This window comes from Paradesulfitobacterium aromaticivorans (assembly GCF_054657415.1).
Map to the genome: position 1 here is coordinate 743,505 of NZ_BAAHYT010000010.1, position 55,374 is coordinate 798,878.

A 55,374-nucleotide genomic window follows, 5' to 3' on the forward strand; every position below is an offset into this window, starting at 1 on the left:
AGAAACGATTAAGACCATCCCCGCCAAAAATCTTAACAACAACTTCTGATTCCCTCCCCAAAATTGGAACATGTACCGTTATTGCACATAACGTTCCGCATATTCCCGACGCGTCACAACCACTTTTATCTTGACCAAGTGTCGGGAATACGCTGTTATCTGCAGTAGCCCCCTAAACAATACTGATGGAAACTAAATAATTCTTCAAACACCATTGATTATTTCCTCTTATTAAGTCTCATTGGTTTCATAAAATCTATTAGATGGGAATTTTTAATACATTTTGGGAAAGCATAAAATAGTGATAAATCATTAGGAGGTTTTATTAATGTTACTAGACTTATCAACCATATTTAAACTGATTAACTATAATCAGCCACAACTAAGAGAACTAGACCCAACCACAATACAGAGGATCAAGGAAGGGGCTTATTTAGTAAAAATAATTAGTGAAACCGAGGTCACTGCTCGAAAATGCGACTACTACTCCTTACAATGTTTCGATCAAGAACTCAAAAATTTCTTTAATAGCGAGTCTTTAAAACTTAAAAACGCAAAAAGTAAACTTCAACAATACTATGAAAGTATGACTAAGGAGTGATACAAGTGAACTTTAGTGATATGGATATGTTGCAAGATTACGAAAAGGATACGCGAATGGCTGCGCTGGCATTTGCACTTATTCAAACAGAAATATTCGACAATACATTAAGAGGCTTAATAGCTAAAGCTTCAGATGAAGCTGCAAAATCTCAGAAACTAGCAGCAGACTTAATTTTAGCGCGCGGTGATAGACCTTGAAATCGTTGGTAAAAATACTTCTGTAACCAAAGCTCTAATTCTAAGTAGCTTTGGTTTTATATTGGATAATCTTAACCAAATTTCTTATTAAGTCACCATTAAACCTATTGCCGCCACGAACATTCAACGTATCTTTCGAGTTGCCAAGCTCAGGGCCGGTATTTCGAAACCTGCCACTGTTCATACGCTTAGACACAGCTTCGCTACCCATCTTCTTGAGTCCAATGCCGACCTGCGTACGATCCAAACGCTTATGGGGCATAGCGATATTTCGACGACCTCTAACTATATTCATCTATCAACAAAACATATTGCCTCTGTAAGAAGTCCTCATGACGGATGTGGTTCAAATGCCTGAGCTTCAGGATATATTTAATCACGTCCGTCTTGATTCTATGTCTCCTGCTCAGGCCAAAGCCTTCAATATGATTCGTCACTGCCGTACCGCAAAACTTGGATACCATGCCGAGGTTTGTACGGAGTGCGGCTCTGTGGAGGTTTCTTACAACTCCTGCCGCAATAGGCATTGTCCCAAATGCCAACATTCTGTTCAAGAGCAATGGGTTGATACTCAGATGGACAAGCTCTTGCCTGTCGGCTACTTCCACCTCGTTTTTACGATCCCGCAGGAACTGAATACCCTTGTTTTTCAAAATCAGAGGCTGCTTTATTCTATCTTAATTCAATCAGCAGGACATACTCTAATTGAACTGGCCAAGGACCCTAAGTTTCTTGGCGCGACAACCGGGGTTACTTCCGTACTGCATACCTGGGGGCAGAATCTGTCATTTCATCCCGAAAGACATGTCTTTCGCACTTGTTCATGTTCATTGTATTGTGCCGGGTGGTGGCCTTTCCAATGATGGACTTCGATTTGTCCGTTCAAGCAAGAAGTTATTTATCCCGGTTAAAGTGATTTCGAAGAAGTTCAGAGGAAAGTTTCTTTACCTTCTGAAGCAAGCCTACTGTGAGGGAAACCTGAACTTTTTTAATGAGGCAACCAAGCTGGCACTTAAGGGCAATTTTCTCTCCCTTGTTGACTGTTTATACCGCCATGACTGGGTCGTCTTTTGCAAAAAACCGTTCAAATCTCCGGCTCATGTTGTGCGATATCTTGGCCGTTACACGCACAGAGTGGCTATCGGTAATTCCAGAATTCAGTCGTTTGACGGTCAGTCGGTCAGTTTTTCCTGGAAGGATTATAAAGATGGCGGTAAATCCAAAGTGATGGTGCTCGATGCCGCGGAATTTACCATGGGCTTTTTTATGAGAATTCTTATGAAATCCTACCAAAGTGGGACTTAGTCTCTACACACCATAACCCGTAACTCGAAACGACTAAATGATCAATTTGGGCTTCTTTATCATCCACTTTGACCGTCACATCATTTAATATGTAATAATCCTCGGGCAACTCCTTTAACTCCCTAAAGACCCTTTTTTCTCCTATATTACCCCGAATAATAATCATTGATTTCCACGTAAGCTGAGCCGCCACTCCAATCACAACTAGGGGAACAAAGTATATTCCTAATGCCCCTTTAACAAAGATGGGCAATAGCAACGTAAGTAGCGCCACTATCCACACTATACCAAGGATTGTCCAGTTCCGTTTCGATTGATCCTGTAAAGTACTATGCTCTTTGATGATGTGCGCCATGCCAATATCCCTGCCCCTTCTCCCTTTCTCTCCATATTCCACCCCAGGATGGCAATATCCTGCAATTTTCCAAAAGCTCCCGTAAAGAGAGATTATTCGACAAACATAGTTCATGGTCAGAATTACCATCTTTATTAGAGCGATTTCATATAACGTCCAGGTATTCCCGACGCGCCTTAGCTACATTCATATTGGCAAAGTGTCGGGAATGCCGTGTTAGCTGAAGTGTTCCCGTTCTTTCAACTTATCTATTTAAGACTATATCCCTTCATATTAACTACTAACAATTGTTCGAACTGATGAAGGGTGGTACAATATGGATAAAGATAGTTTAGATAATATGGGGGATGTTCATATGGCTATTGCCAAAGAACCAAAAAACCGTGTTCAGCAGAATACTTCCAGTGATCATAATCGAAAAATTTCCAAGGCTATTAAGGAAGTAACATCTCAACACTCAAAACTCCTTAAGAAATTAGCTGAGTAGTTATAGATAGCATGGAACTTTTATATCTAAACGATATCCTTGTGATTCATAAAGAAGCCATTGAAATGTTCGGCGGAAGTTTCGAATTTTACAGGGATACGGAGACTAAAATTAAAAGCATCCTTGACCAGCAATATTCTCATTTCGGCTATGATAAATATCCTACTCCCTTTGAGAAAGCTGCCATGCTTTGGTATTTCCTTACCAAAAACCACTGTTTCGTAGATGGCAATAAAAGAGTTGGCTTCTATGCGGCGGCAATTCTTTTGAAGATAACGGCTATTCAGACCAATTAGATGATGACGAAGCCTATGAAAATGTGGTGAGGCAACTTTCTCCGGGTGATGGTTATGATAAATTCCTCTGCGATACGATGCAGCTTGAAGTCTCTCAACGGCAAATTGCCAGTCAAAAGCGCCGAATCAAAAAAGCCAGGTTTCCTGTGATGAAGACGCTTGATGAGTTTGAGTATAATCGTTTGGAACATGTATCGGAGTCATTTATCCGGGAACTGGCTACTTGTGATTATATAAAAAAGCGGCAGAACGTCGTAATGATTGGAAACCCAGGATCTGGGAAGTCTCACCTTGGGGTAGGGCTCGGTCTAAAAGCTTGTTACGCTGGATTTAACGTTAAATTCTATACAGCAATCAACTTGGCGAACGAACTTGCCGAGGCTATCGAGTTCCACCGACTGTCAAAGCTTGAGAAAAGCCTCGCTAAAGTAGAGCTTCTCATACTTGACGAACTCAGTTACCTAACGTTTAATCGCCATCAATCGGAAATGCTTTTCCAAGTCATCTCCGAACGCTCCGAAAGAGCCAGTGTTATCGTGACGACGAACCTTGAATTTTCGCGCTGGACGGATCTGTTTGAGAATGAAATCATGGTTGCGGCTTTGATTGACCGTTTAACCTTTAGATCTCATATTTTAAATATGAATGTCAATGAATCATATCGCCTGGAGCAAACTCTGGTGAGAAACCCTTAGCTGATATAAACCGACTTACCCCTCCAGCAATATTGCAAAGGTCATCTCATGTCCCCCCATACAAACCTTTCACTATGAGAGGAGAAGAGAGTCATGAAAAAGAGAGCCGTCTTACGCTTTAATCAGGAAAAAGATCAATGGTTTGCGCAAATTGGGCAGAAGTTTTATCCCATGTATTGCGGTGAATCGTTTCTTCTGGGTCTTGGCAATAAAAACTATCAGTGCCGCTTAGAACGCGATGAAAGTTGGTATATTATCCTGCCAAAAACACGATTTACACTCCATCCTCTTACAGATTATACCGTGATCCTATGAGGCGAAACATGGATCCGACTCTGGCAAAGAATTATTAGCCGAAACTGAAGGCGGATTAGGAGCCGCGCGTGTAAAATCTCCATTCGGGCTACGTCCTCACTCCGATTTTACACGCGCATTATCTTACCAGTAAGTGGCTCATTATTTTCTCAGCGTTTTATGTAAAATGGCTCACTTTTTTTCTGGCGTTAGTGGCTCAACATTTTTTCAGCGAGTGGCTCCAGGACTCCGTCAAAGTTATTTTTCATTGAGGAATGACGGGTAATTCAAAGTTTTGCTGGCTTTTTACCTTTGGAACTGGTATGATTAAATAAAAAAGGTTCCAGTCCAAAGGAGCGTATATGCCAGTACAAACTGAGTTATATTCTTTATTGGTCCGCATAATTCGTCATGATGAGGAATCGAAATGGAATGAATTAATGGCTGCCCACCACTACTTGGGATTTAGAAAACTTGTGGGTGAATCCATTAAGTATGTGGCAGAAATCAACGGTGAATGGGTGGCCTTGATGGGATGGGGCACAGCCGCCTTTAAGTGTGGAGTTCGCGATGAATGGATTGGTTGGTCAAGAGAGCAACAATGGACTCGACTGCTATTTGTGGCCAACAACTTGCGATTTCTGATCCTCCCGGGCGTTAAGATTCCGAACCTCGCCTCTAAGATTCTGTCTGTTAACGTAAAAAGGCTGTCTTCCGATTGGCAGACGGTTTATGGTCACCCGCTTGTACTGGTGGAAACGTTTGTCGACCACTCGCGTTTTAAAGGAACGTGTTATCTTGCAGCAGGATGGATCTGCCTTGGTCAAACCCGTGGGTTTGGTCGAAATGCAGGTCAGTATTACTTTCATGGAAGAACGAAGACGGTTTTCGTCCTGCCGTTGCAACGGAAAGCTAAGCAGTGGTTGTCCGCTCCTTTTCTGGTACCAGAATTGAGTGGAGGACCGATACCTTTGGTCGATTTAAATCAAGCCAACTTAAACCATTCCAGCGGTTTGTTAGACCGATTACAGCGATTGGAAGATCCCCGTAAACGCCGCGGTATCCGGCATCCTTTAATCTCAACGCTTGCAGTGGCAATTTGTGCAGTGTTGTCGGGCGCCCGTAGTTTTGTAGCGATTGGAGAATGGTCTGCTGACTTACCACAGGATTTACTGAAGCGACTTGGTTGCTATTTTCATCCGGAAAAACGCATCTATATCCATCCCAGCGAACCTACGTTACGTCGCCATTTACAAAGCATCGACGCCGAGAAGCTTGATGAAATCATGAGTCAGTGGTTGGTGGAGCAAACCGACCCGGATGCTATTGCGATAGATGGTAAAACCTTAAAAGGCGCGAAAGATGCTAATGGAAGACAACTGCACTTAATGGCCGCCATCTTGCATAAAGAGGGTGTTGTCGTTTCTCAAAGACCGGTTGATAAAAAGACTAACGAGATAACAGAATTCCAATCCCTAGTAGATCCTGTGGATTTAAAAGATAAAGTAGTGACAGCCGACGCACTGCACACTCAGGTTGAACATGCCAAATATCTCAAGGAGCAGAAAAAAGCTGACTATTTCTTTACAGTAAAGGGTAATCAAAAAACGCTTTTGCACGCCATCGAAGATTTAGACGACGGGGATTTTTCCCCCTGAATACAAAACATTGGATAAAGGCCATGGCCGGATTGAAGTGCGTATTATCCAGACCAGTACGGTGTTAACGAATTTCCTTACGTAGCCCAAGTTTGCCGGATTGAACGGGTTACCTATAAACTAAACGGAGAATTAATGCGTAGCGAAGTCGCCTATGGCATAACAAGTTTGTCCCCCGATAAGGCTGATGCCCAGCGGCTACTATCCTTAAATCGTGGTCATTGGTGTATTGAAAATCGGTTGCATTGGGTTAGGGATGTGACATTTGATGAAGACCGTTCCCAGGTCCGGGTCGGCGAAGGGCCAAGAGTCATGGCCACCCTCCGCAACCTAGCCATAAGTCTGTTTCGGTTACATGAAGTTAAAAACACAGCGCAGGCTCTTCGTCAATGTGGTCGGAATGTGGAAATTGCATTAAATTACGTTGGGCTATGAAAATTATTATGCCGAGTTTGGCGTAAGATTTTCCCATCACTAGACGTAGCAAGGCATTCCGGGTTTCTCTCGATGTAATTTAGGGACTACATCAAATTCTCTGCCTTTTTCAGATCCTTAATCTCAATATTGTTCAGTAGGCATCTGTTCAGTACATCAATGGCATCTTCCAGTGACAGTTTACGGTAGTTTTCTTTTAATACGACTACGATTTTAGTTGATAGAGTCCTGAAACAATAGGTATCACTGGGTTTAGAAGTTTATGTCGCCAAAATTTTGATTAACCACCTCCAACCAACCTTCTTAATTAATTACAATAAACGCAAACTTATGACTAGGACTTTGACGTTTCCCTGCGAGTGGCTCAACTTTTTCTTGACTGGAGTTTGACACCCCAAATCCTGAAACCCTCATGAATAAAGGATCTTTTTAGTTTAAAATTAAGCGTGCCACTACAATTCCCTTTTTTTGGGAATTGTAGTGGCACGGTCTGTACTCTTTCGGGTACTCGGACCCCAACGGCCTTGAACGCCATAGCTGCAGCGCCGTGCACTTCGGTCCGAACCAGATGTTCTTGGTCTTTAAAGCCAAGCTTGACGATGTGAACCTTCCGAAGAACCCGAATAACCTCTGTATATCCGTATTCGCTGTTACTCTCTTCAAGGAGCTTCTGAAACTTTATCTGCATGACTAAGGCCAAGAAACAAAGCGTGATGTGGCCACTAATCCGTCTTTCGGTCCAATGGTACATCGGTCTTAGATCCAAGGTTGACTTGAGGTTGCGAAAAGCTCTTTCAATTTGCCAAAGATCCCGATATGCTGTGGCGACTTCCGTAGTGGGAAGCGTTGTGTTGGTCTGGAGGATATATAACCCATCAAAAAGGGCAGCTTGCTCAAGTTTCTTTTCATCGATGGATGCATTGGTGTCATCGGCCTTTATGTATCTCCGATATTCGCTGTTACCAATGAGGTCCTTGATGTTCCCGCTTTTAAGCCTTTCTCGCAGTTTATCTGCAACTTGCTCTCGAACCGCTTTGTCTCGTTTGGCTTCTTCTTCATTAAGACAGACCACATAACGGTTACCGTTAATGGCCACTTCCTTAACCTTGAGATTATCTTTCTTTTCAACGATTTCAAAGGGGGTGGGATCCTGAATAATTTCCGGAGCACTCTTAATGTTGCGCATCCTTACACCGAGGATATATTGAAGTCCCAACTCCTCAAGGAGCTCTAAGGTCCGTTTGCCCATCATGCCACGGTCACCCACGACAATGACCCGCTGGATATTGAATCGGTATTTAAGGTCCTTAATCGCTTCCATGAATGCCTCAGTATCCGGTGTATTGCCCGGGAAAATCTGATGAGCGATGGGCATTCCGTCCCGTGACATGAGGATTCCGATCATGACTTGGAGGCGGTCTGGACGATGGTCTTTGGAATGACCGTATTGCAAAAGGTCAAAGGCACCGGCTTCACCTTCAACGTAGGAACTTGTCGTATCGAAAAACACCAAATCGAGTTGACTGGAAAACAAGTCGGTATGGCGATAAAACAGCTTTTCTTCAATGGCATCCTTGTTTTCATCTAGAAAATCAATAGCCTTGTAGAAATGTTGAAGCTGCAGAGCATCAAATTGGGGCCGATAAACACTATCTTTCCAGTCGTTAACCCCCAGCTTGCTGGTAGGTTCGGTCAGGCGGTTAAGCACCATGCAGAATACCGCTTCCTGAATATCGATAGAAATCTCTCTATCGGAAAGCAATCCGGCAATAATCTGATGGAGACCAAGGTTTTCCCATAACCGTCGAAAAACCACGGAAGGGCCGTATTCCTTGCTCCAGTCAGCAAACAAATCTTCAGCCGCAGATACCACAGAAAGCTTCTCTGAGAACTTGGCGAGGGAACGGATAAGGTCATCAAGTTTCCCATTCTGGAGATCCTCCACTCTCCCCAAGTTACAGAGAACCTTTTGATTAACCTTCTTTCCTTCGCGATGGCTTTCGCAGATTTGTAGATAGCGGCGCTCAGAATGATCTCGATTGTAAGCAGTTTTTATTCTTGCATACATAGCAACACTTTTATACCATCTATCGTCGCACAGCGACAGTAATTTTCTGGAAGTGTGCGGCACTACATTTCAGAATTTGGGCCTGATTTTAGTCTTAACCAAACTCATAAACCCGCTTGTAGAGCGATAAGTACATTTAAATTACACCATTTCTGGACGGTTTACCGTCAAACCCCAGCTTGACATTCGCAATCATTTTATTATATAATCCAAACTAACAAAAGCGAAGGTGCTTACAGTTGTTAAGGCATCTTCGCATTCTTTTTTATTATAAAAGGAGGTTTAAAAATGTCAACTTACCCAAAACTCAAGTAGCTGCTGTACAAGCATCCCCCGTTCTCTTAGACCTGGATGCAACCGTAGAGAAAACCTGCAGGTTTGTTGATGAAGCTGCATCCAATGGTGCTAAGGTTATCGCTTTTCCTGAAGCCTTTATTCCAGGTTATCCCTGGTGGATTTGGATGGGTAATGCAGATTATGGGATGAAGTATTATATTGACCTCTATAAAAATGCCGTGGAAATCCCCAGTCAAGCCATTCAAAAGTTAAGTGAAGCAGCCAGAAGAAATAAAGTATATTTTTGCGTTTCAGTTACAGAAAAAGATGGCGGTTCTCTCTATCTAACACAAATCTGGTTTAATCCTGAAGGAAATTTAATCGGAAAACACAGAAAATTAAAAGCTACCAATGCTGAAAAAACCATTTGGGGAGATGGTGACGGTAGCATGATGCCTGTTTTTGAAACCGAATATGGAAATTTAGGTGGACTTCAATGTTGGGAGCATATGTTGCCCCTAAATATATCGGCAATGGCTTCACAAAATGAACAAATACATGTATCCTCCTGGCCAATAGGAATGCCCTATGAAGGACACTTATTCGGGAGCGAGCAATGTGTGCTTGCTGCAAAATACTATGCTCTTTCCAATCAAGTTTTTTGTCTGCTTTCATCTCAAATCTGGACGGAGGAACAACGCGATAGGATATGTGAAACTGAAGAACAAAAGAATTATATGAAGTTAGGATACGGTTTCACAAAAATTATTGCTCCAAACGGTCTTGAGATCGGAAACCCCTTAGCTCACGATGAGGAAGGGATTACCTATGCCGATATTGACTTAGAACAACTTATACCTGGGAAATTTTTAATTGATACTGCAGGGCATTATTCCACACCTGGGTTTTTAAGTCTTACCTTTGACCGTTCTTTACACAAACCCGTTCACATTGTAGGGGACACGAAGCCTCAAACACTGTCCTATGAAGAAATTAATAATGGTAAAAGTAAAATCTAAGATTTAGATTAATTGAGAAATAGATCGGTTAAATGGTATAAAGTAAAAATGGTAATTGCAGAATTTAAACAAGGGGACAGAGAGAATGTCTAATTCTAGCTGCCCCCTTGTTTTTTGGGAGGGATTTTAGCCAAAAATCTTTTAAACCCTCTAACCTATTTTGATCAAGACCTCTTTTCTCTACGCAGAATATACCGGTAATTAACTTGCATAGCTAACCCCAGAATAAATTCCGGGGTACACTCCTATATATTTCTGTTAAAAAACGTTGTTAACTCATTCTTACACTCTGCCCATATCGATTCAATTGGATTGACAAGTTTTTTTAACTCATCCCATTTCAAGAAAAATGAGTACGAATTTCGATAAAAGTGCCTGAAAGCTAGGTATTCAGTCAGCCTACCTTTCAACCCCTCTGAAATAACAGGCGGCCGTTTATGAGTATCTTGTGTCATTTGTTTCAGGAGTTCAATATGCCAATGATTACCCGTTGGTAATCTGCCATCAATATTTTTTCCGATTGATTCGAAGATGTTCTCAACACCATTATAAAAAGAATGAAGCACTGACCCTATTGCCGTAAGTTCAATTAGCGAAGGTTCTTTTACTAAACTGTTTTCAAATAAATCCTTATAAGAAATAAGCAACTCATCAATTTGCTGAATTTCAAAGTTTACTTGGGAAATTGCCTTGTCAAGAGACACGGTGAAGCTCACCTTCTCTCTCTAAATACTTTGAAAATGCATCTCCCCGATCCAAATTAACCAAGTCAACAGGACGTTTCAAAGAAGTTAGTAATTGGCCTAAGAGTGTAAAATAATCTTCTGGCAAACAACCCTTAATTGCAATATCTATATCAGAATTCTCGCTGTAATTTCCGGTTACTAAGGAGCCAAAAATATATACTTCTTTACATCCGGCATTCTTTAGTATCTCAATTGCAGAATATATGTCCTTCTGAAAGTCCTCCGGAAGCCTTGAAATTAATTCACTCATATATATTCAACTCCCAGAATTTTACTTACCCACTCATACATTGTAACATCTAGCTTAACTTTTGTCATTACCCGTGTTTCGTATAACGATTCGCGGATTCCCGACGCGCCATATCACTTGCATATTACTAAGTGTTGGGAATCCGCTGTTATCTGTCGTTCGCAGGCTTCGTTAAACTCTGGTCATCTTTTTGAAAAATTCATTTACCTCTTCCTTTTGTTCGTCTAAAACATTCATAAAAATTAAATGTTTAGAGTAGTATTTTGAATAGCTGATTTCCATACTTGCGAAATCCATCTTTTTTCTAGGAATGACCCATTTGTATGAACGAATTCTGTCCCACTCTATAAGACGGTTATCGATGCAAATACCTTTATCCATAAGACACTTTTGCATAAATTTCTTTAAATATTTTTCAGATAAAATTCGTAATACTAAATAAATAAGAAAAGGTATCCAAATTTTATGGCTTTTACTCAATAAATCAGTTATAGCAATGATAGAAAGGACTACTGTAAACATAACCAAGGTACTCAATATAGATTTTTTTCCAATTGAAGTCTTCCTCAGCTTAATTAACTGGGCTCCCATTTTCTTATATTTATTTAGTGTATAAAATGTTTCCATCAGAATAATGGGGATGAGCATTGCTAAAGCCCATATGGCATCTTCTTGATATGATTTAGAAACCGTTATTATTATGATGATTGCACCAATTGAAATAAAATTAAACAATATTTCTACCCCCTAATCCTTCTGTGTTCATACTTAAATAAATTCATGTTAAACTTTCTTTCACAATATAGTAAAAGCAGTATGAAACCTCTCCGATATGCGAATGACAGATAACGTACAGAGTGTTTGCGACGCGCCCCAACCCGCTTTCATCTTTGCGAATTGTTGCAAATACTCTGTTATATGAAGTGTCCGGACATGCATATATCTAAAATATTCTATCCTTTGGTCATACCTCCTTCTCGGCCGGTAATACTATATTATTGAAGATCATTAGAGAAGGTGGTACAATATGGATGAGAAGATGGACGAACTTCTGCCGGAAGAAGGGAGTGTTAAACTCATGGCAGCACCTATCACTTCAACACCCGTATTAAAGGGTAAGGACTTGGTGAACTTGGTTAAGGATTTAAATAAACCCGATACGAACAAAGATCGTAGACAAAAAGCATTAAAAGCCCTACAGATTGTTACGAAAGGGTAGTTTTTGTGCATGTTTTATTGTGAAGACGAATTCGAAGATATGTTACTGGCAGTAGTTTTTGTTCCATACTCCCCGGGATATAAACTCGGGGACTTTGATTGTGGAATTGAAGACTACAATCAATTCCTAACAAATGATGCCCGATATTATGTAGAGCAAAATATTTCCCAGGTCAGGCTTCTTATACATAAGCAGACTGCTGATGTTATTGCTTACATGGCTCTGAGTACTGATTCGTTTCTTTTGGATAAAGATGAGAAAATTAAAATATTCCAATTAACTCGATTCCGGCTCTAAAGCTTGGAAAACTAGCAGTTGATCGCAAATATAAGGATAGACCTTACGGTTCTTTCATGCTTTGGTTAGCTTTAGGCGTCCTAGAACACATTAACGAAGCTGGTGTTGGATGTCGCTTCCTAGTAGTAGATGCAGATATCACTCAAAATCCTGAAACGCCCATATTCTATGAGAAAAACGGATTTGTAAATAATGAGAAGGAAAATAAGAACAGAACCCGCGCAATTAGTATGCGGTATGACGTATTTCAAGGCTAAAGACTCCCTCTATCTGGGAGCTTTTTATTTTCTCTAAACCGGACATTTCATATAACGACCTGAGTGTTTGCGACGCGCCTCAACCCGCATTCATATTGGCAAAGTGTCGCAAACACTCTGTTATATGACGTTTCCTGCCCCACGAAGCCAGAGTGGGCCACGGACGGCGCGCCCCCGGACCATTGGTAATTATCATTTCATATTGCTTCACATTTTAGAAATATTGCGAACTATATTTTCATACAAGTCAAATATCGGTATTATAACATTGAATCCTTAGCCAAAAAGCTTTTACGACAATGACTTCCCGTGCTCTTCTGCTTTCACAAGTGCGTCCGTTGCTTCAATATCTCCTTTTTCATTAACCTTCGGTACTGCCAGCACTCCTTTGTCTTCCCACTTCATATAGTGGGCAATTTCTCTATAGGTTGCTATGATTCCGTCGAATATTCTCATACCCTCATCTGCCCCGCATACCAGCAGAAGGCTTTCTTTGATTTTCAGAGGGCGTTTACAGCTTTTCCCCATATAAGCATACATTTTATCAATGGCTACTTTGATTTGTGCAGGAAAGCCAAACCAATATAAAGGTGTGGAAAAAACGATGACATCCGCCGCTTCTAATAAAGGTGCAAGCTCCTCAAAGTCATCTTGAAAAGAACACGGTTTTCCTTTGCTCCAGCATGTTTTACAGGCTTTACAGCCACTGATTTCTTTCCTTGCCGTTTCAAATTTTGTCACTTCATGCCCCGCCGATAACGCTCCTTTAATAAAAGCGTCTGCCATTATATCACTGTTTCCGTTCCTTCTTGGGCTTCCGGTCAATACCAATATGTTTTTCTTTCCCAACCTGTTTTCCTCCCAATATTACCTATGTTTTATCCTACATTTTTATATTGATATATAGATATAAGTAGTTCGCTATTTTCTACAAATACCTCTTATTAAAGACTCTGAAGTCCATCTCGCTAAAATCCCGCCATGGACGGCGGGTGGCCCCGCAGGAAATGTCATATAACGTCCCGAGTATTCCCGACGTGCCATACCGCTTTCATCATGGCTAAGTGTCGGGAATACTCTGTTAGGTGAAGTGTCCGCTCTCCAGACATTCTCAATCATAATATAATTTATCTGACCTGGCAGTAGGAAAATCCTCTTTGCTGTCGAAATTATGATGATAGCACGGGGGAGTTGAATAAAAGTGACGGATATTTTGGATCCCAACTGTTTTAACGATGGATTGAAGAAGATTATTATAGGTACGTTGACTACAGAAGTAATTAAGTTTCTAAATCTAGACCGGGAACCTGGAAATATTAACTATGGCAAGATAGATTAAAATATATCGAGAAACACAAGGCTGACTTTGATAATGATCAGGAATTTTTAAGTCATATCGGACAAATTCCAAATATTATTAAAAATCCAGACTATATTGGACTGCACCCAAGCGACAATAGTATTCAATACATTAAAAGAATTAATCGAATAATGTTAGTTGGAGTCAGAATTAGAACCGGTGGCGATTTGAATTTTCGTTCCTGTTACCCGATTAGCGAACAAACCCTACAAAGCTATTTGAAAAGCAAAACCGTCCGTAAATTTGAGCAAATTGACAACCTGGAATAATATTGATATTATTAAAATAAGATAAGATTGATAGATTACTTGAGGGCAGAACAGGCAGCTGCCACGCCACTTTGTGGTCTTTCAAGAGATGTAGGGTTGCCAACCTACCGAGTAATCTATCAGTTCGCGATTTTTCGCCCCCTCAATGTCGAGGGGGTTTTTGTTATAACGGAATTACATCCTGTTTTCTTAAAATCATGTGTATAATTTATTCCCGAACTTAACGCTCCGAAACGGACATTTCACCTAACGTCTTTTTCCCGACATGTGTCATAAATACTTTATTATAATGCGGTATTTACGACTCTGGTGTCGGGAATATTTCCTTTAGCTGCCCTCACTATCATTATTTATCTGCACAATCGAGTCAAGAGGGCTTCGAATGCGGCGGATATCTTTCTCAGAGACATGAGTATATATCTCAGTAGTTTTTGTGTTAGCATGTCCCAGGAGTTCTTGAATATATCTTAAATCTGTTCCGCCTTCTAAAAGATGTGTGGCGAACGAATGTCTTTTATGGAGAGCTCTCCATAACCGTCACACTTTCGCCGTCTGCTGTCTGAAAAAATGGGTGCTTTCCGGTACGGAACTTATGAATGCCCTACCATACCTAGCAGCCTACATGGGGCATACCGATTTCCGGGCGACCCAGTATTATCTGAGGCTTACGGCAGACTTGTACCCGGATCTGATCAGCCGAACGGAGGCGGAATTCGGATATGTGATCCCGGAAGGAGGCATATGGGGAGTGCTTGCTGAAAACCCCTGTATTTTCTTAGCTTTAACCTTAAAACACTCATTGACGTACCTGTTCGTCTGAAATTTCTTCAAAATCTTGGCTAGCATAAAAAAATGTAAGACGTTTAATTATCCAGCACTTTAATCTCCGCGTTCCACCGAGCTCCTTCAATTGCCTTAAGTTTATCAAACTTTTCCGGAGCTAAATAATGCCTAAATTTAACAAGTAGCTTCTCTTCGCTTCCCTTTCTGATAAAAACGCTCATAGCTTATCTACTCCTCACTGACCTAAGGACAAAGTTTACACAATCTTAAATAGATTTTCGCCAAATATCTGCCAAATCATCCCGATTATGTCAGTTGGAGCGGAAAAAGTCCTGAACAAAAGCTATGCTTAAGCTATATAGCTCTCCTTTTTCTTCTTTTTCTTCAACCTGATTCAGCCAACGTTTCGGTATCTGAGCAAAACCGTAAGCCGCTCCAACAGTGCCGCCAGCCACTGCCCCAATTGTGTCAGCATCTCCGCCTAGGTTTACTGCCATGATCAATGCATCCTCGAACGAAGACGTCTGATAAGCACAGGCTAAAGCAGTCTCTAAAGTATCCCCAACAAACCCGCTTACTTTCAGCTTTTCCTTAGGACTTCTGAGTTTTATTGGCAAAGGAGCATGACTGACTTCGCTCTCAAGCACCTGGTGTAGCGGTTTTCCCAAAAGCAGTTCGCGGATCAAGTCACAATAGAAAGCACAGCATTCTCCGGCCAATGGGTCAAAATGCGTTAAAGCAGACTGCCTTCTTGCAAGCGACCGCATTTGCTCCCGGTCACTTCTCCGAACGTAAGCGAGGGCAACAGGTAAGGTCCGCATAAGCGAGCCATTGCCGGCACTTTTGCCACCGTTAGCATCATGCGCTATCTTGGCCGCGATCTGCCATTCCTCTTCAGTAGAGGCACCTCGTCTAATTCCTTCAGTCAAAGTCGTGCGGATGATGTTTCCAACATCTTTGGGATCAGTTTTGAACCAGGCAACGAATTCTTCCGCAATAAAAGGCAGCGGATCACCGGGATTAGCAAGAATGCCCCGGGCAACAGCAAGCGCCATGGCTGTGTCATCAGTGGTCTCCCCCGGTTCCAGATCCCAAACTCCGCCTCCGATTATATCTCTCAGGACTCCATGGGTCTGAGCAATCTCAGCACGGGACATGAATTCTACAGTTCCTCCCAGCGCATCTCCTACAGCTACTCCGAATAGTGCCCCGGCAATCCTATCTTCGATGCTTAGCTGCTCTATCACCCTACCACTTTCCTTTCACACCCGGCTATTTCTGGTTCGCTTCGTGACTGAATTATCAATCTGCATTTAACCGTACTTACTCTTATCATATTCTGTTCATTTTTTATACTCATGCGTAAGCTCATCATATTGGCAGCCCATCTCCTCGCACACCGGATATATTATCGAGGGAATTCGATTGGGTCTTAGGCGCATTTGAAGAATCGCTCCCCCTACACCGGCTTAAACATCCCCTTACGCAAGCTCAAGCTTCACTTTACTGCCCGCTCCCCCGGGTTCCGCTGAGGTGACGATGAGGCGGCGGGCGAGGCGGTTTTTAAGCTCCGGTACATGGCTGATGATGCCGATCGTTAGGTTTTGCAGGCGCAGTTTCTCCAGGGTATTCATCACGACTTCCAAAAGGCTGGGATCGAGAGTACCAAAACCTTCATCAAGGAAGAAGAATTCCAAAGGAACTTCTCCGCGCAGTTGGATCTGCGTGGAGAGGGCCAAGGCCAGAGCCAAGGATGTCAGGAAAGTCTCCCCGCCGGAAAGGCTGCTGACTGGGCGGTGCGCGCCGCCGTTAGCGTCATCGCGCATGATAAAGCCGCCCTCTGAATCCACTTCCAAGGCATAGCGGTGGTTGGTGAGCTGCCCCAGCCGTTCAGACGCGTCAAGTGCCACAGTCATCAGCTGCTCTTCTGCTACGAATTCTACGAAAGAGTTTCCTTTGAACACTGCCTGCAGTTTCTTGAGCAGATTGTATTTATGAGTCAAAGCCAGTCTGTCGGCCTCAAGCTTCAGCCATTCCCCATGCTGTTCCTTCAGCCGGGACAAATTCGTGTGGGCAGCCCCCCGGCTCTCTACCGCATTAGCGTGCTCTTGTTCGGCCTGTTTAAGCCTTACCGGCCAAGCCACCCATACCTCCGGAGCGAGGGTGCGTCCCTTTAGTTTTTCTTCCACTTGAGATCGTCTGTCCTGCGCTGACACAAGTTCTTGCTGATAGGCCTTAATTTCCGCTTTCATCTTTTCACGTTCGGAGACATCGCACAAAGCGCTTTGGGCCGCCGCAACGGTTAGGAATTGGGCGTCTTTCAGCCCCTGGGCCAGCCGACTTTGAGCAGCATCAAGGGCTTCCTGTTTCAACTCCCGCTCTTTGGCCAAAACGGCTTGCTCCTGTTGCGCCTGAACCAGGGCTTTTTGTGCTTGCTCAAGGGCTTCTTTCGTAAGCTTTTCAGCACTTTGAAGATCCTGCAATTCCTTTCCGATTGACTCCAGCAGTTCTTCGGCGTCCTGTTTTCCTATCATCCCTTCCAGCTTAGCCTGCAACTCACTAACCGCTTGCGCGGCTTCCCGTCCAGCCGTCATTAAATCTTGCAGGGTTAGCTCGCAGCCATTTTTTTTCTGAAGGAGGTCTTCACGCTTTTGCTCAAGAACCTTAAGCTCGCGCTCGAGCTTAATCAGGTTCTGCCCAATTTCCGCCGTTTCCCGGTCCCAGGCAGCGTAGCGCTCCTGCAGGAGCAGAATGTCGGGAACGGGGATATCTCCGCGTACCGCATCCAGGTCCTTTTGCTTGCGCGTGCGTTCCGCAAGCAGCTTTTCCAAACGGGTCCGAATCTCCTGCCCCACTCCGGTTATAGAAGCAACTTGAGTCCGGGCTTGGGCTGCTTTGGCAACAGCTGCGGTCAGGTCCCCTTGGAGGGCGTCCAACCGTCGCACCTTTTGCTCCTGCTCTTCTTTCCACGCGTTCCAAGCGAGGCGTGTTGCGGCAAGATCGGACTCTTCCAACGCTAATTTGCCTTTAAGTTCTGCAACAGCCCGTGTCCGATCCGTTTCATTTAAGGAATCCCGGTAATCTTTTACTTGTTTGAGCTTCCCATCCGCTTCCAGAGCGAAACGTCCCAGATTATCGGCCTTCCCTTTTAAGCCGGCTTGGGCTACAGCGAGCTGAGTACTTACAGCGGTTCTTTGCCCCTCCAGCGCCTGCAGTTCTTGCTCAACTTGCTCCAATTCAGCCTTAGCTCTGGCCAAAGCTTCATCATCTATATGTTCAACAGGGTTAGGATGGTGAGATGAGCCACAAACCGGACAGGACTCACCCTCGATCAGCCCTTGCCTTAAAATTGCGGCCAGATTATTCTGTTCCAGTTCCTTATGGATTCCGGCTTTCTCTGCGCGCGCAAGAGCAGCTGCCTGCAAAGATTGAAAGATCACTTCAGACTCAGCCTCGAGCCGCGCAACCTCAGTATGCGCTCCCTGACTCTCCTCCTCGCTTCTCTTAATTCTCTCTTTGGCCTCAGCCAACTCGATCTCGGCCCGTTCAATGTTCGCAAGCAAAGCCCGGAAACGCTCCGTCTCTTGCGCCCGTTCGCCCAGGCTTTCTTCAATGGCCGGGGGATTTTGCTGGAAATCGCTGAGTTGGCCTTTCAAATCCTCGACTAAAACCTCACACCGCCCTGCATACTTTTCAGCTTCTCCCAACTGACTCTGCAGAAGGGCAAGTCCCTCTTCATTCGCGCTCAAATCTTGCTGCAACGTCCCTGTTTGCCCGTCGATCATTTCATAGGCATCCAAAGCCTTAGCCGCAGCATGAACCTGCGTGCGCCGCGAGGGCTCAATCACGATTTCGCGCAAGCGCTGTTTAAATTCCGTTTCGGTGCTTTGAGTGCGTGCCTTTTCCTCAATAACTGAATGAATCTCTTGCTCCAGTCCCTCTTTAACTTTCCCCATCTTCTTATAATCTTCACGCAGTTGGATCAGTTTGGCACTGCGCTCCTGAATCTCTTGAACCAGACCTTTGGCCTGTTCCACCTGCTCCAGGCGGCGCTGCAGTAGGGGTTCATTTTCTGTTTTTTTACGGAAAGCCTTTGACCACTTAATCTCAGCATCTTCTTGTCCCCGCCTGGCTGACTCCAGTTTGCCTTCGGCACCTTCCGCCTTGGTCAGAGCCTCCTGCAGGCGGGTTTGCGCTTGGTTCAGCTCTTCAATCACAGGCCGGATCAGCTCTGCCCGCTCGGCCAATTCTAAGCGCTCGGACAGTAAGAGAGTAGCCTGTTCCCTGGTTTTTAGCTCCTTTTCCCTCTCCCTGATTTGGTCTAATTCCAGCTGCAGGTTCCAAACTTCTTTGTCCGTTTCAAATTGTTGTTTGCGAGTCTCCAACTCTTGACCGACTAAAGCCACGGCTGTGGAAGCTCTATTAAATTCCTTTTCGGCCTCTTCCACCCTCTCCGCCGAAGCATCCCCCAAGCCTTGCTGCCTTTGTTCCACCCCATTGAGGGTAAATTTAGTGTTATCCAACCGTTCGCTTAATTTTGCTGTAAGCTCTTTGCCGTACGCTTCCAACGCAAACAGCCGCTCCAACATTTGCCGCCGGTCTTTGGGCTTGATTGTCAGGAACTCGGCAAACTTCCCTTGGGGCAGAACCACGGCCCGGGTAAAATCTTCCGCCGTTAGGCCAAGCAGCTCCTCAATGTTTTGTGTAACCTCCTCAGCCTTGGATGCGAGAACTTTTTCAGATCCGGCGCTGATTTCCACTAAGCGGCAGACAGCGGCTTTGACGGTTCTCTCACCTGAACGCCGGTAAGACCGTTCCACCCGGTACGTTGTCCGCTCCGCACCCAGTCCAAGGGTAAAAGTGTATTTTACTGACAAAACATCTTCAGCATGGTTCAAAATCCCCTGGGTATTATTGGCCGCTCTTTCCACGGTCCCGTATAAGGCTAGGGTGATGGCATCCAAAATCGTGGACTTGCCGCTGCCCGTCTGGCCGAAAATCCCGAATACCCCCGTTTCACAGAGTTGGGTAAAATCGATCTCCTGCTTTTCCCGAAAACTGTTTAACCCGACAATTTGCAAACGCAGAGGCTTCATGCGGTTTCAACCTCCTCATCCACTGCCGGATCAGCCTGTCCCTCTAATTCCCTGCGGATTCTTTCGTTAACAGCCGCCTCTTTCACCTTATTCCCGGCATCACTGTCCCCAGAAAAGCCTTCCTCAACATTTCTATCTTGATCAATAACATCTGTTTCCAAAGTATCTGCATCCTTTTGCGCATGAATCAAATCCAAAAAGAGCGCCACCAGTTCAATTTCCGCTTCCGCTCCACCTGTTTTTTCCTTATAAAAGCGGCGGAAAAGTTCCTCCAGCGGCAGCTGGGAGCGGCTTTCCGACACAATCTGCTCTGTTGTAGGAAAGACAGGCCGGATGTTAACAATCCTTTCCCGCGAACGGCGCAACGTCTGAACGTCCTGCGAGTTAAGGGCGTTGGTGACGTGAACTTCGAGGTCAATCCAGGCATTAAGATCCCTGCCCTCATCAAGCCAGCGGTACACTTGGGCCAGCCCTTCTGTGGCCCGCCATCTTACCAAGGGATAGCCGGAGTTCAAGGGAATCTCCCGCAATTGAGCCTCACGCCCGGGAAACGCTTCCACCAACATCACGGACTTGGCATATCCTGTCTCGGAGAAACTGTACGCCAGAGGAGAGCCGGCATAACGGGTAGGCACGGGTGCCGCCTTCACCGCTTGGGGCCGGTGCAAATGCCCAAGGGCAACATAATGAGCCCCGGCAGGCATCATTTCAGGTTCCACCGTCGGAGCCCCGCCAAGCTGGATGGGCCGTTCAGAATCGGACTCCAGCCCGCCCCGCACATAGATATGACTCACACCCAAATTTACCGCATCCGCTTCAAAGTTCTCCGCCAATTTAGCCCAAAATTGCCCCACCCTCCGGGAATACTCAGCTCGGAGAATTTCTTCGTCCAAGCTCTCGCTTAACACTTCATTGAGCCTGGATTCAGACGGATACGGAAGCATCGCAATCACAACCGGATCAGGACAATTCGGAATATGTAGCTTGACCCAGCCCTGCCCGGCCGCAGCCCTGTATACCCGGTCTTCGCGCACCAAAACGGAAGGACTTAAGATTTCCTTGGACAGCCCGAACAGAGTAATGCCATGTCTCACAGCCAAAGGGCTTGCCGCACACAGGCGATCGGGGTTGTCGTGGTTGCCGGCGATTGCCACCACCGCGCGCTTACCTCCGGCCGCAAGACGGTCAAGCGCCTCATAAAAAAGCTCTTCAGCAGCCGCGGGAGGATTTACCGTATCGAAGACATCCCCCGCAATCAGCACCAGCTCAACCCTTTCCTTCTCCACGATCCTGCATAGTTCATCGATAAACTTCACCTGTTCTTCCAGCCGGCTCCGCCCTTCCAGCATCCGGCCCAAATGCCAGTCCGAGGTATGAAGAATTCGCATCGATTCGCTTCTCCTTCCGGAATCTTTCGTTTTTACCTTAATTATATAAGCATTTACTCAAACTCAATAACCGTTCCTACACTAGCCCAACGAAACTGCGCGGGGAATTCCTGGGCAAGCCTCCCAGCCATGGGCAGACCCGTACAGTGGTTGGGTGCCAACAACTCAAGCTCTAGGGATTTAAGATACTCAATCGTTTTGTCCTTTTGCTCGGCTTCCACCGGCCCAAGGTGCTTCCCGCCGATCACCGCCCTTACCCGGCGCTCACCGGTCACTTCCTTGGCATACTCGATGATATTTACGACCCCGGCATGGGCACAGCCCAATAAAATGATTAAACCCCTATCGGTCCGATAATATACGCTAAAATCATCTGTCAACGGATCCTGAACCATCGTTCCGGCTTGGTCTTGAACAAGTCTATGGTCTCCCAGTTCGAACTCCGTCCGCCTGGGGACTTCCCCGCTGAGCCACAAACCCGGTCGCAGCTCCACCGGCTCCCGCACCCAATGAAACTCTGCTCCGGCACTCGCCAGTTGTTCCAAGCGAAAGGGGACCCCAATATATCTATTCCCGGCTCCGTTGAATACCGGACCGTAGTGACCGGAGAATATCTCCGGATGAGCATACACCGGAACTTTGCCCCGTACTTTCAAAAACTCGATCAAGCCCCCGGTATGATCATAATGCCCGTGGCTCAGTACCACGCGGTCAATTTGGTGCAGATCAATTCCCAGGGTTCCGGCATTCCCAACGATGTTCCCCTGCTCTCCGGTGTCGATTAATATTTTTTCATCTCCAAAATCTAAAAGCATGGCTAAGCCCCATTCCCCGATCACTCCCGCCGGGACTCCCACCGTATTTTCGACCAGGATCGTGATTTTTAACTCAGGCATAGTACCGCCCCTCTCAACTGAAATGTTTTCTAAATGTTTTCACACTTATTCCTCAAATACGCACCCGTTCCTCTACTGTACAAAGAAGTTACCGCTTTGTATATTTTACCCCTTTGCCTGCGTACTTTCCAGATAAACCCTGCACACACATTAAAAAGTTAACAACGCAATACTCTGACACACAGGCTAAGTCACAAAAAAATAAGCGAGTTGCAGGCACAAAACACCTGAACTTGCACACTTTATCCGTTCAAATAATCAATCAAGACATATTTCTTCGAAATGCTATCTCCCGATAAACATCTGCACAAAGACTTTCCCGTACTTGGGGCTGTCCGCAATGCCGATGCCGATGTAGTTATAGGCCGAATTCAGGATGTTCGTGCGATGTCCCTTAGAATTCACAAGGCAGCTTGATTGACATACTGTAGACGGCCACTAAGTACTTCAACATGACGCTGTGCATCTTGAGATAACTCCTGAAACATCTGTTTAGCGGTTTGATCTTGGGTCGATTGAGCAAATGTTGAATAGGTACCAAGAGCGGATTGTGCAGTAGCAATAGCTTTTTGTAGGTCTTGTTGAACAGTCAAAGAAACCCCTCCTAGCAAAAATTCGTAAACAGAAAATAGTATTTCTAAACAGGCTTATTTTTATAATAGAAATAGAAAAACCGGTAATTCTCACTGCCAACGTTAGACTTGGACCAATTACCTGCTTAGGAATGGTAAGCGAGCTTACCCAAAAAATTAAATAAATTCTTTAAACTAAGGGAATATTAGTCCATGTGTTTGCAAAAAATTATTGAGGTAAAATGCATGGAACTATCCCCTCGCCTCTATCATTGGTTTGTCCGTCCAGATATTTTAAACAATTTGTATATAAAAGGTGTCCTGGGCCGATATTTTAATTTCACCGACAAAAAGGTACTTGATTTTGGTTCAGGAATTGGGTCAGCTAGCTCCCTGTGTTCGAAAGCCCACTATACAGGGGTAGATCCGGATTCGCGACGCATTGCTTATGCCAGACGTTTAAACCCTGGCTATAACTTTCGAGTCTTGGAAGGTACCAATTTGCCTCGGGAGAACAATTCTGTCGATTACATCCTTTCGTTAGCGGTGTTACATCACATCGCTTCAGAAGATTTGGCACCTTATCTCTCTGAATTTCAGCGAATCCTGAAGCCTAATGGCAAAGTTGTTGTCTTGGAACCATGTCTGCTTAAAAAATCTTTTTTTTATAACTCCATTATGAAATTATGTGATAACGGTAGCTTTATTCGAGATTACGACTCGTACATTAAAATTTTTGAACTAAAAGACTTTAAAACCGAATTCCTAACAGAATTTAAGAAGGTTTTGTATAACGAAGTTCTATTTACGGCAACGATTCCATAAAAATTATGATTTCTTCTCGTTAACCACAATACTTAAAAAAAACTTCTGGAAAAAGGTGAAAAATGGAACCAGGATACGTCAAACTCTTGAAAAACCATCAACTGGAACAAAGAGTGCTCAAGGCCAAAGAACATCTGACAAAGTGTAATCTTTGTCCTCACCAATGCGGAGTCAACAGGCAAGAAAAACTTGGTTTTTGCCAGGCTCCCGACAAGGCTGTGATCGCTAGCTATGGTCCACACTACGGGGAGGAGCCGCCTTTAGTTGGACACAATGGCTCAGGTACGATCTTTTTTGGTTATTGCAACATGCGTTGTGTTTTTTGTCAGAACTGCGAGCTTAGTTTCGGCGGCGAAGGGCAAATAATTACGAACGAGACGTTAGCGGAAATTATGCTCCTGCTCCAGAATCATTACCGCTGTCATAATATCAATCTTGTAACACCAACCCATTTTGCGCCAAACATCCTGGACGCTGTTTTTATGGCGGCTCAAAAAGGATTAAGCCTCCCGCTGGTCTATAATTGCGGCGGCTACGAAAGTCTTGAAACTTTGGCTTTGTTAGATGGTGTAGTTGACATTTACATGCCCGACTTTAAGTATCATCTTGCTGAAAGGGGAAGCCGCTATTCCAAGGTGAAGGATTATCCTGAAAAGGTGAAGTTAGCCTTAAAGGAAATGGACCGTCAGGTAGGCGGATTGAAGGTGAACGAGGCAGGGATCGCCTACAGAGGATTGATTATTAGGCATTTAATGATGCCGGGGGGACTGGAGGATACCAAAGAAGTCTTAAAATACATCAAGCAAGAATTGTCGCCCGATTGCGTAGTAAACTTAATGGACCAGTATTACCCGGCCCATCAAGCGTCTAGATATTCCGAGATATCCCAAAGAATGTCCAAACGGGAATACAAGGAAGCTTTAGATTTGGCCCAAGGACTCGGACTAAACCTTGTTAGGTAGCATAAATCTTCATATTTACTTTTTACCGACATTGATGATGTTTGATACACGTGTTATCCGGCCTCTGACTTTGTGTAAGTATTGTGACTTCGCAAGATCCCCGGGAACAGGAAACTTAATATTAGGACATAAATCAACCCCGGCCTTTCGATAAGCGTCCGCCCAAAGCGTTGAGCAAAGGCTGCTATCCTTACTCCTGTATGGCCACTTCCAGTTCAACAAGTAGCGTGATGCTTCCCAGATTACCAAGTTGTAATCGTATGAGGTCCCGATCTTGGCCGTTACATAATCAACAATCTTTTTTCGGTCATCTACTGATAATCGATCGCAAGTAAACACATCAGCACGTCCAGTATAATCCTGTATTTTTTTGAACCTTGCTGTTGACAAAGGAAGAATTTCTACTACTTGATTGGGGTTAACTACACCTACAACATGGCTATAAGGGCTTCGTGTCACTAACTTAATTATTTTGTCTACCCAAGTATTACCACGTATTAAAAGAATGTCTCCAGGTTGAATTTCAGAAGCCGGACCCGGCTCAATTATAGACTGTTCAGGTATTTGCTGAACTGGTATCCCGAAATTGGAGTTGTTTAGAAAACTGTAAGTCGTGAACCATAGCAGCGTAAAAACACTCACTAAAAACAATAGTTTCCTGACAGAGACTTCCATCTCTTAACTTACCTCCTACCAGCCCATTTCTTAACTACCTCCTATCAGTTCAAGCAATAATATCCCCGGTTTTAACGATTTTCATGTGATTTATCTCTATTTGCAGCCGGGAGGAGCAAATTCTTCCTGCCCTAACCCCGGTTTACCTATAAATATTTCTTGGTGGGAAATAGAAGCGGAGTGCCACCAAGTACCTAGTGGTAGAACATTCCAGCACCATCATAGGTAAAGATAAATCTTAAGGTCAAGCAAACGCTGGGATTAATTGCAGCACATATGAGTATGCCCTCTCTCGCTTAGGTGGGAGAGGGCTATTTTGTTTTTACCAAAAGGTTAACTTTTGCTTTATACAAGTTGTACTCCTTAAACTGGATTGGGATTCCGGGTTGGCATAATTACCAACGTATCGGGGAAATTACGGATAAGGTATTTAGGAAAGGATTGGAGCAACTTGGAAATTAGAGAAAATATCATTATTCCCTTGGGATATGGAAAATTCGTACGCTCCGATAAGGTCATTGCGTTGGAGCCAATCGAGGAAGACCGAGGTCCCGGACGGAGAACACGCGTGTATGTAGAACAAATAGGTATTCCCCTAATTGCTTCACGGACCGAAACAGCGGTTTTAGCCAATATAGTGGAAACCCCCAAAGAAGTTATGGAAGCCACAGCTGCCCTAGAACTTTTACATGACATCTATGATGATATTCATCAGATAGGTCCTATGCTTCGAAAAAGTATTAGAAAAGAAGCCCAACTTGATTTGGATAAAATAGAAAGACGAATTGAAGAAATTCTAAAACATGAGGTTGAGTTTTAAGCCCTGTCAGAGATGTACCTATCAATAAAGCCCTCGGCGGTGCCGGGTCGATTTCGTAACAATGGGTTAATAGGTTTATTAGAATTTCGTATGGTACATCTGTTTTTCATAGCGATTAGAATGTTATTAAGTTAAACCTGCGACACCAATTACTGATTCTGCCCCACACCCAGGACAAATGTAACTGTAGTTCGGTATTTGCATCTCGATAGACTCAATATCATCATCACTAAAATCATTTATCTTGTTCTGACCTTTAGCCTTCAGTGTTGCCGTATCCCATGCTATGCTACTGTACTCAATATTGCATTTCGGACAATGGGAAAATCCGAATATTTAGCTTTCACCCCCCCGCGTTCATCGGTACCAAACATCGGGAAAAGCAAAGCATCAACCATTCCAGCAGCCTCTTGAACGGATGATGTCCGTAACATTTCTGGTATAGACGTTGCTTTCTCGAAGCCGACTCCGACTATGTAAGCTCCCTGCTTCTGTAGTTCTGGGATAAGATACAGTTCCCGATCGTCTCCCCCTATAACAGCCAAGCGAATTCTTTTCAGACCCTCAACCATTTTGTGTGCCCCCTTCAATAGCCCCTCTGATCACTAGAACGTGCATGAATTAACTACCTTAATATGATATGGAAAGGGAGAACCTATGGGGGCAACCCATTCGCTGATGTTTTGGACTTGATTTAGACGTTTCATTTTGATATTCCTCCTCAGCATGACATATCTATAAATCACGTGGTACACATGCCCTTTCCAATGGATGAGAGGTATTGCTTCTTTATGGTTTGTACGGATTCCTTCAACATTTCCGCCGATCTTATAAACATATCCTTTTCAAACGGATTCATACTTACTTGAAGCCGACGGTTAATCCCCTCTTTACCCAGTACAGAAGGCACACTAAGCGCGGTACCCAAGTTCCCGTATTGGTCATTTAGACAGCTCGATACGGTTAGGACTTTTTGTTCGTCACGTAAGATAGATTGAAGAATATATGCACAGCTTAACCCAATACCGTAATAAGTAGCCCCTTTGCGGTTTATAATCTCATACGCTGCCCTGCGTACTTCTGCTGTTACTTCTTCCTGCCAATTCTTATTACAGGTACCGATACAATTTTTACATAGAAGGCTTAATGGACTTCCGGCAATACTAGCCGAACTAAAAAGAGGAACTTCCGAATCTCCATGCTCTCCGACAACGTAGGCGTGAATACTATTCGCACTAATCCCACAACGTTGACTGAGAAGGTACCGGAAACGCGCTGTATCAAGGACCGTACCTGACCCAATCACTCGTTCAGGTGGAAGCTGACTATGCTGACTGGCAAGCGTTGTTAACACATCAACAGGGTTTGTTACAATAAGGAGTATGGCATTTTTTTCATATTTTTCTATTTCCCCGAGAATCAAATGAAGAATCTTAGCATTTTGCTGAGCAAGTTCCAACCTGGATTGCCCTGGTTTTTGATTAGCTCCTGCCGAGATCACAATAATTTCAGCCCCAGCACATTCCTCATACCCCCCTGCCCGAATTTCAACCGGGGGAACAAAAGGCAGTCCGTGACTTAAATCCATGACTTCGCCTTCCGCTTTTTCCCTATTGATATCCACTATTACTAATTCCGTGCATAATCCCCGGATCAAAGTAGCATATGCGATACTCGTCCCCACAAATCCACTTCCGATTATGACGACTTTGCTGTCATGAATGCTCATAAAAAACACCTTCCTTTATCCGCTAGGATGCCAAAGAAAAAAGCCGCTTATGCGGCTTTAACTTTACTCCGGCAAACGTGATTCGCAATGCCGCCCGACTTCAAGCAGGCAGCCTAAGAAGGGAACGCTATTCAGCAAGCCCTACAATCTTTTCATCAAACTCGTTAAGCAAATCCTCACCTAAATCTCAAAACTTAACCAATTCAATATCCTTGAACAGCCAATGGACTGAACCCCCAGGAAATCACGTAACTTGTAGCCATCACTTATTAGGTATTCCCGAATGTCATAAATACCATACACACTGACTCGTATAGGATGACCATTCCACCTAGCCACCCCTTTGTGAAATGCCCCCGGTCTCATACTCTCAAACCCGAGGTTTCACAGTCACACCAGAAATGCCGCATACCCGACACCCCCTGCACATATTCATACGGCCCTGTTTGGCTAGAACAATTTGTACATAAAAGGTGTTCTGGGCCGATATTTTAATTTCTCCGACAAAAAGGTATTGATTTTGGTTCAGGAATTGGGTCAGCTAGCTCCCTGTGTTCGAAAGCCCACTATACAGGGGTAGATCCGGATTCGCGACGCATTGCTTATGCCAGACGTTTAAACCCTGGCTATAACTTTCGAGTCTTGGAAGGTACCAATTTGCCTCTGGAGAACAATTCTGTCGATTACATCCTTTCGTTAGCGGTGTTACATCACATCGCTTCAGAAGATTTGGCACCTTATCTCTCTGAATTTCAGCGAATCCTCAAGCCTTATGGCAAAGTTGTTGTCTTGGAACCATGTTTGCTATTTACGGCAACGCTTCCATAAAAATTATGATTTCTTCTCGTTAACCACTATACTTAAAAAACTTCCGTAAAAGGTAAAAAATGGAGCAAGGATACGTCAAACTCTTGTAGGGCCATACCCAGTTAAACAAGTAGCGTGAGGCTTCCCAGGTTATCAAGTAATAGTCGTATGAGGTCCCGATCTTCCCCGTCACATAGCTAACAATCTTTCTTGGGTCATCGTTGGATAATCGTTCACAAGTGAACACGTCAGAACGTCCAGAATAATCCTGTATTTTTTTGAACCTTGCTGTTGACAAAGGAAGAATTTCTACTACTTGATTGGGGTTAACCACACTTACAACATGGCTATAAGGGCTTCGTGTCACTAACTTAATTATTTTATCTACATTATCCCCACCAACGAGCCAACTTATCAGTGTAGTATTTGTGGTTCCGGGGATTTTATTCATGTGTGCAACAAGAGAATTAGGCTTCATTTTAGGATTATCCTGGCCGAAAGGCACCCTCTGCTGAAGGGATTGAATAAAGAATCGCGATCTCATCAAGATTAGCGGTTTCAATAGTTCCACTCACTTTACTTGTCTTGCAATGGTTAAGATCCAAATATTTGGCAGATACTTACACATAAACGGCGTAGCATCTGGAAACATTATGCTCGGAGGTGATCTTTATGGTAATGTCAAATTTGAAATGTACAGTGGATACCTGTAATTACTGGGGGAGCGGTAACCATTGTACTGCAGATGGTATCGAGGTTAACAACCAAGTCAGCAGTGCTCAGACTTCTGATGATACCATTTGTAAAACCTTTAAACCCTAAAGTTAAAAAAGTTCCGTCAAGGGTTGCCGTTAGGCAACCTTTAATTTTTACCACCAGTATCCTGCAACCATTGAATTTCCCTTATTAACAAAAAGCCAGAGCGTCAAGAAACGTCCGCACCATGAATCTGTCATTTAAGACAAACTGCCCGTGGAATTATGCTATAAAGCTAGGGGCTACCTCAAAGCCCTACGGAAACTACGCCCAAAAAATTAAGCCTGCCACCACAGGACAGACCATACATTCAGATACCGTTTAGACTTATCGAACTCTTTAATTTAAGTAGTATGGGACTTTTATTACATCCGCTCATGCCCATTTGGCATTGTTCGGCACCCTGGGTTTTTGGTCATCGCTGGGTGTTATTATGTTCTGAGCCGGGGCAGTGAACCCACACCCGAGGGCTATAGGGGCGGAGTTCTGGCTGTACTTTTACTCAATGGCGGACTGATAACCATGGCCTCAGCCCTGCTGGTTGCCGGTTTTATCGAGACCTATCTTTGGCGGGTCTTATGTATGGATTTTATGCAGGTTCGTTTGCTGCTAAACCCTTATTTGATTATTGCATTATCCGTTACATTGTTGGCAAACAGATTAGTGATGTTGTCGGCCGATTGCTTTCGGATAAATATACTCAGAACCTAATGGAAGTATTTCCGGCAGGAAAACGGATTTCGGTTCTAAATATCCTGGAGATAGGGTTGCGCGCCGAGAATGAGAAAATAATCACCCGGCCGCTAGGAACTCCAAAACATTTTCCTGGATTTTACAAACTGAAGTTTGCTCCCCGCCTAATGACAGCACTTTCTCTAAAGGAAAACACCCCGTTAAACATGCAGGTAACGATTGGCCCAAAGCCCAAAAGCCGCTCGTTATCAATATCCCCATTATGATCAGCGCAATGGCCTATGGCATAGCACTCAGCGAGGAAGCTAAAAGGGCCTTGGCCAGAGCAGCGAAAAGCCTGCAAACTACCACGTGTTCCGGGGAAGGTCCCTTTCTACCGGAGGAACGTGCGGAAGCCGGGAAATACGTCCTACAGATTTCACGCTGGGCGTAGGGGGCGAGAAATCAGGAAGACATTGATTCCGCTGATATGTTGGAAGTTCAAATGGGACAAGGCGCAGACATGGGTGCTGTTACCGTTGAGGCAGTAGAATTTCAAGGTAGGGCGCAAGAGCTTTCAGGATTGGCTCCTAGTGAACCGGCTATATCCTTTCCGGCACCTCCTGGAATTCAAAAACAGAGCGATTGGCCTGGGTTCATGAAAAGTCTCCGTAAAAAGGCAAAAAGTATCCCTATTGCCTTAAAACTTATGGCACCGGACATCTGGAGGACGACTTGGCTGTTGCTATAGATTTAGGTTTTGATTATAAGCTAAAGCTTATTGACATTTTGTTTTTTATTTGCAGGAAAAATGCAACAATATCAAGAACGTTTTAGACAACCCAAGGTGTCAATTTTCTGACGCTTTCTGTTATTTTCAGAGGGGGGGAGCCGATTTTTGTGCGTAAGGTAAAAGATTTTATGACAACTTCGTTTATAAAGCAGCCTATTGGGATAACAATGTCGGCTTTGCAAGAGCAATTAAAGAAAAATAAATGGGAGGCAGTGGTTTTTTACGACAACAATGATGAGCCCAAGAGTGTAATTAGCACAAAACTGATACTGTTGATTCATGGACAACAAGAACTTACTGTGGAAGAAGTTATTTCATTAATTCCTCCATTAATAGTAGGTGAAGAAGATGATGTTACAAGGGTTATTCCGGCAATAACAAAAGAAAACATGGGTAGTTTAGTCAAAGATAAGGATGGCAAAATAAGTGGTGTCATTACAACGGATATACTCGTCAGCCTGATTTTTGAAGATTGGCAGAGGAGTCAGGCACAATTTGATAAGATTCTGGAAATTGCTAATGAATCCATTTGTATTATTAATGACAAGGAAGAAGTGGAATGTTGGAACCCAAAATCTGAACTTTTGTATAATATTAAGGCAAAAGAGATATTGGGACAACCAATCAAGAAATATTTTCCAAATGATATGATCTCACAAACTCTGAGAGAAAGAAAAGTAATAAAAGATAGCTATCACCAACCGCGGGAAAGTTCTCATGTTTTAATCACATCAGCTCCTATCATGGTGGGCAATAAGCTGATCGGAAGTTTGTCTATGGAAAGGGATATAGGGGATGTAGTATACCTAAATGAAGAGCTTACACGAACCAGCGTTAAGGTTAAGCAATTAAAACAGGAACTTAACTCTCTTAGTAAATACGACTTTTTTGCAAAAATTTACGGGCATAGTTCCATCATAAAACAAACCATTGAAGTGGCTCAAAAGTTTGCTGTTACTGAAGCTCCGGTATTAATCCAGGGCGAGAGCGGAACCGGAAAAGAGTTATTCGCCAGGGCAATTCATGAAGCAAGCAACCGCAGCCAGCAGCCTTTTGTTGCGGTAAATTGTGGGGCTTTACCTCAAATGCTTTTTGAAAGTGAAGTTTTCGGGTATGAGGGCGGTGCTTTTACCGGAGCCTTAAAGGAAGGCAAGCCCGGAAAGTTTGAGCAGGCCAACAGAGGAACCTTATTTTTAGATGAGATTGGCGAACTGGAATTAGGTTCTCAGGTTAAACTTTTGCGGGCTCTGCAGGAAAAAACATTCTACCGGATTGGGGGTACCAAGCCGATTCAAGTCGATGTCAGGATTATTGCTGCAACAAACCGCAGCCTGGAAGAAATGATCAAAGGGGGGAAATTCAGGGAAGATCTATATTTTCGATTAAATGTTGCTACTCTTTCCCTTCCTCCGTTACGCGAACGAAAAGAGGATATACCGGAATTAGTTTATCTATTAACCCGGAAAATTTCGGCAGTTTATCAAAAGGATAATATTGAGTTTGAACCAGAAGTTATGATCGCTTTTATGAGTTATAATTGGTCGGGTAATGTACGTCAGCTTCAAAATGTATTAGAAAGACTCGTTATACTGGCAGATGAGGGTATCGTAAAATACGAGAATCTTCCGGGTGATCTCAAGGTCGATAACTTTTCTGACTTTATTATAGAGAAACCAAAAGGAAATATTAATTTGTCTACCTTAACGGAACGGATGGAACGAAAGATAATTGTGGACGCACTCAAGAACGCAGGCAATAATATAGCAGAAGCTGCAAGAATCCTAGGGATTCCGCGCAGCAGTCTCTATTACAAAATGAATATTTTAAAAATACGTCAATAAACTGACGTGAAAATGTCGGAAATTCGACAGATTGGGAAGCTGTTTATAACTTAGGGCAGGTTAGCTCGAAACCATTAAGCCTTAAAAAACGACCAATCATTAATTAAAAATGACCATTCGGTAGCTAAAAACGGCAATTCGTCGAAACGAGCCCCGAGTTGGTCATTTTTTTGCTATTTATAGGGGTATTGCGTTGTAACAATAATACTTTCATTACCGTGATATTAATGGTGGGGAATTAACAACCTAATCTGCTAACGGGGGATTATATGATAGTGTATGAAACCGGTGAAAATTTGCTTGAACTCATTGCCACTGCCGGTGTAGTGGGAGCCGGTGGAGCCGGATTTCCTACTCATATAAAATTAGATGTTAAGCTAACTGGAGGAACAGTAATTGCCAATGGAGTCGAATGTGAGCCGGTTATCGGACATAATGTGTACCTTATGGAAAATTATCCGGAAAAAATTATCCGGGGATTGCAGTATGCAATGGAAATAACCGGGGCCACCAGGGGTGTGCTTGCTGTTAAAGCTAAAAATCAAAGAGCTGCGAAGGGATTGGCAAAAGGTATCAAGGACCGCCGCTTGACCATTAAAATGTTGCCGGATATTTATCCCATGGGTGAAGAAAGAGCCTTGGTTAGGGAGATCCTGGGTGTGCTTTTACAACCACAGGAGTTGCCAAAACAGGCGGGAGCTGTTGTCAGTAATGTGGAAACTCTCATGAATATTTCCCGTGCCATTGATGAGAAACGCCCGGTAATATCAAAATGGATTACTGTTGCGGGTAGATTTAAGGAGCAAAAGGGTCCCTATTATCTTGAGGTACCTGTCGGTACACCGGTGACAAAAATCCTGGCTGATTATGGCGGGGTTAACGGTGAGATAGGAGAAATCCTGTTGGGAGGACCATTTATGGGTAGCCGCGGAACCTTAGACAGCATAATATCCAAAAGTACAGGCGGTGTCCTGGTGACCATTCCATTTCCCAAAGAGAAACGTCCTCTTGGATTGCTTGTATGTGCTTGTGGTGCAGATGAATTCCGCCTTAGACAAATAGCCCATGATATGGGGTCAGAAGTAGTGGGGGTTACACGTTGTAAACAGGCATTTGAAGTAAGGGAACGATTAAAATGTGAAAATCCCGGTAAGTGTCCAGGTCAAGCCGGATCAATTTCGTCTTTGAAGAAAATGGGAGCAAAGGCTGTTCTCTTAGGTACGTGTAATGATTGTACTAACACAGCGATGGGAGTAGCCAGAAAAATGGATTTAACTGTTTATCATCATACTGATCATGTGATGCGCACGATGAGAATACCTTTAATTCGTAGGTTTGGGAGGGCTTAGATAATGTCTATTAGTGGAGAAAAAGCTTTCCGGTATCAAAATGAGCCGGCAGTGGTTTGTTGCCGTCAGGAATCCGGGCAAATACTTGGGGCTGAACATTTGGAAGATCCGGTTATTATCCCGGATTTGGTAGACTCGGGTATTCTGACTTTAGATCATTGTTTAACGATTGGTCAGGTTTTAGGGAAAAAATTGACTAAGACTTTGGATCCCCTTACTCCGGTAACTCCTGATGTCTTAGAGGAAACTATTATTCTGGAAAAGGAAGATATTCATCTCAAAACAGGTAAAAAGAAGGAAGCGAATGAGGAGTATTCAAGCAAAGTTTCCAAAATAACCAGCAGCCATGCAAAAGGTGCAAAATACTTGAGGCTGAATATCGGCCGGGGGGAAAATATCTCTTTTGAGATTCCCATAGAGTTTTTAGATATGAACGATGAAGGAGTTCAGGGTTTGGCCCCTGTCTTATCGACTGCATCAAATGAATCGTTACTTCGGGATAACCTGGTTGAAGATGAAGAGCGAGTCATGAGTGATAGGAGTCGCCAGGAAAGGGTCAAACGTTCTCTCATAATCCGTCAGATTGCCGTACATCAGGTAGTGTTGGGTAAAGAAACAGTTTGGAAGGATGGAACATTAACCATCGATGAGGTCTTAGCATTAAAAGCAATTGAATTTGATCCTTTAGTTAAGAACGTTACGATTGATGTAATAAATCCTGGAGACCGGGACCAAGAAACAGATACAATTATGGATGTGATTCCGATAGCTGCAAAAGTTCAAGGCGAACTAGGGGAAGGGGTAACGAATGTATTTCAGGGAGTTGTCGTAATCCTCACGGGAGTTGACGAGGATGGAAAACAAATTGGAGAATTTGGTTCCTCGGCAGGCAAACTCTCTGAACGAATTAAATTTGGACGACCGGGTGCACCCGATCATGAGGATATCATTATCAGGGTGAGGGTAGTAATTGCTGCCGGTACAGGTATGGAACGCCAAGGACCATATGCTACCCATAAAGCAACAGACTACATTATACAGAACGTGCGTGAATATCTCAAAAAACTTGGTCCGGAAAATGCCGGTGATGAAAAGGAATACCATGACGTGGACAGGCCGGGCCGGCCGCGAGTATTGATTGTAAAAGAAATTATGGGCCAGGGAGCTATGCATGATAATATCATTCTGCCCAAAGAACCTGCAGGAGTTATCGAGGGACGACCAAATGTCGATTTAGGAAATCTGCCTGTTTTGCTTACGCCTAATGAAGTAAGAGACGGGGGAATCCATGCATTGGTTTGCGTCGGTCCGGCATCTAAGGAAACGACACGGCATTATTTTCGGGAACCATTAGTGGAGGAACTGGCTTCCGATGAGGAGTTAAATCTAATAGGTATTATTTTTGTCGGTAGTCCCCAGGCAAATCAAGAGAAATTTTATGTCTCAAGGAGGCTGGGGGCTCTAATCGAAGCAATGGACGTTGATGGAGTTATCATAACCACTGAAGGTTTTGGAAATAACCATATCGATTTCGCCAGCCATATCGAACAGATAGGTAAACGCGGGATTCCTGTTGTTGGGATGACCTATTCCTCAGTTCAAGGAGCGTTGATTATTGGTAACCGTTATATGGATGCTCTGGTAGACTTAAATAAGTCTGAAACCGGGGGAGAAACCGAGGTACTGGCTGAAAATACCCTTTGTCCCGATGATGCTCGCAGGGCAGCTGCTATGCTGAAAAATAAGATTGCCGGGATGGAAATCTTAGCGCCTGCAAGAAGATGGTCAAAGGAAGTGCTAATTCACAATCAAGCCTTAGTGAATGGGAGGGGCCAAAGTGGTAATGGTTAGGGACAACTTGGTCCGGCGAATCACAGGTAAAATTATTGAAGTATCTGAAGCGGGGGTGAAAGTGGAATTTTCCGGTCGCATGGGAAATCTACATATACCCTTACGATTAGTACTTAGTAATGCTAAAATTGCTGTGGGTCAGTCCGTTGAACTCAATATGAGCTATATTCAGGTTATAGAAGAGTAAGGGAAAGGAGTGAGTTCATATGAAACTTACAGTTGTAGAAGGTCTGCAGTCGGAGATTTATGTGCCTGACGTTCCATCCCCCATCTGGGCAGAGCCATCAAAGCCTCTGCGTGACTCAGTCGTAGCTCTGGTAACCGCTGCCGGAGTACATTTAAAAAACCAAAGCCCTTTTGTACTGGCAGGAGATTTTACTTTCCGGGAAATACCCAGTGACATCGAATCTGAACAGTTGATGGTTACCCATGGGGGATATGACAATGCTGATGTCAATAAAGATATTAACTGTATGTTCCCCATTGACCGTCTGCGAGAGTTGCATACGGAAGGGTTTATCGGCGGAATCTCACCGGTAATGATTGGTTTTATGGGTGGAGGAGGAAACCAGGAAAAATTCCGTCAGGAAACAGGACCGCAAATAGCGGCATTATTAAAAGATAAGGGCGTGGATATTGCATTACTCACCGCCGGCTGAGGGACGTGTCACCGCTCTGCCGTGTTGGTGCAGAGGTGCATTGAAAGTATTGGTATTCCAACTGTCCTTATTGCAGCGCTTCCGCCGATAGCACAACAACAAGGTGCGCCGCGTACTGCGGCTCCGCGGGTTCCGATGGGGGCAAATGCCGGCGAGCCTAATAATATCGTGATGCAGAAGAAAATTCTTCGTGACAGCTTAGGAGCTATTGAACAAATCAAGCATCCCGGTACTGTGCTATCCCTACCATACGAATATATAGCAAGAGTGTAGAATTAGAGATGGCGGATGGAGTATATTAGCATATTCAAACGTTAGTAAGTTTGTGGATGAGCAAATTTACAAATAGTACCTGTCTTTGTAAGCTGAATTTAGAGCGTAATTTTTGGAAAGGTTTTTCGGCAAAGGCGCCGCTGTGGATACCTTTGATGGGTATTCTAGCGGCGTTAATTTAAAATCAGAATTACACAATATTCAGAATTTTTTTCTGATTTCTTCGATGCTTATTAATAATTTTAAGTGAGAATTTTGGAACCGGAGTTGGTTGATATGTCATTAGATGTCATTGTAGACAACATTACTAAAAAATACGGGGATTTTGTGGCGTTAAGGTCAACCACATTGCATATTCAGAACGGTGAATTTTTTACTATTCTCGGCCCCAGCGGTTCTGGGAAAACGACACTGTTAAAAATGATTTCGGGATTTGAATCGCCTACAGGGGGGTCTATTTTTCTTGGCCCGGATGAAGTAACCCATACCCCCCCTCACAAAAGAGGTATCGGTGTAAAAAATGGTTCATAATTTTACGGGAGTATTAATCGGGCTGACTCATGTCATGTTGCCATTTATGATTCTTCCGCTTTACAGTGTCATGAAGAACATCGATTTTGATCTGGTAACAGCTGCCCAAAGCCTCGGGGCAACTCCTTTTCAATCCTTTAGAAAAGTTCTTTTCCCCTTATCTGTTCCAGGAATAGTTTCTGGCTCAATTCTCGTATTCATTATTAGTATTGGATATTATGTAACGCCCGCTCTGCTAGGCGGCAGCAAGGATACCATGATTTCCCAGCTTATAGCTCAACAGATTGGTCAGCAGTTAAACTGGGGGTTTGGGTCTGCTATTGCGCTCATACTCTTGGGTGTTGTCCTTCTGTTGCTATATCTATTTAATAAATTCTTTGGTCTGGATAAAATCTCATTTGGACCGTGAGGTGAGAAAATGAAATTAAGCTTAAGTAAGATTTTGGTTTATTTGTTTGCAGTAATTGTCCTTGTATTCCTTATGCTCCCGACATTTATCATTATTCCTATGTCCTTTAGTTCGGCACGCTATCTTGATTTCCCTCCGCCAGGTTTTTCTCTGCAATGGTATAAAGACTTTTTCTCTAATTCTCAGTGGATGAATTCTTTTTTCCTAAGTTTAAGGTTGGGTATCGTGACAATGATCGTAGCAACTATTCTAGGAACACTGGCATCAATCACTTTAACTCGAAGCAATTCCAAGTTGAACAATCTATTCTATTACCTTATGGTTACTCCAATGATCGTTCCGTTGATAATCATTGCGGTTGTTATTTATAGCCTTTTTATTCGCTTAAACTTACAGGGTTCCTTTCTAGGCTTGGTAATTGCCCACACAATTGTGGCCATACCGTATGTTATAACTGTTGTTATGGGCGCACTCCGCGGTTTTGATTTGTCCATTGAGCAAGCTGCCGTTAGCCTAGGGGCGTCTCCTTTTAAGGCGTTTATGAGAATCACAGTACCTATAATTTCTCCTGCCTTAATATCCGGTGCTCTATTTGCGTTTATCGCCTCATTTGATGAGTTAATTATTGCTATTTTTGTTTCGAACACTTTCACTAAGACCTTACCGGTAAGAATGTGGGAAGGCATGCGGTTAGAAATTGATCCAACTCTAACGGCAATAGCGTCCGTACTAATTACTATTTCTGTTGCTTTGATATTAGCTGCTGAGGCTTTAAAAGCAATCAGTAGGAAGAGAGAGGTTGCGTAAGAGGTGTAACAAATCAGGGGTGGTCTTAATAAAGGTAAATATAAAAATAGCAGGGAAAAGGAGTAATCCAAAACCCTGCTTTTTCTTTATACATATACAAATGACTGTGGTGCGAAATTAATCCCAAAATCAGCAAGCGTGAGTGGCTTTTTATACTTCTTACCTCGCCCAATCGATATGCCACTGCTTTATCTTTATTTTGATAATTATTTAGCTTTGCCACAATGACCTCTGACACAACACAGTATGAGGTCAAACAAGATTTATACTGCTGTCCGGATCCTACCGGAATGGGTGTCCGGATGCGTCCGAAATACGCAGGTCTTGGCTTTTTCATCCGCTGGGAAAGCGATAAACATTAAGAACACCTCTAATTCTCATCTCAATTTTTTCCATGTTTCTAAATGCTATTTGACTGTCGAACCCTAGTCCCACTGAATCCCGGAAGTCCCTTCCCTCATGCAGAACACAAAAAGACCCCGGAAAGGTTTCCCTCTTCGAGGCCGATTCGACAAATTCCGGGAAGGTCGAGTAGATACGGGCCTCACGGCCCGCACCCCTCACAGAACCGGACTTGCGGTTTTCCCGCATCCGGCTCTTCATTCTACCATTGACAGAAGTTGTCTAACGTTTGCTCGTTTCTCGAAGACGTTAAAGTAAATTTTCGGCCTCGGTAAGGGATATCTCTTAAGGAAGAGCACGAATTTATCCCAGGTGTAGCTACTCTTTTGACTTCTTCGATTGAGGTTCTTGAACAGATGTCGTTTGACCTCATCAAGGAAGTTGCTAAGCATTTCGCTGTTATCCGTGATTCCATAATACTGGTAATGTCCCCGAAGTTTACGCCCAAGCATCTTTATGATCTCATCTTTCGGCAAGTGCCGATTCTTTTGAATCCATAGTTTAATCCGTAGCAGACTGGCTCGGAACTTCTTCCGACTGGTTTTCCGTTTGACCCGGAATCTCCCGTTCGCGCCAATGCTGCAGTAGTGGGTAAAGCCTAGAAAGTCAAAAGTTTCCGGTTTGCCGCCTTTTCTGTCATTCCCTGCAACATCTTTGTGCTGAGCCGTCTGGGCCGCGTAGCGTCCGAAGGCTATAATCTTCGAAGGAATTCCCAACGGCCTTAGCTTGTCACTTCCCGGTTTCGGGATGTATACCCTGCGTACAGGTTGAGGCCGATAGGCTTCTCGCTTCATACGGGCGACAAGGTCTTCCAAGTTCTCTTCCAGGTTCTCGGCGTATGCCTCTTTGGTCACTCCGTCGACTCCGGTGGCTTTCTTACCGTCCATTTCTAAGTGACAGGTTCTGAGTAGATCCGCATTAATGAGATGGGCTAAAGACGTAAACTTTAAGCTTATGGGATCTTCGTTCCACACGCTGCGACGTTTTTGTTCAGCCATCTCGAAAAAGTTTAGCTGCGACGCTGGGGACACTTCCGGTGTCCTCGCCTTAACTGGTCGGGAATGAGAGAGGCGAATTTTTAATCTTGCACAGATCCGAACGAGGTGATGGGATGAAAAAACGCTGCCATTATCACAGTAAAACTGCTCGGGCACCCCGTACGTCTTTTCGCCAACCTACCCCCATTTTCTCATGCATTGCAACAGATTGCTAGTCAGTATTTTGTAATCCACCCATATTAAAAAGCACCTGCCCCACTCCGGCAGATGCCCTTAAATATAAGTGGATTATTCAGCTTTACTTATACATTCCAACCTCAACCGCAACTTGGTTTCCCTTTTCCCCTACCTTATAATCCTTATGATATAGCAGTACGCAGGTCTCGACGTGCATCGAGTCGGCACATCGGCTCGATAGAAAACACATTGAGGCTGAATAATGTCAGTTTAGAAAATAGTTGACAACATCACGATTATATGCTTAGGTAAAATGCCCGGTCAAGGTAATTTTAACCCAGAATTATACTCGAAATATAAACCAATATAGATAAAAGTCATCCAAATAAGGTTTCTTAAATATCCACTTTAACAAGCAAAATAATATTATCCGTTTTAAGAACCCCATCCATTCGCGATGAACGCTCATGAAACGCCCTCCCATACGTTGAAATCAGCGTAGGAGGGTAAATTTGCTATATGACGATTTAACTACTTACATTTTTAGAGATAACTATCTTGACAAATACAGCTAATATTTTATTATTGATATTAGACTAAATCTACTATAGGAGCATGTCTTATGGAATTTAACAAATGCCCTTGTTACGGAAGTAACCTTGATAAATTTATTCAGCCAATGATTCTAATTATTCTTGCACAGGAAGACCTTTACGGGTACAAAATTGTTCAGCGAATGGCTGAATCGCCCATGTGTAAAGGACATAAACCGGATGGAACCGGTGTTTATCGTTTTCTTAAAGCAATGGAGCAGCGAAGTTTGGTCGAATCCTCCTGGTCTTTGGATGACTCGGGACCAGCAAAACGAATTTACCATATAACGAACGAGGGAAAAGAGTGCCTTTCTCACTGGATTGATACTTTGGAAGACTATCGTCAATCCATTGGAAAGATGCTAGAAGAAGCCCATATGGTATACGACAAAACTAAGAGTAGCAGTAGTAAAGGAAAATCGTCTTTAATATGGAGGGGGATTATTGATGGAGAAAAATAGGACGAAAGTTGCTGTAACGCCATGTGCTGGAATTGGACAGATTTTTGGACCGATCACAAGAGAAGCAGGTTATAAGCTGGTAGAAGAAATTTATCCGGACAATACCGTTCTGGTCTGTCCACCTGCTCTATCGGTAAACATTCAGGAAGATCTCGATTTCATCAATGACTACCCTATATTGGTTCTAAATGGATGCAAAGATCGTTGTGCCTCCAAAATAGTTCGAGATAAAGGTGAGCATGTGGATGCAGAAGTTTACCTGCCGGATATCCTCAAGGAACAGAAACTTTCTTTACACGGTGAGAAAAGGAGTAAACTTGGCCCGAAATCAGAATTAGCAATTATTAAAATGACTGAGGTTGCGAGTAAGATCATAGTTCAATTACTGCAAGGGAATTAAATCCAATCTATAAAAAACATAAAAGATTTTCCAGAGGGAGGATAAAAGATGAGTAGTGGAGATTCTGTGATTTCAACAAGTCCAAAGCAGTCAGCTATACCTGTTAATTGGTTAAGTACCGGTCTAATGATGATTTTGGCTGCTCTTGCATCCCAGTTTCTTTTTCATAACGGATGGCTTACATCATTTGGTGTGGCTTGTATGGCGTGGTTGGCTTTTGAGAATGGTGGAAACGATATTTCCAAAAGTGTTGCAACACTAGTCAGTGGCGGAGTTACAAACTACCGTATAGCAATCCTGACCGGATCAGTTGCAACTTTACTAGGCGGAATAACATCAGCGTGGTTGAGACGGCAAATGGTTAAGTTATTTTCATCAGGTTTACTGGATGGAACCAATTTTCCATCGTCGATTGCTCTGGCTACCTTAGTAGGAGCAATCCTCTGGGTTGCCATAGCCACACGAATCTCAATGCCTGTATCGACAACACACGCGATTACTGGTGCCATCATCGGAGCGGGAGTGCTGTCCCTTGGAGTCAATCATATTAAATGGACAGCATTGAACAGCAAAGTAGTTATCCCATTACTTGCTAGTCCTGTCATTTCCATTATCGTTGCATATATCTTATATAATATCTTCATGAGGCTGCCCAACGGTCGTTATCTGCGTTCAGTCCATTTCCTGTCGAGTATGTTTGCTACCTTTGCGAGAGCAGTCAATGATACGCCTAAAATCGTCGCACTCGGTTTCTTTATCACATCAACAACCGGGCTTGATGCGTCAACGATTACACCACTATTTTTCATTACTGCGATTGCGATGTCATTGGGGAGTTATGTTAAAGGTCTTCCAGTGACACGTCTGCTTGCTGAAAAACTTACAAAAATGGATGACCGTGAAGCATTAGGAGCTAATTTGACGACTGCAATACTGGTTAGCACAGCGTCTAAACTAGGTCTTCCTGTATCTACAACCCATGTTATTTCATCGGCCATTATCGGATTTGGACTTAAAAAGGGGTCAGGAGGAGTCTCGTGGCGTGTAGTTCGAGATATGGTATTATCTTGGGTCGTAACGCTTCCTGTTGCAGGAATTTTTGCAGCAATTCTTTATTTCATACTTCGTGGTTAATCAGTTGACTGAATTTCTAAGCCCACAGAAATGGATTTAGAAAAAATGATAATAAGGCGTTCTCGTGAGAGATCGTCTTTTTATTGTACGGAGGAGCCATCCCTTTGCAAGAAACTCTCACACCTCAGTGTTCGGTCACACTCGGTATTACTAACAATATATAAGAAAACTCCCGGTCGAAGTTACCCTTAACCCCGACCGGCATTTCATTTATCAAAGAATTTCACGTACTTCAACCCCCGTCTTAAACACAAACACTGCCTCCACCATGGACTGCACCTTAACCTTCTCAGTCAGCCTGCGGAACAAGTCCCCATCGAACTTATCAAGCGGCGATCCCTGTGCCGCCAGATACTCCTCGATTTCCTTGACCCGGTTTACCCGCAAAACCCTCTCGGCTTCAGCTTCCTTCAGCTTTTCCCTACGCTCCCGCATAAGCTCAATCTCTGCAGCAAGCGTAGAATATTGCTGATCGTAAACCCCAGTATCCAGGCCCGTCTTGGCATTGAGCCGTACCAGGCTCATTAAATCTTGCTGAAGCTCTGTTAGTCGATCATAAAGCTGCTCCAGCGTATATTCCCTTTCCGGATTTTCAAGCCCTCGATAGATGTTCTCCATGAGCGTTTTCATAAATGTTTCTTTGCCTTCGATAACCCTGTTCATTGCCCGTAAAAATGCCATCTCCAGGTCCTTCTCTTTGACCGGCTTTGTACTGCAGCCATCCGTCCCATTAAGTTCCCTATTGATGCACTGCCACATATACTTTCTATTCTTGCCGGTTCCCCATACATGACATCATTTTTAACACGCTTTTTGGTTAGAAAATCAACCGTGTACGATTTTTGAAGTAGGGCATCCCCCATATACTTTTCATTCTTCAACATACCTAAGATAACGCTGGTACTCCAGTTGGTATTTCCAGAAACATTTTTTATCCCGTTGCATCAAACTCAGCCTTTGATATCAATCCCTTTTGCAGAAGGCTCAATATTATTTGCCGAGCTATTTCATATTTCACCGATAATACCGGCTTGACTAATGTTTCCATGCCACACCCCCGCTAATCACATACTTTATTTTCTTCAAAAACTGTCCTTACTTGGATCGTTGAAAACATAACGAGCCGTCCTCCCAATACACAGAGAAATTTGCTTCAAGTTCTATATTGAGCGCTATTTCGAATTATCGCCCCAATGCCCAAGACCTGACCCGTTTTTAAGGCATGATTGCTCGGACCTGCTGATTTGCAAGTCAATCTCAGTTTATATCGTACTGGTAAATATTGATAATGCCCTGAGTTAATAGTATTATAGAGTTAAGAGTGGAGGGCTCACTATGAATAAGATTAAAATATACTTAGACACATCGGTAATAAGCCATTTAGAAGCTGAGGATACCCCAGAAAAAATGCAAGATACCCTGCAATTTTGGCAGGAATTAAAAAATGGCAAATATATTGTGACTATTTCAGACCTTACTATCGCTGAATTAACCAAATGGTCCTGAACCAAAACGTTCACTTCTTTTCCAGTATTTAAATCAAATGGATTACGAAGAAGTACAGGAAACGCAAGAAACTATTGCCTTGGCAGACGAATATTTAAAGTACGGAGTGTTAAACCCGAAAAGCAGGGATGATTGCCGCCATATAGCTATCTCAACCATCGTTGGATGCAAGTATATTGTAAGCTGGAATTTCAAACACTTTGTTAATATCAAGACCATTAACAAAGTGCAGGCTGTAAACAAGCTGTTGGATTATAGTGAAATTAGTATATTACCACCATCTATGATGTTGGAAGGAGACGAATAAAATGATAAGCGAGAAATTTACTATTGATGACATTCACAAAATAAGATATGAGAACTACGAAAACACAAAAGATATGAAACCTGAGGAACTAATTGAGAAGACCAGACGTGAAGCCGAAGAAGGCAAAAGGCTTCTTAAAGAATTAAGAAAAAAAGCGTCAAACAGAAGTGGCCATTAACCTTATAAAAAACTCAAATGAAGTTACACTCCCTCAGAAGGGAGGGTTTTGTCTTTAGTGCGACCGCGGTGTCATGAAAAACACCGGGGTTTATACTGCTATATTATCCGCACTTGGCCCAATCCCCAGTGTTACACTCGGTGCATCCGCCACGATGAATGAGCTTGTTTCCACACAGGGGGCATTTGTCATGCTCGATTAGCCACTGTTCACATGGCTCAAGACAATAAGCCTTTCGGTTACACTCAGCACATACATCCTTCATCTTACTTTGCCTCCGCTGGAGTAGCTTGAGAAGAATCTTGCTGTGCAGGAGTTGTATCTTCTCCCGTTGGAGCAGCTTGAGATTGACCCACTGGTGTAACATTAATTGGACTTTGAATTTGGCTTTGAATTCCGTTAAATAACTGCGTAACTTTGGCGGTGATGTCGGCCAGAAATTTTACTGTAATCGTGGCAGCAATCGTAAAGAACAATGCACTTAATTCGGCGTTGGCGTTGGAGAACAAGGCTAAGGCCAGCAACCTCGTTGCCCAAGGTTGCCGCAAGCCTGTTTGCTGTCACAAAGTCGTCTGGCCCAAAGATTAATATTCCCTCGTCCACGGTGTCACTTCCTTTCAAATCCCTGAATAATCGTTCCCACGGAAACCCAGAGCCGGGACAATTGGGACGATTTACACTGTCAATGCGGTAATGACCAATAATGTGGTCGCTGTCTATCGGGATTCCCCACTTCCGGATCAGTTCTTTATGCAGCCAAAGTATCGCCTGGTACTGTACTTCCGTGAACACATCTCCTGGCTGGCCTTCATGCTTAATGCCTATCGTGTACTTATTTGGATTTGTTCCGTCATACAAAGACCAATTCGGTTTGTTCACAATCCCTGCATGCCAGGCGGTGTCTTCATCCTTAACTAGCTGATAAATCTGCACGGCTTTGGTTACCAGATAGTGAGCACTGGCCTGGGCTTTAGGATTTTGCAACCAACTTAAGCACCCGGATAACTTCCGGCAGTAATGTGATCGACAATAGCAATAATCTTTTTTCCGGTTCTACCGGCACTGTAATTTGATGTTCCTGCCCATTGGATAGTTGGCATGAAAATATTTCCCTCCTTGTAAATCCGCTTTATTCAAAACATCCCTCAACTTCTCCAGTTCCTCCTTTGTGAGCATTACACCCTTCCCCATCTTAGAATGATCCGGCAACTATTCCCAGGTTTCATACTTTGGGCCTTTATCGTTCGAGCCTATCCGGTGAATAACCATATTATATATTATAAGATTCTTCGTAAGTTGCTAAATTCTTCCAAATTAAAACAAAAAAACCACCTATTCAGCGTCAAAACGATCGGACATAAAAGCAAAGCTGGTCTGGTTCGGGTGTTAGACTCTTCCCTCGCGCACACCTCCTACAAACTCGTGGCGATTGTGTGGCAAGTTCGGCTTTCGATGGTTCCCTAACGCAAAAAACCACGTTCATCGTGAGAATGTGGAGCTTTTATCTATTTCGCAAAGATGCAAAAAGGCCTCGGAGAGGTTTCCCCCTCAGAGGCCCATTCGCCAGGAGCTCTGTCCTGAATTGGCCGGGTAGAAATGGGCGCTTACACGCCCACAACCCCCACAGACCCGGACGTGCAGATTTCCCGCATCCGGTTCCTCTTATTATGGTTTCGCTAAATGTTGGAATGCATTATCTTCGGCCTCGGAAGTGGTAAATTATTGAGAAAATCGTTGAACGAATCCCAGCTCCTCTTGCCTTTCCGCGTCCGTCGATTGAGCCACTTTAGCCACAATCGCGTTACTGCATAAAGGAAAGCGCAAAGACTCCTGTAGTTCCCATTGATGCCATAATACTGGTAGTGCCCTTGCAGCTTGACACATAAGGTTTCATGCTGTTCCCGTATGGGAAGATGCCGGTTATCCCGACACCACTTCGCTATTCCTTGTATTTTGCTGCTCAGACGCTTACTTACAGTTTTCCGTTTGACAACCCAATTCCCTTTTTGACTCCGTCCCCAATAGTGGGTAAAACCCAGGAAGTCAAATGTTCCGCATTGCTCATCTGGTTTCTGGTCTTCTTTCCTCGGTCGGTTGAAGGGAACTAAGCGTGTCTTCTCAGGGTGCACTGTTAACCCCAATTTGGCAAACCTCTTAGGGAGAACCTCCAGCACTCGCATGGCGTCCTGTTTGTCCGAAAATCCTACGATAATATCATCGGCAAAACGGACCATGAATACCTTCCCCTTCATATGCGGTTTGACCACCGTCTCGAACCACATATCCATTACATGATGTAAATAGATATTACTCAAGATCGGCGAGACTACCCCGCCCTGAGGAGATCCAGTTTCTGGATAACTGAGCTGACCCTTCTCTCGTACTCCTGCATTTAGCCACTTACCTATAAGCCTTGTGATGACTCCATCATTTACCCGTTGTCGAAGCATCGCTTGTACTTGTGCATGGTCGATGGTGTGGTTGGTAGAAGATAGCCTCGTTGCCTTGTGCTATCAGCCCCAATCAGAACCCGACGTGCAGATTTCCCGCATCAGGCTCCCCAGAATAATTCGCAGTCTTGCTTACTTAGATGTTTGGATGGATAAGTTTGGCGTACGGTAGTTTGAACCATTCCCGACTATTTAAGTAGCTCCAGTATAATCGATGTCTCTGGCTTCTACGCCGAAGCGACCGTATCCACTGCATGACAACCTCGTTGCGTACATAGTCCAATTTAGGTTTACAGTGGTAGAGGGAGAAATATTGGTAAAAGCCTTGTAACATGCTGGTCAACTGTTTCTGTTGATCGCGCCTTTTCCAGTGCATGTGGCCTTTGAGCCACATGTGAACCCGGTCTAGGAACTTCCGGCAACTCTTCACAGTCGGGATACGGATGAGGGCGAATTCCCCTTTTGTACCTACTCCACAAACATGTTTGAATCCCAGGAAGTCAAACGTTTCCGGTTTCTCTCCATATTGGGATTTTGTTTCTCGGGCGAAACGTCCAAAGAGGATAAGCCTAGTCTTTTCCTCCGCTAACTCCAGATTGAATTTCTTCATTCGGTCTGTGATATAGTGTTGGAAATTTTCAGCGTCCCTCTTGTACTGAAAACACACCACATAGTCATCTGCAAAACGTACTAAATACGCCTCCCCCTGGAACCATTTCTTGCATCTTTTCTCGAACCACAAGTCTAAAACATAATGCAAATAAATGTTAGCCAGTATTGGACTGATGGGGCCTCCTTGCGGAATTCCTTCCTCGTTTCGCGTAACTACGCCGTTTTCCATTACTCCTGCTTTTAGCCATTTCCCCACTAGCCGCAGAATTACCGGGTCAGCTATGCGCTGTTTTAGCATTTTCATCAGCCATTCGTGGTTAATGTGATTAAAATAGCCCCGGATATCCGCTTCGAATATGTGGCGCACTTTCTTTGTCACAATTGTGCTACGCAGGGATTGTAAGGCCTGGTGAGGATTACGACCCGGTCTAAACCCATAGGAGAAATTAAGAAAGTCCTGCTCGAATATGGCTTCGAGAATTCTTGCTACTGCCCGTTGTACCAGCCTATCCTCGACTGTAGGTATCCCCAACGGTCTTGTCTTGCCGTTTCCCTTGGGTATTTCCACTCGTCGCACCGGCGGGGCTTTGTAACAGTTGGCTTTCATTCTCGACCATATATCCTGTGTTCTTTCCTCAAGTTGTGATTCAAACTGTCTCGTTGTCTCTCCATCGACTCCACTTGCCCCTTTTCGGTTCATCATTCGCCATGTCTCCATTAGGAATTCCGGTGTAATGATGTACGCGAGCGAGGTGAAGCGGGCCTTCGCATCAAAGCGAGCCTTAATTGCTATCCTGTCCAATTGTGTTGACATACTTATCTACCTCTATGTGTGTAGGGTATGTGTCCTTGCCAGGAACTCATTCTGCCCCGCCGCTTCCCCATGTATGTGGCTTTCCCACACTCCGAGTACTACCAGCGGGTCCGACTCCCACCGCAGCATCCGCCTTCCTGTGGATGGTCCTTTCAGTCGGCGTACTCCTATTCCGAAGACCGCGGTGGGCCTCCCGGGTTCCGTGCTGTTTCCATTTCCGTCATGCCGTGCTCTCAGACCCCGCCGAGGTCTCCGATTTCCTCGCCATTAGCGGAAATCTACTATTGCCTTCCGGAAATTCGACTCCGTCGGCCCTCGGTCGTATCACGAGGCTCAATTGCTTCACTTGCGTTACGGCCTGAACGTCGCTCTGCCTACGCTTAGCCCGTGTCGTTACCTTCACAGGCCCAAGGCTCGATTTCGGGTAGGGCGGCTTTCCCTTTTCCCGAGCAGGAATTTCACCTACTAGAAACAGCCGGCTTAGCCCGGCGCACCGAAGTATTTTCGAATATCGACATCCAATATCCATCCGCCGTTTATTCTCATGGTTTGTTTCCAAATGGCATCAAGTGCCTGGTGCTGTGACCGCCCTGGACGAAACCCAAACGAACTGTCTTCAAAATCCTGTTCGTATATCGGTTCTATTAGCATACATACCGCCCTTTGGAGCACCTTATCTTCTAGGGTGGGTATGCCGATTGGCCTCAGCTCTCCTGTTCCATGCCCTTTGGGAACGTAGGCTCTTTTAACAGGCGGGGCCTGGTAGCGTCCTGACTTAGCTCGTTCTAGGAGACCCTTAAGGTTCTCTTGCAGATTGGTTTCGTATTCCTCAGCTGTCACTCCGTCTACGCCTGTTGCCCCATTCTTCTTTGTCCGCCTGTAGGCTTCTTCAAGCCATTCAACATCCATGTGATATGCCAGCGATGTGAAAACCATTTCCGGCGACTGCTTCGCCAATTGTGCTATTCGTTGTTGTTTCGTTGACACCGAACTGCATTCCGATGCATTCATAGTGTTTCCTCTCAACGATTCCCTAATAAGATGCAACGCCCTTCCCTCGATAGGATCCTCTCGGGTGAGTTCTCCTACTTCCTCGGTACTATGGCGGCACTACGACTACTGCTACCGCATCCCGCCGCACTTCGTTTCCTTCGTTCGGCGGTACCATCTTTGTTCTCATTGTTCGCTCTTCCCAACGGCTGAGAACAAGCCATGGAAAGCCTGGGGTTGTTATTCCGGTATCCCCACCGGACACTTAAGATGGACGTAACAGTTTCTCCCAGGTTCCTGGGAAACCTCTTGTGCATTTGCCCTGCTCTCCGACCCTGGTCGGACAATGGTACCAGGTCTGTACAGCACCACTATGCTGCCCCCGCCTTCTGAAAAACGAAAGCTCCAACATTGAACTTTTCGAGGCTCAATTACACGGCTTTTGCACTCGCTGTCTACGCTTCACGCTAGAAATCGCTTCCTACCATGCAAGACTCGCTTCCGGCTGTTGACCAGACTTTGCCGGACAGGGTACCTCCCCCTGCAAGGTTCCTACTAAAGGTTTCAGCCTAATGGCATTCCCCTTTACCAGACTTATCCTGGCGCAATCAGAATTGTTCCCCGTTGTGTGGGGTCGAGTAGATACGTGCCTTTCGAACTTTAGGAGACGCTTTGTATTCCCCGTTTCTCTCCGTTTCCTCTGAGAGTGTCACAATATTTGCTCCTTGGTTCAATTGAGCACGTACTCCGGGTAGAAAGGCCACCATTCGGTGGCCTAGTCGGAATAGATGTCAGGCGCGCGCATCTCGTTCAAGACCACGTTTCCTGACGCCCCCCTGCGATCCCGGACGGTCGGATTTCCCGAGTCCGGTTCTGACCTTGGACTGCCATCCCATTTGAATCTTCCCACGTAATCCCAGGCTTAAATGTTAGCACCCATATACACCCATCAATTACTTGGTTTACTCAAATGCTAGTCTAATCTTTTGACCACCAAGCTTTGTATCTTGATGTTCCTCTTCTTTAGACTGTCCAAGTGCCCAGAGATCCTTCGCACTTCACAAGGTGTTACCTTGCTCGTAGTGTGATTGTTTCACACTTAAGAAGGCATTGCCCTTCTCTCTTCGCTACTTAAAAGACTAACCCTATTCCTAATCAAAGCAGTGATTTGAGAAATGTTGCCAGTCCCTGACTATCTCCTAAAGGCATGAAATGCAAGCCGTCACTAACCTCTTTGATGGCATCGATGGTTTCCTCTACGATGCGCCATCCTTCCAAAACAGGATCTTTGGCAGTCTCCAACCGGCGTATGATATTAGGAGGAATGGAAACTCCCGCGACATACTCGTTTACCCAGCGAGCCATCCGGGCTGAACGGAGCGGCAGGATACCTGCCAGAATCTTAACCGGTATGTCTTTCACAGCTTCCATTAAGAACTTGAAAGATGCGAATACCCAAGCTTCCGGCTGCCAAAAGATCAGCTTGCAGAGCAAGTCTGTTGCGATCCCGGCAGGTAACCTGATAAATCATCTCAAAACCTTTGGATTGAAGAATGTGCGCTGATCCCAGCGGTGCAGCACGCAAGCGGGCACCGGGATTGTCCGGAAGGTTGAAGGCATCAATAAAAATTTCCAGGTCTGCTGCCTGTTGTAACAGCTTGGTAATCTCTGTACCTCTAGGCGGGACTAACTCTGCTGTAATCAGAAAATCCTTTTTTTGCAAAACTTCATCAAAAGACATGGGACATTCCCTCTTGGTTTAAAATTACAGGGCGGGCATAATCTTTGTAAAATTGAGGCAACGATTCCGGCGTGTTCATTTTTGCCCAGCGCCGGTAAATAGCATTCCAGACACATAACGATAAGCAGTTGACCTCGCACTTTCCGTTGATGGCACCTCCACAAGGACCACTGACTATGCTTTTAGCGCACAAGCGGATTGGACATAGTCCATCCGTTTTAGGGAGCACACACTCCTCACAGCGCAGGCAAACCTGGCGCACCGGCCAATTCATCAAGGATTCCCCCTTCGTTTGGCGACCTGCTCGACAGCAGCATCAAAGGTTTTTTCGAGCATCATCAAAATACTTATTACGTCCTCTTCATGCGGAGCAAGGCCTAATTGTTCGAGTTTACGGTAATCTCCATCGTTTAAGCGAATATTCTTGAGCGGATTTATATAGTTATTCAATAGCTTCAACAAACACCGCGGCCAGTGAAGCTCGCACGTTTAGACGTTCATGCAAAAACAGTAAATCCTCAGTTAGCGCGTCAAAACTTCTTTTAATAAACTGAAAATCAAATTTAATTTCATTAATTTTATCAACTTCTTCAATGTCATCCGCTAAAGGCCCAATTGAAATAGCCACCGGACCCCCCCTAAATTAATATTTAAGATTTGATTTCACTGCAGAATCCCCCTGGCTTTTCTGCCTAAATGCAGGGATTCAAACACATTATATCGAAATATATAGTATTATGAATATATTCGAAGATATCTTAAAATAAACAAGAGAATAAGGCTCACTTGCAAACGAACCTTTTTAATAGTTTAAGTGGAATGGACACCCGCTTGAAAGAAAGACTGGAAAAAGCTGGACCGGACTGTTTTATGAACATGTCTTTACTCAAATCAATGAAAAGTTATTCGCTCATCTTTATTCCAGTGACAATAGGGGTCCTAATTTTCCTGTCAACATCTTTGCCAGTCTCGATATCATCAAGCATTTAAAAGGCTATGTCGACGAAGTCCTTTTTGACGAGTATGCCTATAACTATCAGATTTCCTATGCCTTGGGCCTGCGAAGTATAGGAGAACTTTATTTTGCACCTCGGACCTTCTATGGTTTTCGGGCCAGACTGTATAACTACACGCTAGATCACCCCCAGGAAAGCGATATGATCTTTCAACAGTTTGAAAAACTCGTCCAACACTTTATTGAAGTAGCCCAGTTAAATACCGATGAACAGAGAATGGATTCCTCCCAGATCATGTCCAACATCAAACGGGCCGGAAGGCTTGCCTTGGCTTATGATGTTTTACTTCAAGGGATCAAGGCTTGCCCCCCTGAAATCCTCAGCCCTGCCCTCAAAGAATTTTTAGAACCCAACTACAAAACCAAACTCCTTTACAAGGTGAAAGATTCCGAAACTTTTTCACGCCTGGAAAAGATTTTGAATTTGGGGGCTGAACTAACTCAACACCATCTAAAGATTCAATTGCTCGAACGATTTCTCAACGAACAAGCGGTTTTTAATGATGAACGCAAGGTATGGTTAGCTAAAGAGCACAAAGCTATCGCAGCAAGTTCTCTGCAATCCGCCTATGATACGGAGGTAACGTACCGGAAAAAGGCAGGTGAGGATCATGTTGGCTATGTGGTCAACCTTGCGGAGACCTGCGCTGAAGACAACCCAGTTCAAATCATTACCCATTACCAACTGGATCCCAACAGCATGAGTGATGTCGAGATGATCCAAAAGGTTCTTCCGAAACTCCAAGAAACAACCCCGGGTTGGCAATGACGTGGTTTGAGCAAACAGGTTGCACAACCATCGTGCCACTTTCGTGTTCTCATCTGAAAATTACAAAGGTTAAGACTGAAATTGAAGAAGACACTGTCAAGTCAAGATGGAGTCGATTTTTTCCTTGATCTTCTTCGCCTGTTCAACGAATTTCGGCTCCAGTTCAAAAAGGTTTTTTCCGTTTAAATCTGCGTTCACCACGGTCGGATCATAGGGGAAATAACCGAGTATGGGGAGAAAATCAATTTCACGTTCGATGTCATCCAATTGTCCTCCATGAACCTTGTTGGCAACTGCATAAACATTGTGAACCCCAAGATCATAAGCAAGCTTCACTACGGAATGAGCGGTTTCAAAACTGCGTCGACCGGGTTCCACTACTACGATGAAAGCGTCGACCCCTCTCGCTGTTCCACGCCCAAAATGCTCTAAGCCCGCTTCCATATCAACAATAACAGTCTCGTTTCTTACGAGAACAATATGCTCTAAAAGATTTTTGAGCAGGGTGTTTTCAGGGCAGGCGCAGCCAGTTCCTCCTTGGGTTATAGAGCCCATTCTAAGCAGTTTAATCCCCTGATATTCCGCTACATAGGTATCTGGAATATCATCGACTCTCGGGTTTAAACTATAGATAGCTCCAATTGTGCCCGGTTCTGCTCCGGTGCGGTCTTTTATAAGTTTACGTTCTTCTGATAAAGGGGTAAGGGTGTCCAACAACTCTCGTGGAAAACCTAAAGCTGTTCCTAGATTGGCGTCAGGGTCGGCATCGACAGCCAGTACTTTTTTTCCATCACGGGCATAGAGGTGGCACAATAGTGAGGCTAGCGTAGTCTTGCCGACACCCCCTTTACCTGAAATTGCGATTTTAATGCTATTATCGCTCATAAAGTCTCTCTCCATTTTCTTTATTTCGCAGCACTCTCTATGGCTTCAGGACAAATAAGCCCTAAAGCCTTCCGTTTTTGCATAATCCGATTGATAAGAGTACGAGCAGCCGAAATCGGCTCTTCTTCATAAATTAGTTTTGCCCCAAAGAGTTCATCGGTAGTCACCAAAAAATCTCCTTTATTCGCGGTAAGAGCCTGTTCAACCATTGGTGAGCCGGTTATTGGGGCATTGACTCCGATATGAACATCAACACCTTGGGCGATAAAGAACGTGCCTATCGACAGTGCTTTTGGACTATGATTTTCTGGACTTGACGCGGCCACTGGAAGTTCCCTGACAGCCACACCCATATGATCAGCCAGGGCTATGAGAAGATCATCGATCCTGGAGTTATCAACACAGCTCCCCATATGAAGTGCAGGCGGTAAAGCAGGCAGACCGTTAGCTTGCCCGATCGCGGTCAATACTTTCGCAAGTTTCGAGCCGCAATACCTCAATCCATCTGGCGATAATAGGCCATTTTTACCCAGAGAATGGGCGGAACAACCGGAAGCGACTACCAAGACATTGTTTTTTAACAGTTCTTTAGCAACTTCTGTGTTGGCCCAGTCTTGTTTCACTTTAGGATTTGTACATCCTACTATGGCTACCACCCCGAGAATATCACCGTCGACTATAGCAGAAACTAACGGTTTGAGCGGGTCTTCCCCATTGAGAGTTGACAAGAGTTCTGTGATCTGTTCTGTAGAAAAACCCACGTAAGCTTCTACGGTGTCCGGCGGAATCTGAACCTTAGAGGCATCTCGTTCGCTATAGTGGGAGAGCGCCCGGCGAACGATTTCCTCGCCCATCTTGTCAGCTTCTTCCGGCGTCCAGTCCACATGACTGGCTCCTTCGATTCTAATATTCGGTAGAGTCGAAATAAGTTCTGTGTGATAACATTCTGCGACTTGGGCTAAACCGGGCATGATGCATTGGGCATCAACCACCATCGCCTCTAGAGCCCCCGTAATGATAGCCAATTCCTGGCTTGCATAATTAGTAGCAACCGATACGCCCTGGCGCATTAAGAGTTCGTTGGCACTACAACAGATTCCCACGATATTGATACCTTTTGCTCCCAAATCTCTAGCCTCATGATTCAGCTTCCGACTCCATTCCAGAACTTTCTCGGACACCATAGGGATATGCCCGTGAACGGCAATATTAACGTAGTCTTCTTTAATGACACCCATGCGGTACTGAGTTTTGACAAGCCTGGGGGTTCCAAATAGAATATCTTGCAAATCCGTCGAAAGATGTAACCCATCATAGCCTTCGACAAGACCCATTCTCATGATCGCGAGTAGAAGGCTTAC

62 protein-coding genes and 6 pseudogenes (2 of these 68 running past the window's edge) are annotated in these 55,374 nt (G+C 44.2%); 36 read left to right on the forward strand and 32 right to left on the reverse strand.

Features of this window, described 5'->3' with window-relative positions:
* Window positions 1–42 carry the start of a hypothetical protein gene (locus ACYQ2N_RS09200; RefSeq protein ID WP_459998956.1) on the reverse strand. 906 nt of this gene lie to the left of the window's left edge, so the window shows 42 of its 948 coding nt (coding positions 1–42); the start codon lies at window positions 40–42; the stop codon falls past the left edge of the window.
* A gap of 286 nt (window positions 43–328) precedes the next feature.
* Here ACYQ2N_RS09200 and ACYQ2N_RS09205 point away from each other — a divergent pair, with 286 nt between their 5' ends.
* The 4 genes and pseudogenes from ACYQ2N_RS09205 to ACYQ2N_RS09220 form a co-directional block, all read left to right on the forward strand.
* On the forward strand, window positions 329–601 hold the full coding sequence (locus ACYQ2N_RS09205) for a hypothetical protein (RefSeq protein WP_459998957.1): 273 nt from the start codon (window positions 329–331) through the stop codon (window positions 599–601).
* A gap of 5 nt (window positions 602–606) precedes the next feature.
* The gene (locus ACYQ2N_RS09210) at window positions 607–801 is read left to right on the forward strand and encodes a hypothetical protein (RefSeq protein ID WP_459998958.1); all 195 of its coding nucleotides are present in this window, start codon (window positions 607–609) and stop codon (window positions 799–801) included.
* Window positions 802–907: 106 nt separating this feature from the next.
* Window positions 908–1,159, forward strand: coding sequence for a tyrosine-type recombinase/integrase (locus ACYQ2N_RS09215; RefSeq protein ID WP_460000499.1), 252 nt, complete (start codon window positions 908–910; stop codon window positions 1,157–1,159).
* Window positions 1,152–2,079: pseudogene (locus tag ACYQ2N_RS09220) on the forward strand (IS91 family transposase); the annotation flags it as partial. The gene ACYQ2N_RS09215 and the pseudogene ACYQ2N_RS09220, both read left to right, overlap by 8 nt.
* Here the strand turns inward: ACYQ2N_RS09220 and ACYQ2N_RS09225 are convergent.
* Window positions 2,078–2,590, reverse strand: a complete 513-nt coding sequence (locus ACYQ2N_RS09225) for a nuclease-related domain-containing protein (RefSeq protein WP_459998959.1) — start codon at window positions 2,588–2,590, stop codon at window positions 2,078–2,080. The pseudogene ACYQ2N_RS09220 and the gene ACYQ2N_RS09225 overlap by 2 nt on opposite strands.
* A gap of 187 nt (window positions 2,591–2,777) precedes the next feature.
* On the opposite strand from ACYQ2N_RS09225, the gene ACYQ2N_RS09230 reads away from it, so the two are divergent.
* The 5 genes and pseudogenes from ACYQ2N_RS09230 (at window position 2,778) to ACYQ2N_RS09250 (ending at window position 6,326) form a co-directional block, all read left to right on the forward strand.
* Window positions 2,778–2,948, forward strand: a complete 171-nt coding sequence (locus ACYQ2N_RS09230; RefSeq protein WP_459998960.1) for a hypothetical protein — start codon at window positions 2,778–2,780, stop codon at window positions 2,946–2,948.
* 11 nt (window positions 2,949–2,959) lie between these two features.
* Window positions 2,960–3,244 carry a type II toxin-antitoxin system death-on-curing family toxin gene (locus ACYQ2N_RS09235; protein ID WP_459998961.1) on the forward strand — a complete coding sequence of 95 codons (285 nt, stop codon included), beginning with the start codon at window positions 2,960–2,962 and terminating at the stop codon, window positions 3,242–3,244.
* A gap of 23 nt (window positions 3,245–3,267) precedes the next feature.
* Window positions 3,268–3,939: an IS21-like element helper ATPase IstB gene (gene istB, locus ACYQ2N_RS09240; RefSeq protein WP_459998962.1), complete on the forward strand. Its 672-nt coding sequence runs from the start codon at window positions 3,268–3,270 to the stop codon at window positions 3,937–3,939.
* Window positions 3,940–4,032: 93 nt separating this feature from the next.
* Complete coding sequence (locus ACYQ2N_RS09245; RefSeq protein WP_459998963.1) at window positions 4,033–4,254, forward strand: DUF5348 domain-containing protein; 222 nt, start codon at window positions 4,033–4,035, stop codon at window positions 4,252–4,254.
* Window positions 4,255–4,595: 341 nt separating this feature from the next.
* A pseudogene (locus tag ACYQ2N_RS09250) lies at window positions 4,596–6,326 on the forward strand (ISAs1 family transposase).
* A 484-nt stretch (window positions 6,327–6,810) separates the two neighbouring features.
* Here ACYQ2N_RS09250 and ACYQ2N_RS09255 read toward each other — a convergent pair.
* A pseudogene (locus tag ACYQ2N_RS09255) lies at window positions 6,811–8,394 on the reverse strand (IS1634 family transposase); the annotation flags it as partial.
* A gap of 239 nt (window positions 8,395–8,633) precedes the next feature.
* On the opposite strand from ACYQ2N_RS09255, the gene ACYQ2N_RS09260 reads away from it, so the two are divergent.
* The gene (locus tag ACYQ2N_RS09260) at window positions 8,634–9,689 is read left to right on the forward strand and encodes a carbon-nitrogen hydrolase family protein (RefSeq protein ID WP_459998964.1); all 1,056 of its coding nucleotides are present in this window, start codon (window positions 8,634–8,636) and stop codon (window positions 9,687–9,689) included.
* A 245-nt stretch (window positions 9,690–9,934) separates the two neighbouring features.
* Here the strand turns inward: ACYQ2N_RS09260 and ACYQ2N_RS09265 are convergent, their stop codons facing one another.
* The 3 genes from ACYQ2N_RS09265 to ACYQ2N_RS09275 form a co-directional block, all read right to left on the reverse strand.
* The gene (locus ACYQ2N_RS09265; protein WP_459998965.1) at window positions 9,935–10,393 is read right to left on the reverse strand and encodes a ribonuclease toxin HepT-like protein; all 459 of its coding nucleotides are present in this window, start codon (window positions 10,391–10,393) and stop codon (window positions 9,935–9,937) included.
* Window positions 10,383–10,685 carry a nucleotidyltransferase family protein gene (locus ACYQ2N_RS09270; RefSeq protein ID WP_459998966.1) on the reverse strand — a complete coding sequence of 101 codons (303 nt, stop codon included), beginning with the start codon at window positions 10,683–10,685 and terminating at the stop codon, window positions 10,383–10,385. Before ACYQ2N_RS09270 ends, ACYQ2N_RS09265 begins: the two co-directional genes overlap by 11 nt.
* Window positions 10,686–10,856: 171 nt before the next feature.
* Complete coding sequence (locus ACYQ2N_RS09275; RefSeq protein ID WP_459998967.1) at window positions 10,857–11,420, reverse strand: DUF5673 domain-containing protein; 564 nt, start codon at window positions 11,418–11,420, stop codon at window positions 10,857–10,859.
* 292 nt (window positions 11,421–11,712) lie between these two features.
* On the opposite strand from ACYQ2N_RS09275, the gene ACYQ2N_RS09280 reads away from it, so the two are divergent.
* Together ACYQ2N_RS09280 and ACYQ2N_RS09285 are read left to right on the forward strand one after the other, a co-directional pair.
* Window positions 11,713–11,904 (forward strand): hypothetical protein, encoded by a 192-nt coding sequence (locus tag ACYQ2N_RS09280; protein WP_459998968.1) that lies wholly within the window; start codon window positions 11,713–11,715, stop codon window positions 11,902–11,904.
* Between the two features lie 9 nt (window positions 11,905–11,913).
* Complete coding sequence (locus ACYQ2N_RS09285; RefSeq protein ID WP_459998969.1) at window positions 11,914–12,201, forward strand: hypothetical protein; 288 nt, start codon at window positions 11,914–11,916, stop codon at window positions 12,199–12,201.
* 548 nt (window positions 12,202–12,749) lie between these two features.
* Here the strand turns inward: ACYQ2N_RS09285 and ACYQ2N_RS09290 are convergent.
* Window positions 12,750–13,307 carry a flavodoxin family protein gene (locus ACYQ2N_RS09290; RefSeq protein WP_459998970.1) on the reverse strand — a complete coding sequence of 186 codons (558 nt, stop codon included), beginning with the start codon at window positions 13,305–13,307 and terminating at the stop codon, window positions 12,750–12,752.
* A gap of 495 nt (window positions 13,308–13,802) precedes the next feature.
* Here ACYQ2N_RS09290 and ACYQ2N_RS09295 point away from each other — a divergent pair, with 495 nt between their 5' ends.
* On the forward strand, window positions 13,803–14,087 hold the full coding sequence (locus tag ACYQ2N_RS09295; protein ID WP_460000500.1) for a PBECR3 domain-containing polyvalent protein: 285 nt from the start codon (window positions 13,803–13,805) through the stop codon (window positions 14,085–14,087).
* A gap of 327 nt (window positions 14,088–14,414) precedes the next feature.
* On the opposite strand, the pseudogene ACYQ2N_RS09300 reads toward ACYQ2N_RS09295, so the two are convergent.
* Window positions 14,415–14,588, reverse strand: a pseudogene (locus tag ACYQ2N_RS09300) (tyrosine-type recombinase/integrase); the annotation flags it as partial.
* 91 nt (window positions 14,589–14,679) lie between these two features.
* On the opposite strand from ACYQ2N_RS09300, the gene ACYQ2N_RS09305 reads away from it, so the two are divergent.
* Window positions 14,680–14,907: a hypothetical protein gene (locus ACYQ2N_RS09305; protein WP_459998971.1), complete on the forward strand. Its 228-nt coding sequence runs from the start codon at window positions 14,680–14,682 to the stop codon at window positions 14,905–14,907.
* 43 nt (window positions 14,908–14,950) lie between these two features.
* On the opposite strand, the gene ACYQ2N_RS09310 is transcribed toward ACYQ2N_RS09305, so the two are convergent.
* From ACYQ2N_RS09310 to ACYQ2N_RS09340, 7 genes are all read right to left on the reverse strand, one after another.
* Window positions 14,951–15,091, reverse strand: a complete 141-nt coding sequence (locus tag ACYQ2N_RS09310; protein WP_459998972.1) for a hypothetical protein — start codon at window positions 15,089–15,091, stop codon at window positions 14,951–14,953.
* A 90-nt stretch (window positions 15,092–15,181) separates the two neighbouring features.
* Window positions 15,182–16,117 carry an ADP-ribosylglycohydrolase family protein gene (locus tag ACYQ2N_RS09315; RefSeq protein ID WP_459998973.1) on the reverse strand — a complete coding sequence of 312 codons (936 nt, stop codon included), beginning with the start codon at window positions 16,115–16,117 and terminating at the stop codon, window positions 15,182–15,184.
* 234 nt (window positions 16,118–16,351) lie between these two features.
* Complete coding sequence (locus tag ACYQ2N_RS09320; RefSeq protein ID WP_459998974.1) at window positions 16,352–19,966, reverse strand: AAA family ATPase; 3,615 nt, start codon at window positions 19,964–19,966, stop codon at window positions 16,352–16,354.
* Window positions 19,963–21,354 carry an exonuclease SbcCD subunit D gene (locus ACYQ2N_RS09325; protein WP_459998975.1) on the reverse strand — a complete coding sequence of 464 codons (1,392 nt, stop codon included), beginning with the start codon at window positions 21,352–21,354 and terminating at the stop codon, window positions 19,963–19,965. Before ACYQ2N_RS09325 ends, ACYQ2N_RS09320 begins: the two co-directional genes overlap by 4 nt.
* A 53-nt stretch (window positions 21,355–21,407) precedes the next feature.
* Window positions 21,408–22,250, reverse strand: a complete 843-nt coding sequence (locus ACYQ2N_RS09330) for an MBL fold metallo-hydrolase (RefSeq protein ID WP_459998976.1) — start codon at window positions 22,248–22,250, stop codon at window positions 21,408–21,410.
* Between the two features lie 285 nt (window positions 22,251–22,535).
* Window positions 22,536–22,655 carry a CAP domain-containing protein gene (locus ACYQ2N_RS09335; protein WP_459998978.1) on the reverse strand — a complete coding sequence of 40 codons (120 nt, stop codon included), beginning with the start codon at window positions 22,653–22,655 and terminating at the stop codon, window positions 22,536–22,538.
* Window positions 22,652–22,843, reverse strand: coding sequence for a DUF1657 domain-containing protein (locus ACYQ2N_RS09340; protein WP_459998979.1), 192 nt, complete (start codon window positions 22,841–22,843; stop codon window positions 22,652–22,654). Before ACYQ2N_RS09340 ends, ACYQ2N_RS09335 begins: the two co-directional genes overlap by 4 nt.
* Window positions 22,844–23,068: 225 nt before the next feature.
* On the opposite strand from ACYQ2N_RS09340, the gene ACYQ2N_RS09345 reads away from it, so the two are divergent.
* Together ACYQ2N_RS09345 and ACYQ2N_RS09350 are read left to right on the forward strand one after the other, a co-directional pair.
* On the forward strand, window positions 23,069–23,647 hold the full coding sequence (locus ACYQ2N_RS09345; protein WP_459998980.1) for a class I SAM-dependent methyltransferase: 579 nt from the start codon (window positions 23,069–23,071) through the stop codon (window positions 23,645–23,647).
* A 62-nt stretch (window positions 23,648–23,709) separates the two neighbouring features.
* Entirely contained in the window at window positions 23,710–24,609 is a 900-nt protein-coding gene (locus tag ACYQ2N_RS09350) for a radical SAM protein (protein WP_459998981.1), read from the forward strand.
* A gap of 15 nt (window positions 24,610–24,624) precedes the next feature.
* Here ACYQ2N_RS09350 and ACYQ2N_RS09355 read toward each other — a convergent pair whose 3' ends face one another.
* Window positions 24,625–25,284 carry a hypothetical protein gene (locus tag ACYQ2N_RS09355; protein ID WP_459998982.1) on the reverse strand — a complete coding sequence of 220 codons (660 nt, stop codon included), beginning with the start codon at window positions 25,282–25,284 and terminating at the stop codon, window positions 24,625–24,627.
* A 451-nt stretch (window positions 25,285–25,735) separates the two neighbouring features.
* Between ACYQ2N_RS09355 and ACYQ2N_RS09360 the strand changes: the two genes are divergently transcribed.
* Window positions 25,736–26,104, forward strand: coding sequence for a hypothetical protein (locus tag ACYQ2N_RS09360; RefSeq protein WP_459998984.1), 369 nt, complete (start codon window positions 25,736–25,738; stop codon window positions 26,102–26,104).
* A 308-nt stretch (window positions 26,105–26,412) separates the two neighbouring features.
* Here the strand turns inward: ACYQ2N_RS09360 and ACYQ2N_RS09365 are convergent.
* Window positions 26,413–26,676 (reverse strand): annotated as a pseudogene (locus tag ACYQ2N_RS09365) (dipicolinate synthase subunit DpsA); the annotation flags it as partial.
* Between the two features lie 170 nt (window positions 26,677–26,846).
* The gene (locus ACYQ2N_RS09370) at window positions 26,847–27,833 is read right to left on the reverse strand and encodes an L-lactate dehydrogenase (protein ID WP_459998985.1); all 987 of its coding nucleotides are present in this window, start codon (window positions 27,831–27,833) and stop codon (window positions 26,847–26,849) included.
* A gap of 513 nt (window positions 27,834–28,346) precedes the next feature.
* Here ACYQ2N_RS09370 and ACYQ2N_RS09375 point away from each other — a divergent pair.
* From ACYQ2N_RS09375 to ACYQ2N_RS09430, 12 genes are all read left to right on the forward strand, one after another.
* The gene (locus ACYQ2N_RS09375; protein WP_460000501.1) at window positions 28,347–28,661 is read left to right on the forward strand and encodes a class I SAM-dependent methyltransferase; all 315 of its coding nucleotides are present in this window, start codon (window positions 28,347–28,349) and stop codon (window positions 28,659–28,661) included.
* 657 nt (window positions 28,662–29,318) lie between these two features.
* The gene (locus tag ACYQ2N_RS09380) at window positions 29,319–29,462 is read left to right on the forward strand and encodes a DUF1540 domain-containing protein (protein ID WP_460000502.1); all 144 of its coding nucleotides are present in this window, start codon (window positions 29,319–29,321) and stop codon (window positions 29,460–29,462) included.
* A gap of 901 nt (window positions 29,463–30,363) precedes the next feature.
* On the forward strand, window positions 30,364–30,522 hold the full coding sequence (locus ACYQ2N_RS09385) for a glutamate synthase-related protein (RefSeq protein WP_459998986.1): 159 nt from the start codon (window positions 30,364–30,366) through the stop codon (window positions 30,520–30,522).
* 51 nt (window positions 30,523–30,573) lie between these two features.
* Entirely contained in the window at window positions 30,574–30,819 is a 246-nt protein-coding gene (locus ACYQ2N_RS09390; protein ID WP_459998987.1) for a hypothetical protein, read from the forward strand.
* 149 nt (window positions 30,820–30,968) lie between these two features.
* Window positions 30,969–32,702 carry a sigma 54-interacting transcriptional regulator gene (locus tag ACYQ2N_RS09395; RefSeq protein ID WP_459998988.1) on the forward strand — a complete coding sequence of 578 codons (1,734 nt, stop codon included), beginning with the start codon at window positions 30,969–30,971 and terminating at the stop codon, window positions 32,700–32,702.
* Window positions 32,703–32,971: 269 nt separating this feature from the next.
* Complete coding sequence (prdC, locus tag ACYQ2N_RS09400) at window positions 32,972–34,051, forward strand: proline reductase-associated electron transfer protein PrdC (RefSeq protein ID WP_459998990.1); 1,080 nt, start codon at window positions 32,972–32,974, stop codon at window positions 34,049–34,051.
* 3 nt (window positions 34,052–34,054) lie between these two features.
* Entirely contained in the window at window positions 34,055–35,902 is a 1,848-nt protein-coding gene (prdA, locus tag ACYQ2N_RS09405; RefSeq protein ID WP_459998991.1) for a D-proline reductase (dithiol) proprotein PrdA, read from the forward strand.
* Window positions 35,895–36,089, forward strand: coding sequence for a CBO2463/CBO2479 domain-containing protein (locus ACYQ2N_RS09410; protein WP_460000503.1), 195 nt, complete (start codon window positions 35,895–35,897; stop codon window positions 36,087–36,089). Before prdA ends, ACYQ2N_RS09410 begins: the two co-directional genes overlap by 8 nt.
* A 19-nt stretch (window positions 36,090–36,108) precedes the next feature.
* A complete protein-coding gene (prdB, locus tag ACYQ2N_RS09415) occupies window positions 36,109–36,834 on the forward strand; it encodes a D-proline reductase (dithiol) protein PrdB (RefSeq protein WP_459998992.1) in 726 nt (241 codons plus the stop codon).
* A 276-nt stretch (window positions 36,835–37,110) separates the two neighbouring features.
* Window positions 37,111–37,365 (forward strand): ATP-binding cassette domain-containing protein, encoded by a 255-nt coding sequence (locus ACYQ2N_RS09420; RefSeq protein ID WP_459998993.1) that lies wholly within the window; start codon window positions 37,111–37,113, stop codon window positions 37,363–37,365.
* On the forward strand, window positions 37,355–37,774 hold the full coding sequence (locus ACYQ2N_RS09425) for an ABC transporter permease (protein ID WP_459998994.1): 420 nt from the start codon (window positions 37,355–37,357) through the stop codon (window positions 37,772–37,774). The genes ACYQ2N_RS09420 and ACYQ2N_RS09425 overlap by 11 nt, the downstream gene beginning before the upstream one ends.
* A gap of 9 nt (window positions 37,775–37,783) precedes the next feature.
* Complete coding sequence (locus ACYQ2N_RS09430) at window positions 37,784–38,581, forward strand: ABC transporter permease (protein ID WP_459998995.1); 798 nt, start codon at window positions 37,784–37,786, stop codon at window positions 38,579–38,581.
* Between the two features lie 599 nt (window positions 38,582–39,180).
* Here the strand turns inward: ACYQ2N_RS09430 and ACYQ2N_RS09435 are convergent.
* Complete coding sequence (locus ACYQ2N_RS09435; RefSeq protein ID WP_460000504.1) at window positions 39,181–39,981, reverse strand: group II intron maturase-specific domain-containing protein; 801 nt, start codon at window positions 39,979–39,981, stop codon at window positions 39,181–39,183.
* A gap of 799 nt (window positions 39,982–40,780) precedes the next feature.
* Here ACYQ2N_RS09435 and ACYQ2N_RS09440 point away from each other — a divergent pair.
* From ACYQ2N_RS09440 to ACYQ2N_RS09450, 3 genes are read left to right on the forward strand one after another with little or no spacing between them, the layout of a single operon-like run.
* Window positions 40,781–41,212 (forward strand): PadR family transcriptional regulator, encoded by a 432-nt coding sequence (locus ACYQ2N_RS09440; RefSeq protein ID WP_459998997.1) that lies wholly within the window; start codon window positions 40,781–40,783, stop codon window positions 41,210–41,212.
* On the forward strand, window positions 41,199–41,612 hold the full coding sequence (locus tag ACYQ2N_RS09445; protein WP_459998998.1) for a putative zinc-binding protein: 414 nt from the start codon (window positions 41,199–41,201) through the stop codon (window positions 41,610–41,612). The genes ACYQ2N_RS09440 and ACYQ2N_RS09445 overlap by 14 nt, the downstream gene beginning before the upstream one ends.
* Before the next feature lie 48 nt (window positions 41,613–41,660).
* Window positions 41,661–42,746 carry an inorganic phosphate transporter gene (locus ACYQ2N_RS09450; protein WP_459998999.1) on the forward strand — a complete coding sequence of 362 codons (1,086 nt, stop codon included), beginning with the start codon at window positions 41,661–41,663 and terminating at the stop codon, window positions 42,744–42,746.
* Between the two features lie 213 nt (window positions 42,747–42,959).
* Here the strand turns inward: ACYQ2N_RS09450 and ACYQ2N_RS09455 are convergent.
* Together ACYQ2N_RS09455 and ACYQ2N_RS09460 are read right to left on the reverse strand one after the other, a co-directional pair.
* Window positions 42,960–43,514 (reverse strand): annotated as a pseudogene (locus ACYQ2N_RS09455) (recombinase family protein); the annotation flags it as partial.
* Between the two features lie 163 nt (window positions 43,515–43,677).
* Window positions 43,678–43,794, reverse strand: coding sequence for an SHOCT domain-containing protein (locus ACYQ2N_RS09460; protein ID WP_459999000.1), 117 nt, complete (start codon window positions 43,792–43,794; stop codon window positions 43,678–43,680).
* Between the two features lie 287 nt (window positions 43,795–44,081).
* Between ACYQ2N_RS09460 and ACYQ2N_RS09465 the strand changes: the two genes are divergently transcribed.
* The 3 genes from ACYQ2N_RS09465 to ACYQ2N_RS09475 are packed head-to-tail and all read left to right on the forward strand — an operon-like array spanning window position 44,082 to window position 44,737.
* On the forward strand, window positions 44,082–44,252 hold the full coding sequence (locus ACYQ2N_RS09465; protein WP_459999001.1) for a hypothetical protein: 171 nt from the start codon (window positions 44,082–44,084) through the stop codon (window positions 44,250–44,252).
* Between the two features lie 37 nt (window positions 44,253–44,289).
* Entirely contained in the window at window positions 44,290–44,559 is a 270-nt protein-coding gene (locus ACYQ2N_RS09470) for a PIN domain-containing protein (RefSeq protein ID WP_459999002.1), read from the forward strand.
* A gap of 1 nt (window position 44,560) precedes the next feature.
* A complete protein-coding gene (locus ACYQ2N_RS09475) occupies window positions 44,561–44,737 on the forward strand; it encodes a hypothetical protein (RefSeq protein WP_459999004.1) in 177 nt (58 codons plus the stop codon).
* A 399-nt stretch (window positions 44,738–45,136) separates the two neighbouring features.
* Here ACYQ2N_RS09475 and ACYQ2N_RS09480 read toward each other — a convergent pair whose 3' ends face one another.
* The 9 genes from ACYQ2N_RS09480 to ACYQ2N_RS09520 all read right to left on the reverse strand — a co-directional run bounded on the left by ACYQ2N_RS09480 (window position 45,137) and on the right by ACYQ2N_RS09520 (window position 51,972).
* On the reverse strand, window positions 45,137–45,721 hold the full coding sequence (locus ACYQ2N_RS09480) for an N-acetylmuramoyl-L-alanine amidase (RefSeq protein ID WP_459999005.1): 585 nt from the start codon (window positions 45,719–45,721) through the stop codon (window positions 45,137–45,139).
* Between the two features lie 692 nt (window positions 45,722–46,413).
* Window positions 46,414–47,187, reverse strand: a complete 774-nt coding sequence (locus ACYQ2N_RS09485; RefSeq protein ID WP_459999007.1) for a reverse transcriptase domain-containing protein — start codon at window positions 47,185–47,187, stop codon at window positions 46,414–46,416.
* A gap of 136 nt (window positions 47,188–47,323) precedes the next feature.
* The gene (ltrA, locus tag ACYQ2N_RS09490) at window positions 47,324–48,613 is read right to left on the reverse strand and encodes a group II intron reverse transcriptase/maturase (protein ID WP_459999009.1); all 1,290 of its coding nucleotides are present in this window, start codon (window positions 48,611–48,613) and stop codon (window positions 47,324–47,326) included.
* Between the two features lie 480 nt (window positions 48,614–49,093).
* Window positions 49,094–49,624 carry a reverse transcriptase domain-containing protein gene (locus ACYQ2N_RS09495; protein ID WP_459999011.1) on the reverse strand — a complete coding sequence of 177 codons (531 nt, stop codon included), beginning with the start codon at window positions 49,622–49,624 and terminating at the stop codon, window positions 49,094–49,096.
* Between the two features lie 1,134 nt (window positions 49,625–50,758).
* Window positions 50,759–51,025 carry a methylenetetrahydrofolate reductase gene (locus ACYQ2N_RS09500; protein WP_459999012.1) on the reverse strand — a complete coding sequence of 89 codons (267 nt, stop codon included), beginning with the start codon at window positions 51,023–51,025 and terminating at the stop codon, window positions 50,759–50,761.
* Window positions 51,006–51,344, reverse strand: a complete 339-nt coding sequence (locus ACYQ2N_RS09505; protein WP_459999013.1) for a methylenetetrahydrofolate reductase — start codon at window positions 51,342–51,344, stop codon at window positions 51,006–51,008. Before ACYQ2N_RS09505 ends, ACYQ2N_RS09500 begins: the two co-directional genes overlap by 20 nt.
* Window positions 51,334–51,618, reverse strand: coding sequence for a methylenetetrahydrofolate reductase C-terminal domain-containing protein (locus ACYQ2N_RS09510; protein WP_459999014.1), 285 nt, complete (start codon window positions 51,616–51,618; stop codon window positions 51,334–51,336). The genes ACYQ2N_RS09505 and ACYQ2N_RS09510 overlap by 11 nt, the downstream gene beginning before the upstream one ends.
* A complete protein-coding gene (locus ACYQ2N_RS09515) occupies window positions 51,618–51,794 on the reverse strand; it encodes a ubiquitin family protein (RefSeq protein ID WP_459999015.1) in 177 nt (58 codons plus the stop codon). Before ACYQ2N_RS09515 ends, ACYQ2N_RS09510 begins: the two co-directional genes overlap by 1 nt.
* The gene (locus ACYQ2N_RS09520) at window positions 51,787–51,972 is read right to left on the reverse strand and encodes a hypothetical protein (RefSeq protein WP_459999017.1); all 186 of its coding nucleotides are present in this window, start codon (window positions 51,970–51,972) and stop codon (window positions 51,787–51,789) included. Before ACYQ2N_RS09520 ends, ACYQ2N_RS09515 begins: the two co-directional genes overlap by 8 nt.
* Before the next feature lie 529 nt (window positions 51,973–52,501).
* Between ACYQ2N_RS09520 and ACYQ2N_RS09525 the strand changes: the two genes are divergently transcribed.
* Window positions 52,502–53,128 (forward strand): hypothetical protein, encoded by a 627-nt coding sequence (locus ACYQ2N_RS09525; protein WP_459999018.1) that lies wholly within the window; start codon window positions 52,502–52,504, stop codon window positions 53,126–53,128.
* A 96-nt stretch (window positions 53,129–53,224) separates the two neighbouring features.
* On the opposite strand, the gene ACYQ2N_RS09530 is transcribed toward ACYQ2N_RS09525, so the two are convergent.
* Entirely contained in the window at window positions 53,225–54,013 is a 789-nt protein-coding gene (locus tag ACYQ2N_RS09530; RefSeq protein ID WP_459999019.1) for an ATP-binding protein, read from the reverse strand.
* Between the two features lie 20 nt (window positions 54,014–54,033).
* Window positions 54,034–55,374, reverse strand: the 3' portion of a protein-coding gene (cooS, locus tag ACYQ2N_RS09535) for an anaerobic carbon-monoxide dehydrogenase catalytic subunit (protein ID WP_459999021.1). It continues 615 nt past the right edge of the window; 1,341 of the gene's 1,956 nt are visible here — the last part of the coding sequence; its start codon lies beyond the right edge, outside the window — the gene reads right to left on this strand; the stop codon is at window positions 54,034–54,036.

Excerpts from the sequence above, each read along its gene's own strand:
- ACYQ2N_RS09530 (WP_459999019.1), bottom strand. The coding sequence starts at position 54,013 with ATGAGCGATAATAGCATTAAAATCGCAATTTCAGGTAAAGGGGGTGTC.
- ACYQ2N_RS09470 (WP_459999002.1), top strand. The coding sequence starts at position 44,290 with ATGGATTACGAAGAAGTACAGGAAACGCAAGAAACTATTGCCTTGGCA.
- ACYQ2N_RS09245 (WP_459998963.1), top strand. The coding sequence starts at position 4,033 with ATGAAAAAGAGAGCCGTCTTACGCTTTAATCAGGAAAAAGATCAATGG.
- ACYQ2N_RS09320 (WP_459998974.1), bottom strand. The coding sequence starts at position 19,966 with ATGAAGCCTCTGCGTTTGCAAATTGTCGGGTTAAACAGTTTTCGGGAA.
- ACYQ2N_RS09510 (WP_459999014.1), bottom strand. The coding sequence starts at position 51,618 with ATGAATTGGCCGGTGCGCCAGGTTTGCCTGCGCTGTGAGGAGTGTGTG.
- ACYQ2N_RS09440 (WP_459998997.1), top strand. The coding sequence starts at position 40,781 with ATGGAATTTAACAAATGCCCTTGTTACGGAAGTAACCTTGATAAATTT.
- prdC (WP_459998990.1), top strand. The coding sequence starts at position 32,972 with ATGATAGTGTATGAAACCGGTGAAAATTTGCTTGAACTCATTGCCACT.
- ACYQ2N_RS09205 (WP_459998957.1), top strand. The coding sequence starts at position 329 with ATGTTACTAGACTTATCAACCATATTTAAACTGATTAACTATAATCAG.
- ACYQ2N_RS09270 (WP_459998966.1), bottom strand. The coding sequence starts at position 10,685 with ATGAGTGAATTAATTTCAAGGCTTCCGGAGGACTTTCAGAAGGACATA.
- ACYQ2N_RS09485 (WP_459999007.1), bottom strand. The coding sequence starts at position 47,187 with ATGCTTCGACAACGGGTAAATGATGGAGTCATCACAAGGCTTATAGGT.
- ACYQ2N_RS09345 (WP_459998980.1), top strand. The coding sequence starts at position 23,069 with ATGGAACTATCCCCTCGCCTCTATCATTGGTTTGTCCGTCCAGATATT.
- prdA (WP_459998991.1), top strand. The coding sequence starts at position 34,055 with ATGTCTATTAGTGGAGAAAAAGCTTTCCGGTATCAAAATGAGCCGGCA.
- ACYQ2N_RS09330 (WP_459998976.1), bottom strand. The coding sequence starts at position 22,250 with ATGCCTGAGTTAAAAATCACGATCCTGGTCGAAAATACGGTGGGAGTC.
- ACYQ2N_RS09225 (WP_459998959.1), bottom strand. The coding sequence starts at position 2,590 with ATGGTAATTCTGACCATGAACTATGTTTGTCGAATAATCTCTCTTTAC.
- ACYQ2N_RS09280 (WP_459998968.1), top strand. The coding sequence starts at position 11,713 with ATGGATGAGAAGATGGACGAACTTCTGCCGGAAGAAGGGAGTGTTAAA.
- ACYQ2N_RS09235 (WP_459998961.1), top strand. The coding sequence starts at position 2,960 with ATGGAACTTTTATATCTAAACGATATCCTTGTGATTCATAAAGAAGCC.
- ACYQ2N_RS09425 (WP_459998994.1), top strand. The coding sequence starts at position 37,355 with ATGGTTCATAATTTTACGGGAGTATTAATCGGGCTGACTCATGTCATG.
- ACYQ2N_RS09525 (WP_459999018.1), top strand. The coding sequence starts at position 52,502 with ATGATCTTTCAACAGTTTGAAAAACTCGTCCAACACTTTATTGAAGTA.
- ACYQ2N_RS09325 (WP_459998975.1), bottom strand. The coding sequence starts at position 21,354 with ATGCGAATTCTTCATACCTCGGACTGGCATTTGGGCCGGATGCTGGAA.
- ACYQ2N_RS09370 (WP_459998985.1), bottom strand. The coding sequence starts at position 27,833 with ATGAGCATTCATGACAGCAAAGTCGTCATAATCGGAAGTGGATTTGTG.
- ACYQ2N_RS09460 (WP_459999000.1), bottom strand. The coding sequence starts at position 43,794 with ATGGAAACATTAGTCAAGCCGGTATTATCGGTGAAATATGAAATAGCT.
- ACYQ2N_RS09285 (WP_459998969.1), top strand. The coding sequence starts at position 11,914 with ATGTTTTATTGTGAAGACGAATTCGAAGATATGTTACTGGCAGTAGTT.
- ACYQ2N_RS09305 (WP_459998971.1), top strand. The coding sequence starts at position 14,680 with ATGAATGCCCTACCATACCTAGCAGCCTACATGGGGCATACCGATTTC.
- ACYQ2N_RS09385 (WP_459998986.1), top strand. The coding sequence starts at position 30,364 with ATGGCCTATGGCATAGCACTCAGCGAGGAAGCTAAAAGGGCCTTGGCC.
- ACYQ2N_RS09310 (WP_459998972.1), bottom strand. The coding sequence starts at position 15,091 with ATGAGCGTTTTTATCAGAAAGGGAAGCGAAGAGAAGCTACTTGTTAAA.
- ACYQ2N_RS09505 (WP_459999013.1), bottom strand. The coding sequence starts at position 51,344 with ATGTCTTTTGATGAAGTTTTGCAAAAAAAGGATTTTCTGATTACAGCA.
- ACYQ2N_RS09350 (WP_459998981.1), top strand. The coding sequence starts at position 23,710 with ATGGAACCAGGATACGTCAAACTCTTGAAAAACCATCAACTGGAACAA.
- ACYQ2N_RS09355 (WP_459998982.1), bottom strand. The coding sequence starts at position 25,284 with ATGGAAGTCTCTGTCAGGAAACTATTGTTTTTAGTGAGTGTTTTTACG.
- ACYQ2N_RS09230 (WP_459998960.1), top strand. The coding sequence starts at position 2,778 with ATGGATAAAGATAGTTTAGATAATATGGGGGATGTTCATATGGCTATT.
- ACYQ2N_RS09410 (WP_460000503.1), top strand. The coding sequence starts at position 35,895 with ATGGTTAGGGACAACTTGGTCCGGCGAATCACAGGTAAAATTATTGAA.
- ltrA (WP_459999009.1), bottom strand. The coding sequence starts at position 48,613 with ATGTCAACACAATTGGACAGGATAGCAATTAAGGCTCGCTTTGATGCG.
- ACYQ2N_RS09390 (WP_459998987.1), top strand. The coding sequence starts at position 30,574 with ATGGGACAAGGCGCAGACATGGGTGCTGTTACCGTTGAGGCAGTAGAA.
- ACYQ2N_RS09475 (WP_459999004.1), top strand. The coding sequence starts at position 44,561 with ATGATAAGCGAGAAATTTACTATTGATGACATTCACAAAATAAGATAT.
- ACYQ2N_RS09495 (WP_459999011.1), bottom strand. The coding sequence starts at position 49,624 with ATGAATGCATCGGAATGCAGTTCGGTGTCAACGAAACAACAACGAATA.
- ACYQ2N_RS09435 (WP_460000504.1), bottom strand. The coding sequence starts at position 39,981 with ATGGCTGAACAAAAACGTCGCAGCGTGTGGAACGAAGATCCCATAAGC.
- ACYQ2N_RS09465 (WP_459999001.1), top strand. The coding sequence starts at position 44,082 with ATGAATAAGATTAAAATATACTTAGACACATCGGTAATAAGCCATTTA.
- ACYQ2N_RS09445 (WP_459998998.1), top strand. The coding sequence starts at position 41,199 with ATGGAGAAAAATAGGACGAAAGTTGCTGTAACGCCATGTGCTGGAATT.
- ACYQ2N_RS09420 (WP_459998993.1), top strand. The coding sequence starts at position 37,111 with ATGTCATTAGATGTCATTGTAGACAACATTACTAAAAAATACGGGGAT.
- ACYQ2N_RS09430 (WP_459998995.1), top strand. The coding sequence starts at position 37,784 with ATGAAATTAAGCTTAAGTAAGATTTTGGTTTATTTGTTTGCAGTAATT.
- ACYQ2N_RS09380 (WP_460000502.1), top strand. The coding sequence starts at position 29,319 with ATGTCAAATTTGAAATGTACAGTGGATACCTGTAATTACTGGGGGAGC.
- ACYQ2N_RS09450 (WP_459998999.1), top strand. The coding sequence starts at position 41,661 with ATGAGTAGTGGAGATTCTGTGATTTCAACAAGTCCAAAGCAGTCAGCT.